The sequence below is a fragment of the Caldovatus sediminis genome, assembly GCF_014644455.1.
Taxonomy (GTDB): Bacteria; Pseudomonadota; Alphaproteobacteria; order Acetobacterales; family Acetobacteraceae; genus Caldovatus; species Caldovatus sediminis.
In genome coordinates, this window is the sequence record NZ_BMKS01000009.1 from 1 (window position 1) to 53,677 (window position 53,677).

Consider the following 53,677-nt stretch of genomic DNA (forward strand, 5'->3'; position numbering starts at 1 on the left):
TCCTCAGCGAAGACAGCGAATCACCATCACAGCCAAGCCGGAATCCCCCACGAGCCAGACTCAGGTGCCGTGCGTATCAGGCGGGGCGTGGCTCAGGCGCCGCCCACCCCGCGGAAGTCGTAGTCGCCGACGCCCTGCAGGATCAGGAAGCGGCAGCGGCCGCCGTTCAGGCCCTGCACGTGGTGCGCCGTCCTCGGCGGCACCGCGAGGCTCTCGCCGACCTGCAGCACGCGCTCCGCGCGCGGTGCGCGGGTCTCGACGACCATCGGCCCCTCGAGGCAGAAGAAGACGTCGGTGACCTCCGAGTGGTAGTGCCAGGGCACGCACTGCCCGGGCGCGAGCGTCAGGATGCTCGCCCGCATGTCCTTGCCTTCCATCACCACCTCCCGCTTCTCGAGCGGGTAGGCGCCGCGGACGATGTCGCGCATGGGGGCGCCTCCTCTACGCCGGCCGGTCGCCGGCGATCTGCACGCGGCGCATGTGGCGGCGGAAGTTCGGCGTGTCGTTGACCGCGAGGTGCTTCGCGCTCCGGTTGTCCCAGAACGCGACCGAGCCCTTGCGCCAGCGGAAGCGGCAGGTGAATTCGGGACGGTGGCCGTGCTCCATGAGGAAGTCGAGCAGGGGCCTGCTCTCCGCCTCGGTCATGCCCTCGAAGCCGATGCAGTAGGAGTGGTTGACGAAAAGGCACTTCCGCCCGGTTTCGGGGTGGGTGCGCACGACGGGGTGGAGGTTGACCGTCTCGCGCCACTCCGCGTCCTCGCGCACCTTGGTCGAGCGGTGGGCGTTCAGGCCCGCCTGCGGCCCCGCGACCTTGCGGTCGGAGTGGACGGCGCGGAGCCCCGCGATCAGGCGCTTCATGCCGTCGGACAGGGCATCGTAGGCGGCGTACTGGTTGGCGAAGAGCGTGTCGCCCCCATAGGGAGGGACCTCGATGGCGTAGAGGATCGCGGCCATCGGCGGCTCCGCGACCATGGTCGTGTCGGCGTGCCATTCCTCGCCCACGATGCGCTTGTCGCCGGGCTCGCGGCGGATCTCGACGATCTCCGGATCGGGGCCGGTGCCCTTGAAGTTGGGGTGGACGAAGATCGGGCCGAAACGGCGGGCGAGCGCCTTCTGCTGCTCCGCGTCGAGCCGCTGGTCGTGGAAGAACACGACGCAGTGGTCGAGCAGCGCGCGGCGGATCGCGGCGACGGTCGCGTCGTCGAGGTCGGCGGCGAGGTCGATGCCGTGGATCTCGGCCCCGCAGGCGCCCGCGAGGGGCCGGACGTCGAGGGCGGCACTGTCGTGCAAGGCGGCGGCTGCGCTCATGCTCACACCTCTTCGACTTGGAGTGTTCGACCTGGAGCGCCCCCGGCTGGCGTGTCAGGTCGCAGGGGCGCCGGTTCCTCCCGCAGGACGAGCCTAGGCTCCGCCGCGGCGGCCGGTCAAATCCGGACGGCGGCGCGGCGCTGCGCTAGGGCAGCACGGCGATCGCGCTGATCTCGATCAGCGCGTCGGGCGACGTCATCTTCGTCACCTCGACCATCGTCGAGGCCGGCGGCACGCCGGTGAAGTAGGCGCGCCGCACCTCGTGGATGCGGTCGAAGTGCTCCATGTTGCGGACGTAGACGTCCACGCGGCAGATGTCGTCGAGCGTGCCGCCCGCGGCCTCCACCGCCGCCTTCAGGTTCTCGCAGACCTGGCGCGTCTGCGCCGCGATGTCGCCGATGCCGACGAGCCTGCCGTCCGGCCCCTTCGCCAGCATCCCGGAGATGAACAGCAGGCGCCCGCGCGCCTCCGTGATCGTCGCCTGCGAGAAGTGTCCACTCGGCCGCGGGAGCCGCTCGGACGTGACCTGGCGCTTCGGCATGGCGTTCCTCCCTCCTGCGGCGACTGTGCCGCCGGCGGGCGCGGCGGGGAAGGGGCTTCGCGCGCGGCCCCGCCCGGGCGTATGCTCGCCGCGCCGCGCCCCCTCGGGAGAGGACCCGCCGCATGTCCCAGCAGAGCATCGTCCAGGCCCTCTCCGTCGCGCGCGTGCGCGCCGACGTCGAGCGGATCACGACGGAGATCCCCTCCCGTCTCGCCGGCTCCGAGAACGGCCGGCGCATGGCGGAGTACAGCCGGGACGCGCTGCGCGCGGCGGGCGTGCCGGCCGAGGTGCAGGAGACGCCCGGCCTCGTCAGCTTCCCCGGCAAGGGCGAGCTGCAGGTCCTCGCGCCGCGCGCGATCGCGATCGAGGCGAACACGCTCGGCCACAGCCTGCCGACCCTGCCGGAGGGCGTGAGCGGCGAGCTGATGGACGTCGCCTCCGGCGCCTTCGAGGAATACGAGGGACGCGACGCGACCGGGAAGATCACGCTCTCCGAGCTCTCCTACCACCCGGCGCGGCACGAGAAGCAGCGCATCGCCGCGCTGATGGGCTCGACCGGCTGCGTGATGATGAACTGGGGCCATGCGGAGAACACCGCCGTGCCCTTCGGCTCGGTCAAGCCCGCCTGGGGCAACCCGACGCCCGAGGCGCTGCGCGACGAGATGCCGACCCTGCCCTGCATCGGCATCGCGCGCACCGCGGGCCTCGCGCTGCGCGAGATGCTCAAGGCCGGGCCGGTGCGCGTGCGCATGCGCGCCCATGTCGAGAACGGCTGGCGGCCGGTGCAGATCACGGTGGGCGAGATCCGCGCGCCGCGGGGCGAGGACTTCGTCGTCGTCGGCGGCCACCAGGACTCCTGGCCGGGCCCGCAGGCCACCGACAACGCCGCGGGCAACGCCGTCATCATGGAGCTCGCGCGGGTGTTCGCGCAGCACCGCGACAAGCTGCGGCGCGGCCTGGTGTTCGGCTTCTGGACCGCGCACGAGACCGGCACGATGGTCGGCTCCTCCTGGTACGTGGACCGCAACTGGGACCGGCTGCGGCGCCACGCGGTGGCCTACCTGCAGATCGACCAGCCCGGCTGCGTCGGCACCTCGCGCTGGGGCACGAACTCCAACGTCGAGCTGCGGCGCTTCCACCAGGCGGTGGAGGCGCAGGTGCTCGGCGGCATGCCGAATTCCTGGCGGCGCGCGGTGAAGACCGGCGATTCCTCCTTCTTCGGGCTCGGCGTGCCGATGCTCGCGGGCAACACGGGCTACACCGAGGCGGAGCTGAAGGCGACGGCGCTCGCGACCCTCGGCTGGTGGCACCATTCGCTCGAGAACACGATGGACAAGCTCGACTGGTCGCTGATGGGGGTGCACCTGCGGGTGTATGGCGCATGGCTGTGGGAGCTGTGCACGGCGCCGGTGCTGCCCTTCGAGTTCGTCTCCGTCGCCGACCAGTTCATCGAGCGGCTCGGCGCGCTCGCGGGCGCAGGCGCCTCCGTCGGCCTCGCCGGCGCGCTGGAGCGGGCGCGGGAGTTCCGCGCCGCGGCGCAGCGGCTGGACGCGGCGGCGGAGCAGTGGCGGGCGCGCTACGCGGCCGGCGGGGTGGCGGACGAGGCGCCGGCGGAGACGCTCAACGCGTGCCTCAAGCGCCTCTCGCGGATGCTGGTGCCGCTGGCGAGCACGGCGAAGGGGACCTACGGCCACGATCCGTACGGGTACACGCCGCAGGGCTCCATGATCCCCTCGCTCTACGACGTGCCGAAGCTGCCGAAGCTGGAGGGCGAGGCGCGCTGGGTGCTGGAGACGAAGCTGGTGCGCGAGCGCAACCGCGTGGCCGACGCGCTGGACGACGCGCGGACGCTGATCGACGACACGCTGCGGCGGCTCGGCTGAGGGGAGGGCGGGCACCGTGGCGCGCATCGCGGTCGGCGGGTTCCACCACGAGACCAACTGCTTCGTCGAGCCGAGGACCGACTTCGCCTACTTCGCCAGCCACCGCGACCGCCCGCCGCTGGTGCGCGGCGAGGAGGTGATCCGCTGGCTCTCCGACACCAGCTTCGCCCTCTCGGGCTTCCTCGGGGCGATGGGCGGCGCGCACGAGTTCGTGCCGCTGGTCTGGACCAGCGGCGGCGCCGGCGGCCTCGTCACGCGCGACGCCTTCGAGCGCATCGCGGGCGAGATGGTCGGGCGGCTCTCCGCGGCGATGCCGGTGGACGCGGTCTATCTCGACCTGCACGGCGCGATGGTGACGGAGGAGTTCGAGGACGGCGAGGGCGAGCTGCTGCGCCGGGTGCGCGCCGCCGTCGGACCGGCGGTGCCGGTCGCGATCAGCCTCGACTACCACGCCAACGTCACGCCGCAGATGGTGCAGGCGACGGACGCGCTGCTCGGCTACCTGACCTACCCGCACGTGGACCGCATCGAGACCGGCGAGCGGGCCGCGCGGGCGGTGGAGCTCCTTCTCCGCCGCGGCCGCCCGCCGGGCCGCGCGCTGCGCAAGACGCCGTTCCTGATCCCGCTCAACGACCAGTGCACGCTGGTCGAGCCGTCGCGGAGCATCGTCGCGCGGTCGGCGGCGGCGGAGGGGGAGCTGGTGAACCTCTCCTACCTCGCCGGCTTCCCGCCCTCCGACCTGTTCTGGTGCGGACCCGCGGTGGTCGCGCACGGCTGGAGCCAGGAGGCGGCGGACCGCGCGGCGGACGCGCTGCTGCGCGAGATCGTGATGCAGGAGCCGAACTTCGCCGTCGAGATGGTCTCGCCGGAGGAGGGCGTGGCGCGCGCGATGGCGATCGCGCGCGACGCGACCCGGCCGGTGGTGATCGCCGACACGCAGGACAACCCGGGCTGCGGCGGCAACGCCGACACCACGGGCCTGCTGCGCGCGCTGGTGGAGGCGGGCGCGGAGGGCGCCGTGCTCGGTTTCCTCTGCGACGCCGAGGCCGCCCGCGCCGCGCATGCGGCGGGTGAGGGCGCGGAGCTGCGGATCGCGCTCGGCGGCCGGACGGGACCCGAGGGCGTGACGCCCTTCGAGGCGCGCTTCCGCGTCGCGCGCCTCGGCAGCGGCAGGTTCCGCACCACCGGCGTCGTCTCCGGCGGGCGGGAGGCGGATGTCGGGCCGATGGCGCTGCTGACCGTGGGCGGCGTCTCCGTCGCGGTCACCAGCAAGCGGCTGCAGGCGCTCGACCAGGCGCCGTTCCGCCATCTCGGCGTGGAGCCGGCGCGGCAGCGCATCCTCGCCCTCAAGAGCACCTGCCATTTCCGGGGCGAGTTCGAGCCGATCGCCGAGGCGGTGATCGTCGTGCTCGCGCCGGGCTATTACGGCGCGGACCCGGCGAAATATCCCTACCGGCGGCTGCGCCCCGGCGTGCGGCTGCGGCCGCTCGGGCCGGACCGCGTGTAGGGAAACGCCGCGCGAGGAAGGAGGACACCGTGCCGAAGGGCTACATCTTCGCCGAGATCGAGGTCACCGACCCGGCGACCTACGAGCAGTACAGGCCGCTCGCCGCGGCGGCGATCGCGGCGCATGGCGGACGCTACCTGGTGCGTGGCGGCGAGCCGCGGGCGCTGGAGGGCGACCGTTCGCCGAAGCGCGTCGTTGTGCTGGAATTCGACAGCCCCGAGCAGGCGGAGGCGTTCTACCGCTCCCCCCAGTACCAGGAGGCGCTGGCCATCCGCCAGCGGTCCTCCAAGGGCCATCTCTACCTGCTGACCGGCGCGGCCTCGCCCTCCGGCTGAGCGGCGGTCCTACCGGACCAGCTCGCGCGCCATGTCGTCGAGGCCGCGCAGCGTCAGCGGGAACATGCGCCCTTCCATGATCTCGCCCACCATGCCGATCGAGCGCGTGTGCCCCCAGAAGTCCTGCGGCACCGGGTTCAGCCAGGCGGAGCGGCGGAAGTGGCCGGTCAGCCGCTCCAGCCAGGCGCGCCCGGATTCCTCGTTCCAGTGCTCGACGCTGCCGCCGACCTGGGTGATCTCGTAGGGGCTCATCGAGGCGTCGCCGACGATGACGAGCTTGTAGTCCGGCCCGTAGGTGCGCAGCACCTCCGCGGTCGGCACCGTCTCGTCGCGGCGGCGGCGGTTGCTCCGCCAAAGCCGCTCGTAGGGGCAGTTGTGGAAGTAGAAGTGGACCAGGTGCTTGAACTCCGACCGCGCGGCGGAGAACAGCTCGCTCGAGATCCGCACGTGGTCGTCCATGGAACCGCCGATGTCGAGCAGCAGCAGCACCTTCACCGCGTTGCGCCGCTCCGGCACCAGGCGGAGGTCGAGCGTGCCGGCGTTGTGCGCGGTGGAGCGGATGGTGCCCGGCATGTCGAGCTCGGTCGCCGCTCCCTCGCGCGCGAAGCGGCGCAGGCGGCGCAGCGCGATCTTCATGTTCCGGGTGCCGATCTCGACGTCGTCGTCGAGGTCGCGGAACTCGCGCCTGTCCCACACCTTCACCGCGCGGCGGTGGCGCGACCCGTCCTGGCCGATGCGCACGCCCTCGGGGTTGTAGCCGTAGGCGCCGAAGGGCGAGGTGCCGCCGGTGCCGATCCACTTCGAGCCGCCCTGGTGGCGGCCCTCCTGCTCGGCGAGGCGCCGGCGCAGCGTCTCCATCAGCGCCTCGAAGCCGCCCAAGGCCTCGATCCGCGCCATCTCCTCGGGCGTGAGGACCTTCTCGGCGACGAGGCGCAGCCACTCCTCCGGGATCTCCCCCTCGGGCGCGCCCGGCGGGCGTTCGAGGCCCCGGAACACCTCGCCGAAGATGCGGTCGAAGCGGTCGAGGTGGCGCTCGTCCTTCACCAGCGCCGCGCGGCTCAGGTAGTAGAAGTCGTCGAGGTCGTAGGCGGCGACCCGCGCCTTCATCGCGCCGAGCAGCGTCAGGTACTCGGTCAGCGAGACCGGCAGGCCCGCCTGGCGCAGCGCGAGGATGAAGGTCGCGAACACCGACGCCGGGCCGTCAGGCGCCGGCGCGGCGCGAGAGGAAGGCGAGCCGCTCGAACAGGTGCACGTCCTGCTCGTTCTTCAGCAGCGCGCCGTAGAGCGGCGGGATGATCAGCTTGCCCTCCTTCGCGCGCAGCGCCTCGGGCGGCAGGTCCTCGACCATCAGCAGCTTGAGCCAGTCGAGCAGCTCCGAGGTCGCCGGCTTCTTCTTGAGGCCGGGCACCTCGCGGATCTGGAAGAAGACGTTCAGCGCCTCCCGCACCAGGTCCTTGCGCAGGTCGGGGTAGTGGGCCTGGACGATGCGCTCCATCGTCTCGCGGTCGGGGAAGCGGATGTAGTGGAAGAAGCAGCGGCGCAGGAAGGCGTCCGGCAGCTCCTTCTCGTTGTTCGAGGTGATGATGACGATGGGGCGCCGCTTCGCGACGACCGTCTGCCGCGTCTCGTACACGTGGAACTGCATGCGGTCGAGCTCGAGCAGCAGGTCGTTCGGGAACTCGATGTCGGCCTTGTCCACCTCGTCGATCAGCACCACCACAGGATCGGGCGATTCGAAGGCCTCCCACAGCTTGCCGCGGACGATGTAGTTGGCGATGTCGTGCACCCGCGGGTCGCCGAGCTGGCCGTCGCGCAGGCGCGCGACCGCGTCGTACTCGTAGAGGCCGTGCTGCGCCTTGGTGGTGGACTTGATGTGCCAGTCGATCAGCCGGTAGCCGAGCGACCGCGCGACCTCGTGCGCGAGCACGGTCTTGCCGGTGCCGGGCTCGCCCTTGACGAGCAGCGGGCGCTGCAGCGCGATGGCGGCGTTCACCGCCACCTCGAGGTCGCGCGAGGCGATGTAGCGTTCGGTGCTCCTGAAGGCGGCCACCCGGCGACTCCCTGCTGTGCGACGGCGCGGGCAGTTTCGGCCGGGCGCCGCGGGCAGGCAAGGGGGCGGGCCGGACCGCAGGGCCGGGGCGCCGGAGGGGCCATTGCGGGCGCGCCGCGGCGGCGGCACATTGCGCGCCCTCCCGGAGGTGGGGCTTGGAGATGGCGGACGCGACGACGAGGAGCTGGCACGGGATCGTGCTCGACGTGCTGAGGCGGAACGAGGTGCGGCTCGTCACCTACGTCCCCGACAACGTGCTGCGGCCGCTGATCGAGGGCGCGCACGCCGACCCGTTCTTCACCGCCTTCCCGACGGCGCGGGAGGAGGAGGCGGCCGGCATCGTCTGCGGCGCCTGGATGGCCGGGATGCGCGGCATCGTGCTGATGCAGACGAGCGGCTTCGCGACCCTGCCGAACGTGCTCGCCTCGCTCGCCTGCGCCTGCCAGATCCCGCTGCTGATGATGGTCTCGGAGCGCGGCACGCTCGGCGAGTTCAACCTCGGCCAGGCGCTGGTGTGCCGGACGATGCGCCCCGTGCTCGACGCCCTCGGCGTCGAGCACCACACCATCACGCGGCTCGACGAGGCGGAGTTCATCGTGGACCGCACGATCCGCCAGGCGGTCGGGACGCAGGCGCCGGCCTGCCTGATCCTCTCGCCGCTGCTGACCGGCGGCAAGGTGGCGTCTTGAGCGGGGAGGGGACGCGGATGCTCCGCAACACCAGGGTGATGAACCGCTTCGACCTGACGCGGCGCCTCGTGGCGAAGCTGAAGGACGAGGCGGTGGTCGGCGGGATCGGCTTCTCGAACTTCGATCTCTGGGCGAGCAGCGCGGGCCGGGCGGAGAACTTCTACATGCTCGGCAGCATGGGCCTCGCCGTGCCGATCGCGCTCGGCGTCGCCATCGCGCAGCCGCGGCGCAAGGTGTTCGCGCTGGAGGGCGACGGCTCGCTGCTGATGCAGCTCGGCTGCCTCGCAACGGTGGCGGCGCGGGCGCCGAGGAACCTCGCCATCGTCGTCTGGGACAACGGCGTGTACGCCATCACCGGCGGCCAGGCGACGCCGGCGGCGCAGGCGGGAACCGACATCGTCGCCGTCGCGCGCGGCGCCGGCATCGCGCAGAGCGCCTGGGCGAGCGACGAGGCGGAATTCGAGGCCCTGGCCGAGCAGGCGCTCGCCGGCGACGGGCCCTGGCTGATCGCGGCGCGCATCGACGCCGAGCGGCCGGCGAAGCAGACGCCGCGCGACCCGGTGCTGCACCGCCAGCGCTTCATGCAGGGCATGGGCGTGCGCGAGGGCTGAGCTTGCGCGCCCCCCGCGCCGCGCTACTGTCGCGCGACGCGGGGGAGGAGGCGACGCATGCGGCCCAGGATCGCGGTGATCGGCGCCGGCGCCATCGGCGGCTATGTCGGCGGGCACCTCGCCCGCGCCGGCCACGACGTGACGCTGATCGACCCCTGGCCCGAGCACGTCGAGGCGATCCGCGCCCGCGGGCTCGAGATCTCCGGCATGACGGCGGAGGAGCACTGCGTGGTGCGGGTGCCGGCGATGCACCTCACCGAGGTGCAGTCCATCGCCAGGCAGCGCCCGGTGGACATCGCCCTGGTCGCGGTCAAGTCCTACGACACGGTCTGGGCGACGGCGATGATCGCCCAGTACCTGTCGGAGGGCGGCTACGTCGTCTCCCTGCAGAACTGCATCAACGAGGAGCGCATCGCCGGCGTCGTCGGCTGGGGCCGCACGGTCGGCATGATCGCCGCCACGATCTCGGCGGAGCTGGTCGAGGCCGGGCGGATCGTGCGCACCGGGCCGCGCGGCGGCACGGACGGCCACGCGGTGTTCCGCGTCGGCGAGGTGCACGGGCGCATCACGCCGCGCGTCCGGGCGCTCGGCGAGATGGTCGCCTGCGTGGACACGGTGCACGTGACGACGAACCTCTGGGGCGAGCGCTGGTCCAAGCTCTGCGTCAACGGCATGCGCAACGGCGTCTCCGCCGCGACCGGCCTCAACGGCAACGAGCGCGACCGGCACGACGCGATCCGGCGCTTCACCATCCGCCTCGGCTCGGAGGCGGTGCGGATCGGCCAGGCGCTCGGCTACGCGCTGGAGGACATCGGCAACCTCAGGCCGGAGCTGCTCGCCCGCGCCGGGGAGGGGGACGCCGCGGCGCTGGAGGAGGTCGAGGCGCTCATCCTCGCCAAGAGCAACGCGGCGGCGCGCAGCGACATGCAGCGGCCCTCCATGGCGCAGGACATGGCGAAGGGGCGGCGCACCGAGATCGACTTCATCAACGGCACCATCGCCGCCGAGGGCGCGCGCATCGGGATCAGGGCGCCGGCCAACGAGGCGATCACGCGCGTGGTGAAGCAGGTCGAGCGGGGCGAGATCCCGGCCCGGCCGGAGAACGTCGCCTCCCTCTGAGGCGCCGCGCCGGCCTCAGGCCAGGGGCCGCGCGCCGCCGTCGGCCAGCGCGCGCACGGCGCCGAGCAGCGCCTCGGGCGCGACCGGACGGACGAGGAACCGGTCGAGCCGGCCGAGCACGCGGCCGCGGAGCGCCGCCGGCCCCTCGCCGGTCAGCACGACGGGCAGGCCGGGCCAGCGGCCGCGCAGCCGGCGCACCAGCTCGAACCCGTCCATGCCCGGGCCGAGGCCGATGGCGGTGACCAGCACCCGGGGCGGCCGCTGCTCGTGCGCGACGGCGAGCGCGTCCTCGCCGCTGCCCACCGCGGCGGTGCGCAGGCGCGCGGCGCGCAGCGCCTCGGCCAGCGGGGCGCGGAGGGCCGCGTCGGGCTCGACCAGCAGCACGTCCATCGGCGCCATTCCCGTGCGGGCGGCGCGGCCGGCGGGGCCGCGACCATCCGGAATGCGCGGCGGCGCACAAGGTTCCCGCGCCGCCGGCCCGCGCGGGGCGCCGCGGCTTGACGCGCAAATCCCCCCGTCCCTACGGTGCGCCGCGAACGCCCGAGGCCCGGCTCCAGCGGGCGCGGGGAGCATGGGAGGGAAGGCGTGGATTTCGCCTATTCCGAGAAGGTCGAGGCGCTGCGCGCGCGGCTGCTCGCCTTCATGGACGAGCACATCTACCCGAACGAGCCGGTCTACCACGCCCAGCAGGCGGCGATGGCCGACCGCTGGCAGCCGGTGCCGATCCTCGAGGAGCTGAAGCCGAAGGCGCGCGCGGCGGGGCTGTGGAACCTGTTCCTGCCGCATTCGGAGCGCGGCGCCGGCCTCACCAACCTCGAATACGCCCCGCTCGCCGAGATCATGGGCCGCGTGCACTGGGCGAGCGAGGTGTTCAACTGCTCGGCGCCCGACACCGGCAACATGGAGACGATCGAGCGCTACGGCACCGAGGAGCAGAAGCGCCAGTGGCTCGATCCGCTGCTCGCCGGCGAGATCCGCTCCTGCTTCGCGATGACGGAGCCCGACGTCGCGTCCTCCGACGCGACGAACATCCAGACGCGCATCGTGCGCGACGGCGACCACTACGTGATCAACGGGCGGAAGTGGTTCTCCTCCGGCGCCGGCGATCCGCGCTGCAAGATCTTCATCGTCATGGGCAAGACCGATCCGGACAACCCGGACCGGCACCGCCAGCAGTCCATGATCCTGGTGCCGCGCGACACGCCGGGGCTGACGATCAAGCGCATGCTGCCGGTCTTCGGCTTCGACGACGCGCCGCACGGCCATGCGGAGGTGGTCTTCGAGAACGTGCGCGTGCCGGCCTCGAACATCCTGCTCGGCGAGGGGCGGGGCTTCGAGATCGCCCAGGGCCGCCTCGGCCCCGGGCGCATCCACCACTGCATGCGCGCGATCGGCATGGCCGAGCGGGCGCTGGAGAAGATGTGCCGCCGCGCGCTGGAGCGGAAGCCCTTCGGCCGCCCGCTCGCCGACCAGGGCGTGACGCGCGAGCGCATCGCGCAGGCGCGCATCCTGATCGACCAGGCGCGGCTGCTCGTGCTGCACGCCGCCTGGCGGATGGACACCGTCGGCAACAAGGTGGCGCGGCGGGAGATCGCGGAGATCAAGGTCGCCGTGCCGGCCATGGCCTGCCAGGTCGTGGACTGGGCGATCCAGGCGCATGGCGGCGGCGGCGTGACCGACGACTTCGGCCTCGCGCAGATGTACAAGTACGCGCGCACGCTGCGCATCGTGGACGGCCCGGACGAGGTGCACCGCGACCAGCTCGCGCGGCTCGAGATCAACCAGTACCGCCCGCCGAGGAACACGCCCGCATGACGACGCGAAGCCTGGAAGGCACCCTGTTCGACCTCGCCGGCAAGGTCGCCGTCGTCACCGGCGGCTCCAAGGGCATCGGCCGCGCCATCTGCGAGCGCCTCGCGCAGCACGGCGCGAGGGTCGTCGTCTCCTCGCGCAAGCTCGATGCGTGCGAGCAGGTGGCGGAGGGGATCCGCGCGCGCGGCGGCGAGGCGGTGGCGCAGGCCTGCCACATCGGCCGCAAGGAGGACCTGCAGGCGCTGGTGGACCGGACCACCGAGCGCTGGGGCCGGATCGACGTCCTGGTCTGCAACGCCGCGGTCAACCCCTACTACGGCCCCTCCCTCGGCATCCCGGACGAGGCCTTCGACCGCATCATGGCCTCGAACATCAAGAGCAACCTCTGGCTCTGCAACATGGCGTTCCCGGGGATGGCGGAGCGCGGCGGCGGGTCGGCGATCATCGTCTCCTCGATCGGCGGCTTCCGCGGTTCGGTCATGCTCGGCGCCTACGCGATCTCCAAGGCCGCCGACATGCAGCTCGCGCGCAACCTCGCCTGCGAATGGGGGCCGAAGGGCATCCGGGTGAACTGCATCGCGCCGGGCCTGGTGCGCACCGACTTCGCCCGCGCGCTGTGGGAGAACCCGGAGAACGCGCGCAAGCGCATCCGCGAGACGCCGCTGCTCCGCCTCGGCGAGCCGGACGACATCGCCGGCGCCGCGGTGTTCCTCGCCGCGCCGGCGAGCGCCTTCATGACCGGACAGACCATCGTGGTGGATGGCGGCGTGCTTGCCGGGCAGCCGGCGGCCGCCGACGCCTGAGGCGGGCATGGGCGGGACCGCGCCCACCGGGGGCGTTCCCGCGCTGGTCCCGGTGCTGCCGAACCACCGCTTCGACGAGGCGGCGCTGACGCGCTACCTCGCCGGGCGGCTGCCGGGCTTCGGGGGCGGCGCGCCGGTGACGGTGCGGCAGTTCCAGGGCGGGCAGTCGAACCCGACCTTCCACGTGCAGACCGAGGCCGGCGCCTACGTGCTGCGCAAGAAGCCGCCCGGGAAGCTGCTGCCGAGCGCGCACGCGGTGGAGCGCGAGTACCGCGTCCTCAGCGCCCTGCAGGGCAGCGCGGTGCCGGTGCCGCGCACGCGGCTGCTCTGCGAGGACCCCTCCGTCATCGGCACGCCGTTCTTCCTGATGGACCACGTGCCGGGCCGCGTCTTCGCCGACCGCGTGATGCAGCCCGCCGAGCCCGCGGAGCGGGCGGCGGTGTACGAGGACATGGCGCGCGTGCTCGCCGCCCTGCACCGCGTGGACTGGCGCGCCGCGGGGCTCGAGGGCTTCGGCCGGCCGGAACGCTACATGGCGCGCCAGGTGGATCGCTGGACGCGGCAGTGGGAGGCCTCGAAGGTCGAGGAGATGCCGGCGATGGACCGCCTCATCGCCTGGCTGCCCGCCCACCTGCCGGAGGACGACGAGGCGGCGATCGCGCACGGCGACTTCCGCCTCGGCAACCTGATCCTGCACCCGGAGGAGCCGCGCATCGTCGCGGTGCTCGACTGGGAGCTCTGCACCATCGGCCATCCGCTGGCCGATCTCGGCTACACCTGCCTCACCTACCACATCCCGCCGGGGCCGGACGGCATCGCCGGCACCTGGGGCGCGGACCTCGCCGGCACCGGCATCCCGACGGAGCGCGAGTTCGTCGCCCGCTACTGCGCCCATGCCGGCCGGGCGGTGCCGGAGAGGATCGACGCCTTCGTCGTCTTCTCGATGTTCCGCCTCGCCGCGATCGTCGCCGGCGTGTGGCGGCGCGCGCTGGACGGCAACGCCGCGGACCCGAGCGCGATCGGCTACCGCGACCGCTACCGCGGCCTCGCCGAGCGCGCCTGGGAGATCGCGCAGGCGATGGCATGAGGAGGGGGAGGACGCGCATGGCCCTCCCCCGGCGCGCCGCGCGGACCACGCATCTCTGACCGGAACGGGACCCGCCGCATGGACTTCGCCCTCACCCCCGAGCAGGAGGCCGTGCGCGACGCCGTCGCGCGCATCTGCGCCGGATTCGGCGACGACTACTGGCTCGCGCGCGACCGCGAGGGCGGATTCCCGGCGGAGTTCCACCAGGCGCTGGCGAAGGACGGCTGGCTCGGCATCTGCATGCCGGAGAGGTACGGCGGCGCGGGCCTCGGCGTGACCGAGGCGGCGATCATGATGCAGACCATCGCCCAGTCGGGCGCCGGGATGAGCGGCGCCTCCGCCGTGCACATGAACATCTTCGGCCTGATGCCGGTCGTCGTGTTCGGCAGCGACGAGCAGAAGGCCCGCATGCTCCCGCCGCTGATCGCGGGGCGGGAGCGCGCCTGCTTCGCGGTGACCGAGCCGAACACCGGCCTCGACACCACGCGCCTCAGGACGCGCGCCGAACGGCGCGGCGACCGCTACGTGGTGCACGGGCAGAAGGTGTGGATCAGCACCGCGCAGGTGGCGGAGAAGGTGCTGCTGCTCGCCCGCACCACGCCGGCCGAGCAGGTGCGCAGGCGCACCGAGGGGCTCTCGCTCTTCTACACCACGCTCGACCGCAGCCGCGTCGAGGTGCGCGAGATCGAGAAGATGGGCCGCAAGGCCGTGGACTCGAACCAGGTGTTCTTCGACGGCCTCGAGGTCCCCGTCGAGGACCGCATCGGCGAGGAGGGCCGCGGCTTCGAGTACATCCTGCACGGCCTCAACCCCGAGCGCATCCTGGTCGCGGCGGAGGCGGTGGGCCTCGGCCTCGTCGCGCTCGACCGCGCGGCGAAGTACGCGAGGGAGCGCGTCGTCTTCGGCCGCCCGATCGGCCAGAACCAGGCGATCCAGCACCCGCTCGCCGAGTGCTGGATGGAGCTGGAGGCGGCGCGGCTGATGACGCTGCAGGCCGCCTGGCGCTACGACCGCGGCCTGCCCTGCGGCCCGCAGGCCAACGCCGCGAAGTACCTGGCCGCCGAGGCCGGCTTCAAGGCCTGCCAGCAGGCGGTGATGACCCACGGCGGCTTCGGCTACGCCAAGGAGTACCACGTCGAGCGCTACCTGCGCGAGGCGATGATCCCGCGCATCGCGCCGGTCAGCCCGCAGCTCGTCCTCTGCTTCATCGCCGAGAGGGTGCTCGGCCTGCCGAAGTCCTACTGAGCGCCGGGGCGGGGAGCGGATCACTCCACCCGCAGCGCTGCGCGCAGCTCCGCGACGCCGAGCGGGTCCTCCGCCGCCGCGAGCCGGGCCGCGGCGAGCGCGGCGAAGCGGTGCAGCAGCGCGCGCCGGCGCGCCGGGGCGAGGGGGTGCGCGGGCGCGTCGCGGATCAGCGCCGCCTCCGCCGCCTCGGCGACCACCAGCCCCACGTCCTCGGGCAGCAGCTCCTGCGGGAAGTCGAGGTCCACGGCGAAGAACAGCCGGTCGCAGTACTCGCGGTATTCCGGCCACTTCGCGTCGGCGAGGAAGTCGCGCGCCCCGGACTTCACCTCGATCACCGCGAAGCCGCCGTCGGGCAGCAGGGCGAGGATGTCGGCGCGGCGGCCGTTGGGGAGGGGCACCTCCGTCACCGGTGCCCAGCCCCGGCGCAGGCAGAAGCGGGTGGCGGCGCGGCAGACGAGGGCGGTGCGCGCGGCGGGGGCGGGGGCGATGCTCATGGCGCAGGTTCGCCCTTCGTTCGCGCATCGGTCAAGGGCGGGAGGGAACCGGCGCGCCCATCGCACGTGAAAGCATCATGGTTGCCACGCGCTTCGCGGTCGCGGTGCACATCCTGCTGCTGCTCGCCATCGAGCAGTCCGGCCAGGCGACCAGCGCGCGGATCGCGGCGAGCGTGAACACCAACCCGGTGGTGATCCGCCGCATCGCCGGCCGGCTCGCCCGGGCCGGCCTGATCCGGGTGCGCCGCGGCCCCGGCGGGGCCGAGCTGGCCAGGCCGCCGGAGAGCATCACCCTCGGCGAGGTCTGGCGCGCCATCCACCCGGCGGATACCCCGCTCCTCTCGATGCACCGGCCCAATCCCGAGGACCCGATCGGGCGGCGCGTCCCCGACATGATCGGGCCGGCCTTCCGCGCCGCCGAGCGGGCGCTGACCGACAGCCTGTCGAGCACCACCCTCGCCTCGCTGCTCGCGAGGGCGGAGGCGCCCCATTGACGTCGCCGCTCCCGGTTCGGCGCCGGCGCTAGAAGGTCTCGGTCCAGGGCCGGAGCTCGATCTCCCAGCTCCAGGCGCTGCGCGGCTGGCGGACCAGATGCAGCGCCGTCGCCGCGATCGCGTCCGGGTCGAGCAGCGTGTCCCGGCCGGCATCGGGCCGGCCCGCGCCGCGGATGCCGCCGTCGATGACGATGTGCACGACGTGCACGCCCTGCGGGTGCAGCTCGCGCGCCAGCGACTGCGCCAGGCCGCGCAGCGCGAACTTCCCCATCGCGAAGGGCGCGGAGCGGGGATAGCCCTTCACGCTCGCGCTGGCGCCGGTGAGCAGGATCGCCCCGCGCCCGCGCGCGAGCATCCGCCGCGCCGCCTGCTGCGCGACGAGGAAGCCGCCGAAGGCGCAGACCTCGAGCGCGCGCCGCACCTCCGCGGGATCGAGCTCCGTGACCGGCCCGCGCACCCGGTAGGAGGGGTTGTACACCACCACCTCCGCGGCCTCGCCCGCGGCGGCGAACAGCGCGGCCACCTGCGCCGGGTCGGCGGCATCGCAGGCATGGGCCGTGGCGCCGGTCTCGGCGCAGAGGGCGGCGAGCTTCGCCGTGTCGCGCGCGGCGAGCCGCACCGCGTAGCCCTCGCGGGCGAGCAGCCGCGCGAGCGAGCCCGAATAGCCCTCGCCGGCCCCGACGATCAGCGCCTCCGCCATCTCCGCCTCCCCTTACCGAACGCGAGCGGGCAAGCCCCGGGCGCGCCGGCCTGCGCCGGCGGCGCGCCGATGCGAGAGACGTTCCTTCACGCCGCCTCGCCGATCCAGCCCTGCGCGGCCTCGTCGGCGCCGGAGGGCAGCGGCGCCGTCGGGTCCTCGATCCAGGCGAGGATGTCGCGCACCACCGCCGGCCCGTTGCGGTCGCGCAGGAGCTGGTGGTGGCCCTCCGCGTAGTAGCCGACGCGCGCCCGCGCGCTCGCCGGCAGCGAGCGCAGCACGCGGCGCGTCGGCCCGGCCGGCACGAGCTGGTCGCGGGCGCCGTAGAGCAGCAGCGTCGGCGGGTGGCGCGGCGAGGCGGTGCCGAAGCGCGGCGCCGCGGCCACCGCCTCGTCCATCAGGTCCACCAGGCCCTTGGCGGCGTCCACGCGCGTCTCGCGGATGATCAGCGGGTCGCGCGACCAGCGCTGCAGCCGCTCGATGTTGTCGGTCGGCGTGATGCCGCCCACGGTGTTGCGGAAGGCGACGAGCGGGATGGTCCGGGCCGCCGCGTCCAGGATCCAGCGCACCAGCGCCGGCATGGTGCTGCGCCCCCAGACCGCCGGGGCGAGCAGCACGTAGCCGTCCACCGGCGGCGGCTCCGCGGAGGCGGCGGCGACCATGATCACCGAGGCGCCCATGCTCTCGCCGAGCAGGACCAGCGGCACGCCGGGATGGCGCGCGCGGATCAGGCGCGCCGCGGTGGCGGCGTCGTGGGCAAGGGTCTCGGCGCCGGCCCAGATCCCCCGGTGCGGCGCCTGGCCGAAGCCACGCTGGTCGTAGGCATAGACCGCGACGCCCGCGGCGGTGAACAGCGGCGCCGGGTCCTCGGCGAAGCTGCGGGCGTACTCGTTGAACCCGTGCAGGGCGAGGATCACCGCGCGCGGCGGGCGGCCGCCCGGCGGCAGCCATCTGTGCAGCGGCAGGCGGGCGCCGTCGGCCATCACCAGCGCGTCCCCGGCGAGGCTCGGCTCGCCGACCGGCGGGCCCATCGGGATCATGCGCGGCGTGCAGGCTGCCGTGGCGGTCGCCGCCGCGCCGGCCAGGGCGGCCCGGAGGAGCCGGCGGCGCCTCATGCCGCCTCCGGGCGCGCCGCGTGCGCCGGCGCCCCCTCGTCGGCCGCGCGGCCCTCGCGCACCAGGCGGAGGAAGCTCACGTTCAGGTCGGCCCCGCGCGTGGACACGTCGAGGATGGGCAGCCCCGCGGCGCGGATCGCGTCGAGGATCGCCTCCCCGCGCGTCTCGCCCGTCCGGTAGCGGACGGTCAGCCGCCGCGGCGGCTCGAGCGCGGCGTCGAGGCCGGCGAGCGCGGCGGGCACGGCGGCGAGGTCGCGGTCGAGGGCGACGGTCAGCGCCTTGTCGTCGACCCGCGCGATGAGGTTGGCCGTGGTGTCGTGCGCGACCAAGCGCCCGTTGCCGATGATCGCGATCCGGTCGCAGAGCGTCTCCGCCTCCTCGAGGTAGTGGGTCGTGAGCACGATGGTGGTGCCCCGCGCGTTGAGGCCGCGGATCATGCGCCGGAGCTGCTCGCGCAGCTCGACGTCCACGCCGGCCGTGGGCTCGTCGAGCACCAGGACGGGCGGGTCGTGCACCATCGCCTTCGCCACCATCAGGCGCCGGCGCACCCCGATCGGGTCCGTGGCGAGGTCCACGCCCCAGACGGTGGCAACGCCGGCCGTCTTCGCGACCAGGCCCGCGAGGATGCCGATCAGCGTGGACTTCCCCGCCCCGTTCGGCCCGAGCAGGCCGAAGAAGGCGCCGGTCGGGATCGCGAGGTCGATGCCGCGCAGCGCTTCCTTCGCCGGCGCCGGGCCGCGGGCGGCATAGGTCTTCCGCAGCCCGGCGATCTCGACGGCGAGGGTGGGGCGCTGCTGCAGGCTCATGCGGCTCACGCGATCGTGCGCTGCATACGATTAGGGCAAAGGGCCGGGCTGGTCCACCGCCACGCGCCTGTTATGGTGCGCGAAGTTCCTGTGCATTCCCTTGCGCGGCGGAGACGAGAGACACGGATGCGCGACGAGAGACAGACCGGGTACGCACCGAAGCCCGTCGAGGGCGTCACGCCGGTGCAGCGCATCGAGGTGACGGGCCGGAGCGTCCCCTGCGACGGCCGGATCGGGATGGACGGCCTCGGCCATCCCCGCGTCTGGCTCCGCATCGCGGAGCGGGAGGTCACCTGTCCCTACTGCTCGATCACCTACGTCCTCAAGGACGGCGCGGGTGACGACGACGGACACCACTGACGCCGAATCCGGCCGCGCGCCGGAGGCCGGGCGCCCGCGCGGACCCGTGGCCGAGGGCGCGACCGCGGCCGCGGCCGAGGCGGTGCCGGTCACGCCGCCGGGGCAGAAGCACCTCATCCTGGTGGACGGCTCGGGCTACATCTTCCGCGCCTTCCACGCGCTGCCGCCGATGACGCGCCCGGACGGGACGCAGGTGAACGCCGTCTACGGCTTCGTCCAGATGATGGTGAAGTTCCTCTCGGAGCACCGCGGCAGCCACATCGCCGTCGTCTTCGACGCCTCGCGCCAGACCTTCCGCAACGACATCTACCCGGACTACAAGGCCCACCGGCCCGAGCCGCCGCCGGAACTGGTGCCCCAGTTCGCCCTGATCCGCGAGGCCGCCGACGCGCTCGGCGTGGCCAAGATCGAGCGGCCCGGCTTCGAGGCCGACGACATGATCGCCGCCTACGCCAGGGCCTTCGTCGCCGAGGGCGGGCGGGTGACCATCGTCTCCTCCGACAAGGACCTGATGCAGCTCGTCAGGCCCGGCGTCGAGATGCTCGACCCGATCAAGCAGAAGCCGATCCGCGAGGCGGAGGTGATCGAGCGCTTCGGCGTGCCGCCGGAGAAGGTGGTGGACGTGCAGGCGCTGGCCGGCGACTCGACGGACAACGTGCCCGGCGTCCCAGGCATCGGCGTCAAGACCGCGGCCCAGCTCATCGCCGAGTACGGCAGCCTGGAGGCGCTGCTCGACAACGCGGAGAGGATCAGGCAGCCGAAGCGGCGCGAGGCGCTGCTCGCCAACCGCGAGCAGGCGCTGCTCTCGAAGCGCCTGGTGAAGCTCGACGCCGACGCGCCGCTGACCCTGCCGATCGAGGCGCTGGAGGCGCGCCCGCCGCCGCGCGCGGCGCTGGAGAGGTTCCTGCGCGAGAACGGCTTCCGCAGCATCCTCGCGCGCCTCGGCTTCGACGGGGCGGCCGGCGGCACGCCGGCGCGACCGGCGGAGGCCGCGCCGGCCCCGGCGCCCGCCCTGGACCAGCCCTACGGCCCCTACGAGACGGTGACGACGATCGAGGCGCTGCAGGCCTGGATCGCCGAGGCGAGGGCCGCCGGCGTCGTCGCCTTCGACACCGAGACCGCCGGGCTCGACGCGCTGAACGCGCCGCTCGTCGGCGTCTCGCTCGCCACCGCGTCGGGCCGCGCCTGCTACGTGCCGCTGCGCCACGGCCGCGCCCCGGCCGAGGGGACGGCCGACATGCTCGCGCCGCCGCCGCCCGCCCAGCTCGCGCCCGAGGCGGCGCTCGCGGCGCTGAAGCCGCTGCTCGAGGACCGCACCGTGCTCAAGGTGCTGCATCACGCGAAGTTCGACCTCGAGGTGATGCTGCGCGAGCCCACCGTGCCGATCGACGTCCGGCCGGTGGACGACACGATGATGATCTCCTACGCGATGGACGCCGGGCGCCACGGGCACGGGATGGACGAGCTGTCGCTGCGCCACCTCGGCCACCGCCCGATCCCCTACGACGAGGTGACGGGCACCGGCCGCGCGCGCCTCCCCTTCGCGATGGTGCCGCTCGACAAGGCCACCGCCTACTCGGCCGAGGACGCGGACGTGACGCTGCGCCTCTGGCTGCTGCTGCGGCCCCGGCTGCGGCCGGAGGGCGCGCTCGCGCTCTACGAGCAGGTCGAGCGGCGCATGATCCGCGTGCTGCGCGACATGGAGCTGATCGGCGTGCGCGTGGACGGCGCCGAGCTCGCGCGCATCGGCGAGGAGTTCACCGGCCGCTTGGCGGCGCTGGAGGCGGAGATCCACCGCCTCGCCGGCCGCCCCTTCGTCGTCGGCTCGCCCAAGCAGCTCGGCGAGGTCCTGTTCGAGGAGCTGAAGCTGCCCAGCGGCCGCAAGGGCAAGTCCGGCCAGTACTCGACCGACGTGACGGTGCTCGAGGAGCTGGCCGCGGTCACCGGCCACGAGCTCCCGCGCCGGGTGCTGGACTGGCGCCAGCTCGCCAAGCTGAAGTCCACCTACGTGGACGGGCTGCTCGCCGCGATCGACCCGCGCGACGGGCGCGTGCACACGAGCTTCTCGATGGCCGTGACCAGCACGGGGCGGCTTTCGAGCAACGAGCCGAACCTGCAGAACATCCCGGTCCGCACCGAGGAGGGCGCGCGCATCCGCCGCGCCTTCGTCGCCGATCCGGGCTTCGTGCTGGTGAGCGCCGACTACTCGCAGATCGAGCTCAGGCTGCTCGCCCATCTCGCCGAGGTGCCGACGCTGCGCGAGGCCTTCGCGCGCGGCGAAGACATCCACGCCCGCACCGCCTCGGAGATCTTCCGCATCCCGCCCGACAAGGTGGACCGGGAGGCGCGGCGGCGGGCGAAGACGATCAATTTCGGCATCATCTACGGCATGTCGGCCTTCGGCCTCGCCGCGCGGCTCGGCATCGCGCCGGGCGAGGCGCGGCAGATCATCGAGGCCTATTTCGCGCAGTATCCCGGCATCCGCGACACCATGGAGCGGCTGAAGGAGGACGCGCGCATCAACGGCTTCGTGCTGACGCCCTTCGGCCGCAAGCTCTGGATCCCCGAGATCAACCACAAGGACCCGGCGCGCCGCGCCGCAGCGGAGCGCGCGGCGATCAACGCCCCCTTCCAGGGCGGCGCGGCGGAGGTGATCAAGCGCGCCATGGTGCGCCTGCCGAAGGCGCTGAAGGACGCCGGGCTCGGGGCGCGCATGCTGCTGCAGGTGCACGACGAGCTGCTGTTCGAGGTGCCGGAGGCGGAGGTCGCGGCCACCGGCGCCGTGGTGCGGCGGGTGATGGAGGGGGTGGCGACGCTGCGCGTGCCGCTCGCCGTCGAGGTCGGCAGCGGGCGGAGCTGGGCCGAGGCGCATTGAGCGGCGGCGCGTACGGGGGCCGCTCGCATGTCCGGGGCGGCCGGCGTTCCCGCGGCCCGAGGCGGCGGCCGCCCGGCCGGGGCCGTCGCTGCGGCGCGACCGGAACGCGGTTCACGCAGATGTCGGGGGTGGGGCCAGGGGCGGCGGCCGCCTGCGCGACGCGACCCGCCTCCCGCCCGATGCCGCGTCGCGCTCTCCCGGCGGCCTGGCCCGCGATCGCCGCCGCATGGGCGTTGTTGGGCGGCTGCAACCGCCGTAATTTGCTGCGTCCGGGACGGACATACCCCATCCTCGCGCCATGACCCGCCGCCCGCTCCGCCTGCTCGCAGCCATCCTGGCGACGGTCGGCGTCGCGCTCGCCGGCGCCTGCGCGCCGGCGCCGGCCCACCTCGCCGGCCCGATCGCGCCGCCCGGCCTGCCGGTCGCCCCGGCCGCCTGCGACACCCGCTTCCGGATCGCCAACGCCTCGTCCGTCCCGATCGCGCAATTCTTCTTCAGCCACGCGAGCCAGCCCGACTGGGGGCCGGACCAGTTCCGGGCCCAGGGCCTGCCGCCCGGCCGCTCGGCGGTGTTCCGCGCCGCCCGCGCCGGCGAGTACGACTTCCGCGTGGTCATGGCCGACCGCCGCAGCGCCGAACTGCGCCGGGTGAACGTCTGCACCGTGCTGGAGATCACCGTCACCGACGCCGGGATGCGCGCGAGCCACGTCGGCGGCGGGGCCATCGCCCGCGCGCCCGGGACGCCGCCGGGCGGCGGCGTCCTCGTGGAAACCCCCATGCCGCGCGGCGTCGCGCCAGCCTATGTGCGCCGCTCCACCGGCACCGGCTTCGTCGTTGCCCACGGCGCGGTCGTGACCAACCTCCACGTCGTGGACAATTGCGGCCGCATCGTCGTCCGCGCCGCGGACGGGCGCGAGTTCGCGCCCGGCCAGCCCGTCCGCGCCGACGAGCGCCGCGACCTCGCCCTGCTCGCCGTGCCCGGCGAGGTCGGGCCGCCGCTCAGCTTCCGCTCCGGGCCGGTGCGCCGCGGCGAGGGGGTGGTGACCTACGGCTTCCCGCTCGCCGGCCTGCTCTCCTCCGGCCCGACCCTCACCACGGGCGAGGTCTCGGCGCTGACCGGCATCGGCGACAACGAGGCGCAGATCCAGATCAGCGCCCCGGTGCAGCCCGGCAGCTCCGGCGGGCCGCTGCTCGACCGGCAGGGCCAGGTGATCGGGATGGTGGTGGCCAAGCTGAACGCGGCGCGGGTCGCGGCGCGGCTCGGCGACATCCCGCAGAACGTGAACTTCGCGATCCGCCACGAGGAGGTGCTGGACTTCCTGCGCGAGGCCGGCATCCGCCCGGCGTTCGGCCCGCCGGGGGGCGTCCGTGGCGAGCGCAGCGCGGCGGAGGTGGGCGACATCGCCCATCCCTCCACCGTCTTCATCCGCTGCGAGCGGTGACCGGCCCCGGGCTCCGCGGGCCCCGGAAGAGGCCCTGATCGGAGGAGCCGCGGCATCTCTCCCTCCTTCCATGCCACGCTCGCCGGCTGCGGGGCGCTCGGCCTGTGGGCCTTCCTCGCCCTGCTCTCGCGCCGCGCCGGCGGGGTGCCGCCCCTGGCGCTGACCGCGCTCGGCTTCGCCGTTGGCGGGGCGCTCGGGCTTTGCGTGGTGATGGCGCGGCGGCGCGGCGGCCTGTCGCTCCTGCGCCAGCCCCTGCGGGCCTGGGCGCACGGGGTGGGCGGGCTGTTCGGCTATCACGCGCTCTACTTCGCCGCCCTGGCGCTGGCGCCGCCGGTCGAGGCGAACCTGGTCAACTACGCCTGGCCGCTGCTGGTGGTGCTGCTGTCGGCGCCGGTGCTGGGCATGCCGCTCGGGCCGCGGCGGCTCGCGGGGGTGGCGCTCGGCGCGCTGGGATGCGTGCTGCTGGTCGGGCCGGGCGTGGCGGGCGGCGAGGCGGGCACGGCGGCGCCGGCGCCCGCGCTCGGCTTCCTGTGCGCGGCGGGGGCGGCGCTGGTCTGGTCGCTCTACTCCGTGACCTCGCGGCGCCTGGCGGCGGTGCCGACCGAGGCGGTGGCCGGGTTCTGCCTCGCCACCGCGGCGCTCGCGGGGCTCGCGCATCTCGCCTTCGAAGCGCCGGTGCCGGCGCTCGGCGCCGGGCAGTGGCTGGCGGTGCTGCTGCTCGGCGCCGGGCCGGTGGGCGCGGCGTTCTTCCTCTGGGACATCGGCATGAAGCGCGGCGACCCGCGGCTGCTCGGCACCCTCGCCTACGCGACGCCGGTGGCCTCCACCCTGCTGCTGGTGGTGGCGGGGGAGGGAGCCTTCACCGGGCGCGTGGCGGCGGCGCTCGCGCTGGTGGCAGGCGGGGGGTGGCTGGCGGCCTCGGCGCGGCGATAGCCGGGTGGCGGCGTCCGCGGGCGCCGCTACCCCGGCCTGCGCAGCAGCGCGCGCACCACCTCCGCATGCCCCTGGTGGCGCGGCCCCTCGTCGAGCAGCACGGTGCCCTCGAGCAGCTCGACGATCTCCAGCGCGCCGCAGAACTCCGCCTCCACGATGGTCCGGCTCCAGAGCAGGGAGACGTCCTTCGGCCCCCCGCTCCGCCGGCCCTCCTGCGCCGGGGTGAAGCATTCCAGCGCCAGCATCCCGCCGGGGGCGAGGGCGCGCAGCGCGCCCTGCGCCGCGGCATGGCGATCGGCGGGCGGAAGGTGGACGAAGATCCAGGCGATGAGGTCGTAGGCCGCGGCGGGCCAGTCCCAGCGCGCCGCGTCCGCCACCACCGTCTCCAGCGTCACCCCGCGCCGCGCGGCGAGCGCCCGCGCCTTGGCGAGGCCGACCGCGGACCAGTCGAGGCTGGTCACCCGCAGGCCCTGCGCGGCGAGCCAGACGCCGTTGCGCCCCTCGCCGTCGCCCACCGCGAGCGCGCGCATCCCCGGCCGCAGCCAGGGGGCGAGGCTCTCCAGGTAGCGGTTCGGCGCCTCGCCGAACTGGAACCCCTCCCCCGCGTAGCGGGCGTCCCAGGCGGCGGCGTCGCTCATGGCGCGGTCGGGCGGGAGGCGTTGCCGCCCGTCCGCCCCCGTTCCGGCGGTTCCGGCCGTCCGCGGCCGGCCGTGGCGGCCGCGCCGTGGCGCGCGCCCGCTGGCACCGCCCCGCACGCGCTCACAGCGCGACGGGGACCGTGCGCGCGAGCGGCGGCAGCTGCGAGACCTCTGCGAACCAGGCGGCGAGCCGCGGCCGCCCGGGCCGCCACGGTTCGTGCGCGAAGCGGAAGTCGAGATAGCCGAGCGCGCAGCCGACCGCGATGGCGCCGATGTCGTCGAGGCCGGCCGGCGGATGCGCCTCCAGCCGGTCGAGGGTGCGCTCGATCGCCGCCCTCTGGCGCGCATCGTAGGCCCGCCGCCCGTCGTCCTGCGGCCAGACCATCTGCATGCGCCGGCCGACCGCGGCGTCGAGGATGCCGTCCGCCATCGCCTGGCGCACCAGGGCGCGGAACCGCTCCGGCGTGCCGGGCGGCGGGAAGAGCGGCGGCGCGGCGCCGAGGGTGTCGAGGTACTCGCAGATCACCGGGCTGTCGAACAGCGGCGTGCCGTCGAGGGCGATCAGGCACGGCACCTTGGAGAGCGGGTTGTCGCGCAGGAGATCGGGCGGCGAGGCGTGCGGGTCGCACGGCACCGCCTCGATCTCGTGGTCGATGCGGCGGGCGATGGCGCAGGCCATCACCTTGCGCACATAGGGGCTGGTGGGGGACCAGTGGAGCTTCATCGGCGATCTCGATCCTCCTTGGATCCTTTGAGTACCCGTCCGTCCGGCGGCGGCCCGCCGCGGCCGGCCGCGCCGGCGCGCCTCAGCGGAAGCTGTCCTTGGCCGCGCGGATGCGGGCGAAGGTCGCGACGTCCGGCGCGCGCAGGAACGGGTTGGCCGCGAGTTCCTGCGCGATCGTCGTGGGCACGGTGGGCCTGCCCGCGGCGCGCTGCGCCCGGGCCTCCTCGGCGCGCGCTAGCAGCGCGGCGTTGTCGGGCTCCACGGTCAGGGCGAAGCGCGCGTTGCTCTCGGTGTATTCGTGGCCGCAGCAGACCAGCGTCTCCGGCGGCAGCGCGGCGAGGGCGCGCAGGCTGCGGAACATCTCCTCGGCGGTGCCCTCGATCAGCCGGCCGCAGCCGAGGGAGAACAGCGTGTCGCCGCACAGCACCACCGCGGCGTCGGCGAAGTGGTAGCAGACCTCGCCTCGCGTGTGGCCGGGGCTGTCGATCACCGCGGCGGCGGATCCGCCGAACCCCACGGTGTCGCCGGGCGCGACGGGGAGGTCGAGCGGCGGCAGGCGATGGGCGTCGGCCTTGTTGCCGACCACCTTCGCATCGGGGAAGCGGCGCTTCACCTCCGCGACCCCCGCCACGTGGTCGCCGTGGTGGTGGGTGAGGAAGATCAGGTCGAGCCGCCCGCCGGCCTTCTCCGCCGCCGCGATGGCGGGCGCCGCCTCGCCCGGGTCGCAGATCGCCACCTCGCCGCGGGCGCCGCGGAGCAGCCAGATGTAGTTGTCCTGAAGACACGGCACCGGCTCGACCGTGATCGTCATCGCTGTCGCTCCTTCCCTCGGGCTGCGGGCCCCATCCCAACGCGCCGCCGTCGGCCCTATATCCCCTGGCATGACGGGGGAGGTCCATGGCGGCATCGGCGCGTTCTACGCCACCCCGGCCGGACGGGTCGCCGCCCGGTTGGTGCGCGCGCGGCTGCGCGAGCTCTGGCCCAGCCTGGACGGGCGCTCGGTGCTCGGCCTCGGCCATGCGGACCCCTATCTCGACCTCTGGCAGGGCGAGGCGGCGCGGCTGGTGGCGCTGCGGCCGCGCCAGCTCGGGCCGCCCCGCGCCGCCTTCCGCTCCGGCGGTCGCCCTGGTCCCCGCGGCGGCGGCGTCATGGCGGAGGAGGAGGCGCTCCCCTTCCCGGATCTCTGCTTCGACCGTGTGCTGATGGTCCATGGGCTCGAGGTGGCGGAGAACGTCCGTCGCCTCCTGCGCGAGGCCTGGCGGGTGCTCCGGGACGACGGGCGGCTGCTGGTGGTGGTGCCGAACCGACGCGGCCTCTGGGCGCATTTCGAGACGACTCCCTTCGGCCACGGCCAGCCCTATTCGCCGGGCCAGCTCGGCCGGCTGCTGGCGGACCATCTGTTCCGGGTCGAGCGGCGCGACGCCGCGCTGTTCCTGCCGCCCTTCGGCTTCCGGGCGGTGCTGCCCGTCGCCGAGTTCTGGGAGCGGGCGGGCCGCGCGCTCTGCCCGCCGCGCCTCGCAGGCCTCGCCATCGTCGAGGCGCGGAAGGATCTGTTCGCCGGAGAGCCCGCCGGGGCGGCGGCGCTGCGCCGGCAGGTGCGGAGCCTGGCGGAGTCGCTGGCCTGAGGGCGGCGGGGCCGGCCTGCGCGATCCCCCTTTACGGACGCCGGCGCCGCCCCTATACGCCGCCGCTCGCTCGCTCGATTCGGGACGCGGGAGGCCCTCGCCAGGGCCGCTGGCACCGCGCATCCCTGACACGGCAGGGACAGACCATGGCGAAGAAGATCGTCGGCTACATCAAGCTGCAGATCCCGGCCGGCAAGGCGAACCCCTCGCCGCCGGTGGGCCCTGCGCTCGGCCAGCGCGGCCTCAACATCATGCAGTTCGTCAAGGAGTTCAACGCGGCGACCCAGAACATGGAGCCGGGGACGCCGACGCCCGTGGTGATCACGGCCTACTCGGACCGCTCCTTCAGCTTCGTCACCAAGACGCCGCCCAACACCTACTTCCTGCTGAAGGCGGCGAAGCTCGAGAAGGGCAGCCAGACGCCGGGCCGCGGCGGGCCGGTCGGGCGCGTGACCAGGTCGCAGCTGCTCGAGATCGCCAGGACCAAGATGCGCGACATGAACGCCAACGACGAGGAGGCGGCGGTGCGCATGCTTGCCGGCTCCGCCCGCTCGATGGGCATCGCCGTGGTGGAGGGCTGAGCGTCATGGCGAAGCACGGCAAGCGCCTGCGCGGCCTCTACGGGAGCTTCGACCGCAACCGGGCCTATCCGCTCGACGAGGCGGTCCGCATCGCCAAGGGCAACGCCAAGGCGAAGTTCGACGAGACCATCGAGATCGCGATGAACCTCGGCATCGACCCGCGCCACGCCGACCAGATGGTCCGCGGCATGGTCGGGCTGCCGCACGGCACCGGCAAGAGCGTGCGGGTCGCGGTCTTCGCCCGCGGCGCCAAGGCGGAGGAGGCGCAGGCCGCCGGCGCCGACCTGGTGGGGGCCGAGGACCTCGCCGCTCAGGTGCAGGAGGGCAAGATCGACTTCGACCGCTGCATCGCCACGCCCGACATGATGGGCATCGTGGGCCGGCTCGGTAAGATCCTCGGGCCGCGCGGCCTGATGCCCAACCCGCGCCTCGGCACCGTGACCATGGACGTGAAGGGGGCGGTGCAGGCGGCCAAGGCCGGCCAGGTCGAGTTCCGCGCCGAGAAGGCGGGGATCGTGCACGCCGGCATCGGCAAGGCGAGCTTCGAGGAGAGCAAGCTGCTCGAGAACGCGCGCGCCTTCGTCGAGGCGATCCAGCGCGCCCGGCCCTCCGGCGCCAAGGGGACCTACGTGCGCAAGGTCGCCGTGAGCTCGACCATGGGCCCCGGGGTCCGGGTGGACGTAGGCTCGCTCGCCACCGCCGGGTCCGGCGGCGGCGCCGGCGGCGGCTGAGGACGAGATACGCCCGTCGCCGAAGCGCGGCGGGCGGGCAGGGACCGGCGATCGCCGGTCCCGAACCTGTCGGAGACCTCCTGTGGCCCTGCGGGGCCTTGATGCGCCGTCCGGCGCGCAGGGGATAGACGGGGCGTCGAGGCGATCCTTCCCCCGCGGCCGCAGGGCCTGGGGGGTGGCTTGGCTTGGATTCCCGCTCGGACAGGCAAGCCGGGGCAGGGGGCGGTCCGCCGCCGACTGCCCCCGTGTGGACCGGCCGGGGCCCCTCCACAAGGCCCGGGCCCATGTTGGAGACGGGACGTGGACCGTACGGAGAAGCGCGAATTCGTCGCCAAGCTCCACGCGGTGCTCGCCGATACGTCGATGGTGGTCGTCACCCGCAACGCCGGGCTGACGGTCGCCGATTCGACGGAGCTGCGACGCCGCATGCGGGCGGCCGGAGCGACCTTCAAGGTCGCCAAGAACCGGCTGGCCGTCCGCGCCCTGGGCGGCACCCGGTTCACCGGGATCGCGCCGCTGCTCAAGGGGCCGACGGCCCTCGCCTGGTCGCGGGACCCGGTGGCGGTGGCGAAGACCTGCGTGGACTTCGCCCGGACGAACGACCGGTTCGTCATCCTGGGCGGGGCGCTCGGCGAGCGGGCACTGGATGCCGAGGGCGTGAAGGCGCTGGCCGAGCTGCCGAGCCTGGAGACGCTACGGGCGCAGCTCCTGGGCCTGATCCAGACCCCGGCGACCCGGATCGCCGCGGTGCTGCAGGCGCCGGGCGCGCAGGTGGCGCGGGTGCTGGCGGCGTTCGCCAAAAAGGAGGGCGGCGAGGCCGAGGCCGCCTGAGCCGGGCCGGCGCGGCCGGAGGGGCGGCCGAGGCGGCCCCGCAGGCCCGGCGATGCGCCGGACCGGCACGGACCATGAACGGTTCCGGGAGGTGCCGGAACCGGGTGTTGCAAAGACCCAGTCAAGCCATTAGATGAAGGAGTACCCGGACATGGCCGATCTCGCGAAGCTGGTGGACGAGCTCTCCAGCCTGACCGTCCTGGAAGCCGCCGAGCTCTCCAAGATGCTGGAGGAGAAGTGGGGTGTCTCCGCCGCGGCGCCGGTCGCGGTGGCGGCGGCCCCTGCTGCCGGCGCCGGCGCGGCCGCCGCGGCCCCGGCCGAGGAGAAGACGGAGTTCACCGTCGTCCTCGCCAAGGCGGGCGACAAGAAGATCAACGTCATCAAGGAGATCCGCACCATCACGGGCCTCGGCCTCAAGGAGGCCAAGGATCTCGTCGAGGGCGCGCCCAAGGTGGTCAAAGAGGGCGTGAGCAAGGAGGAGGCGGAGAAGATCCGTAAGGTGCTGGAGGACAACGGCGCCACCGTCGAGATCAAGTAGCGCGGGCGGGCGCGCGCGACGGGATATGCGGGCCGGCCCTGGGCATCCGCTGCCGGGGCTGGCCGGGTGGTGCGATCGGGGGGCGCGGGCGCGGCACCGGCCGCGGCGCGGCCACCGGGAGCGCCGCCGGGATGATGTGACGGGAGCGGGCGGGATTCCGCGGGGATCCTGCCCGCGCTCGCGTTCCTTCCGACCGCGGGGCGGAGAGCCGGCCCGCGGCGGAGGCGGCGCACAGCGGATCCCGGCCGGCCCGGGGCATCCATGGCCGGAGACGAGGGAAGCGGGACAGGCATGAACGCTATCACGAAGTCCTTCACCGGACGCAAGCGCATCCGCAAGAGCTTCGGCCGGCTGCCCGAGGTGGCGCCGATGCCGAACCTGATCGACGTGCAGCGGGCGTCCTACGAGGCCTTCCTGCAGATGGGCGTGAACCCGGACAGCAGGTCGCACACCGGCCTCCAGGAGGTCTTCAAGTCCGTCTTCCCGATCGACGACTTCGCCGGCCGCGGCCGACTCGAGTTCATCCACTACGAGCTCGAGGAGCCGAAGTACGACGTCGAGGAGTGCATGCAGCGCGGCCTGACCTACGCCGCGCCGCTCAAGGTGCGCCTGCGCCTGATCGTGTGGGACGTGGACGAGGACACCGGCTCGCGCTCGGTCCGCGACATCAAGGAGCAGGACGTCTACATGGGCGACATGCCGCTCATGACGGACAACGGCACCTTCATCATCAACGGCACCGAGCGCGTCATCGTCTCGCAGATGCACCGCAGCCCGGGCGTGTTCTTCGACCACGACAAGGGCAAGACGCACTCCTCGGGCAAGTATCTGTTCGCCGCCCGCGTCATCCCCTACCGCGGCTCGTGGCTCGACTTCGAGTTCGACGCCAAGGACATCTGCTACGTTCGCATCGACCGCAAGCGCAAGCTGCCGGCGACGACGCTGCTGATGGCGCTCGATTCGGCCTACACCGAGAAGCTGCGCGCGGAGCGGGGGCCGAATGCAGAACTCGCCCCGCATGAGATCCGCGGCATGGACGCCGAGGAGATCCTCAACAGCTTCTACGGCCAGGTGGTGTTCACGCGCGGGCCGAAGGGCTGGTCGCGTCCCTTCGACCCGGAGGCGTTCCGCGGCGTCAAGCTGGCCGAGAACCTGGTGGACGCCAGGACCGGGGAGGTGGTGGCCGAGAAGGACGCCAAGCTCACCCCGCGCATGGCGCGCAAGATCGCCGAGAGCGGCGTGACCGAGGTGCTGGTCGGCGAGGCCGACCTGCTCGGCCGCTACGTGGCCGAGGACCTGGTCGATATGGAGACCGGCGAGATCTGGGCCGAGGCCGGCGAGGAGCTGACCAAGACCAAGCTCGCCCTGCTCGAGGAGGTCGGTATCGAGCGCCTGCCGACGCTCGCCATCGACCAGAGCGTCGGGCCCTGGATGCGCAACACGCTCGCGGTGGACAAGAACGCCAACCGCGACGAGGCGCTGATGGACATCTACCGGGTGATGCGCCCGGGCGAGCCGCCGACGCCGGAGACCGCCGAGGCCCTGTTCAAGGGCCTGTTCTTCGATCCGGAGCGCTACGACCTCTCCGCGGTCGGCCGCGTGAAGATGAACATGCGGCTCGGCTTCTCGATGGAGGAGGTGCCGGACACGGTCCGCACGCTGCGCAAGGAGGACATCATCGCCACGCTGCGCGTGCTGATGGACCTCAAGGACGGGCGCGGGCAGATCGACGACATCGACAACCTCGGCAACCGCCGGGTGCGCTCGGTCGGCGAGCTGATGGAGAACCAGTACCGCGTCGGCCTCCTGCGCATGGAGCGCGCGATCAAGGAGCGCATGGGATCGGTGGACATCGACACCGTCATGCCGCACGACCTGATCAACGCCAAGCCGGCGGCGGCGGCGGTGCGGGAGTTCTTCGGCTCCTCGCAGCTCAGCCAGTTCATGGACCAGACCAACCCGCTCTCCGAGGTGACGCACAAGCGGCGCCTCTCGGCGCTCGGGCCCGGGGGCCTGACGCGCGAGCGGGCGGGCTTCGAGGTGCGCGACGTGCACCCGACGCACTACGGCCGCATCTGCCCGATCGAGACGCCGGAGGGGCCGAACATCGGCCTGATCAACTCGCTCGCCACCTACGCCCGGGTGAACAAGTACGGCTTCATCGAGACGCCCTACCGCCTGGTCAAGGACGGCAGGATCGTCGGCGAGCCGCGCTACCTCTCCGCCATGGAGGAGGAGCGGCTCATCGTCGCCCAGGCCGACGCGCAGACCGAGAAGGCGGACGGCGTGGAGCGGCTGGCGGGCGACCTCGTCTCGGTGCGCCAGGGCGGCGACTTCCGCCTGGTCAAGCCCGAGGAGGTGACGGCGATCGACGTCTCGCCCAAGCAGCTCGTGAGCGTGGCGGCGGCGCTGATCCCGTTCCTCGAGAACGACGACGCCAACCGCGCGCTGATGGGCTCCAACATGCAGCGCCAGGCGGTGCCGCTGATCCAGACCGACGCGCCGCTGGTCGGCACGGGGATGGAGGGGCCGGTGGCGCGCGACTCGGGCGCCACCATCGTCGCGCGGCGCGACGGCGTGGTGGACTCGATCGACGGCGCGCGCATCGTGGTGCGCGCCACCGGCGAGGACGGGACGACGCGCGGCGTGGACATCTACCGGCTGCGCAAGTACCAGCGCTCGAACCAGTCCACCTGCATCAACCAGCGGCCGCTGGTGAAGGTGGGCGATCGGGTGCAGGCCGGCGAGATCATCGCCGACGGCCCCTCGACCGAGCTCGGCGAGCTCGCGCTCGGGCGCAACGTGCTGTGCGCCTTCATGCCGTGGAACGGCTACAACTTCGAGGACTCGATCCTGATCTCGGAGCGCATCGCGCGCGACGACGTCTTCACCTCGATCCACATCGAGGAGTTCGAGGTGATGGCCCGCGACACCAAGCTGGGCCAGGAGGAGATCACCCGCGACATCCCGAACGTCGGCGAGGAGGCGCTGCGCAACCTCGACGAGGCCGGCATCGTCTACATCGGCGCCGAGGTCAACCCGGGCGACATTCTGGTCGGCAAGGTGACGCCGAAGGGCGAGAGCCCGATGACGCCGGAGGAGAAGCTGCTGCGCGCCATCTTCGGCGAGAAGGCCTCCGACGTGCGCGACACCTCGCTGCGCCTGCCGCCCGGCGTGTCCGGCACGGTGGTGGACGTGCGCGTCTTCTCCCGGCGCGGGGTGGAGAAGGACGAGCGCGCGCTCGCGATCGAGCGGGCGGAGATCGAGCGGCTCGCCAAAGACCGCGACGACGAGAAGGCGATCCAGGAGCGCAGCTTCTACTCGCGGCTGCGAGAGAAGCTGCTGAACAGGAAGGCCTCGGGCGGCTTCCGCGGCATCAAGGCCGGCACGGTGATCACCGACGAGGTGCTCGACCAGTTCGCCAAGGCCACCTGGCGCCAGATCGGCGTCGCCGACGACGCGACGATGGCGGAGATCGAGGCACTGAAGCGCGAGTTCGACGCCGCGGTCGAGCGGCTGCAGAAGCGCTTCGAGAGCAAGGTCGACAAGCTGCAGCGCGGCGACGAGCTGCCGCCCGGCGTGATGAAAATGGTCAAGGTGTTCGTCGCGGTGAAGCGCAAGCTGCAGCCGGGCGACAAGATGGCCGGCCGGCATGGCAACAAGGGGGTGGTCAGCAAGGTCGTGCCGATCGAGGACATGCCGTTCCTCGAGGACGGTACGCCAGTGGACATCGTCCTGAACCCGCTCGGCGTGCCGTCGCGCATGAACGTCGGCCAGATCCTGGAGACGCACCTCGGCTGGGCCTGCGCCAACCTCGGCCGGCAGATCGGCGAGCTGGTGGAGGAGTACCGCCGGACCGGCGCGCGGAGGCAGGAACTGCTCGACCGGCTGCGCGAGGTCTACGGCGAGGAGCACTTCGCCCGCGACATCGCGCCGCTGTCCGACGAGCAGCTCGTCGAGCTGTCCGAGAACCTGCGCAAGGGCGTGCCGGTCGCGACGCCGGTCTTCGACGGCGCGCGCATGTCCGAGATCGAGGAGCTGCTGGCAAAGGCGGGCCTCGACACCTCCGGCCAGGTGACGCTGGTGGACGGCCGCACGGGCGAGCCCTTCGAGCGGAAGGTCACGGTCGGCTACATCTACATGCTGAAGCTGCACCACCTGGTGGACGACAAGATCCACGCCCGCTCCATCGGCCCCTACAGCCTCGTCACCCAGCAGCCGCTGGGCGGCAAGGCCCAGTTCGGCGGCCAGCGCTTCGGCGAGATGGAGGTCTGGGCGCTGGAGGCCTACGGTGCCGCCTACACGCTGCAGGAGATGCTGACGGTGAAGTCCGACGACGTCTCCGGCCGCACCAAGGTCTACGAGGCGATCGTGCGCGACCAGGACACCTTCGAGGCGGGCATCCCCGAGAGCTTCAACGTGCTCGTCAAGGAGCTGAAGTCGCTCGGCCTCAACGTGGACCTCGAGAACCGCGCGGCCTGAGCCGCGTCGCGACGACCCGCGCCACCGCGCTATGGCCGCCGGCCGCGCGGGCATCCCTTTTTCGGCCGTCCGCGGCGGGCGGGCGGCCGGCCGGACGGAGAGGACGGCATGAACGAGCTGATGAAGATCCTGGGCCAGACCGGCCAGGCATTGACCTTCGACCAGATCAAGATCTCGATCGCGAGCCCGGAGCAGATCCGCTCCTGGTCCTACGGCGAGATCAAGAAGCCCGAGACCATCAACTACCGCACCTTCAAGCCGGAGCGGGACGGCCTGTTCTGCGCCCGCATCTTCGGTCCCATCAAGGACTACGAGTGCCTCTGCGGCAAGTACAAGCGGATGAAGTTCCGCGGCATCATCTGCGAGAAGTGCGGCGTGGAGGTGACGCTCGCCAAGGTGCGGCGCGAGCGGATGGGCCACATCGAGCTCGCCTCGCCGGTGGCGCACATCTGGTTCCTGAAGTCGCTGCCGAGCCGCATCGGGCTCATGGTGGACATGAGCCTGAAGGAGCTCGAGAAGATCCTCTACTTCGAGAACTACGTGGTGCTGGAGCCGGGGCTCACCGACCTAAAGCTGCACCAGCTCATCACCGAGGACCAGTACCAGGCGAAGCTCGACGAGTTCGGCGAAGACGCCTTCACCGTCGGCATCGGGGCCGAGGCGATCAAGCAGATGCTTGCCGCGATCGACGTGCGGACCGAGGCGACCAAGCTGCGCGCCGAGCTGAAGGAGACCACCTCCGAGGCGAAGCGCAAGAAGCTCGTCAAGCGCCTCAAGCTGATCGAGAGCTTCGCCGAGAGCGGGGCGCGGCCGGAGTGGATGATCCTCGACGTCGTGCCCGTGATCCCGCCCGAGCTGCGCCCGCTGGTGCCGCTCGACGGCGGGCGCTTCGCCACTTCCGACCTCAACGACCTCTACCGCCGCGTCATCAACCGCAACAACCGCCTGAAGCGGCTGATCGAGCTGCGCGCGCCCGACATCATCGTGCGCAACGAGAAGCGCATGCTGCAGGAGGCGGTGGACGCGCTGTTCGACAACGGCCGGCGCGGGCGCGCCATCACGGGGGCGAACAAGCGGCCGCTGAAGTCGCTCTCTGACATGCTGAAGGGCAAGCAGGGCCGGTTCCGCCAGAACCTGCTCGGCAAGCGCGTGGACTACTCGGGCCGCTCGGTCATCGTCGTCGGGCCGGAGCTGAAGCTGCACCAGTGCGGGCTGCCGAAGAAGATGGCGCTCGAGCTGTTCAAGCCCTTCATCTACTCCAAGCTAGAGAAGTACGGCCACGCCACCACCATCAAGGCCGCCAAGCGGATGGTGGAGAAGGAACGGCCGGAGGTGTGGGACATCCTCGAGGAGGTGATCCGCGAGCATCCGGTGCTGCTCAACCGCGCGCCGACGCTGCACCGCCTCGGCATCCAGGCCTTCGAGCCGGTGCTGATCGAGGGCAAGGCGATCCAGCTCCACCCGCTGGTCTGCACCGCTTTCAACGCCGACTTCGACGGCGACCAGATGGCGGTGCACGTGCCGCTTTCGCTGGAGGCGCAGCTCGAGGCGCGGGTGCTGATGATGTCCACCAACAACATCCTCAGCCCGGCGAACGGCAAGCCGATCATCGTCCCGAGCCAGGACATCGTGCTCGGTCTCTACTACCTCTCGCTCGAGACGCCGGAGTTCAAGGCGACCGCGGACAAGGACGCGCCCGCCTTCGCCGACATGGGCGAGATCGAGCAGGCGCTGGCGGCGCGCGTCATCACGCTGCACAGCAAGATCCAGGCGCGCCGCCGCACGCTCGGTCCGGACGGCCGGCCGATGACGGAGCGGGTGGTGACGACGCCGGGGCGCATGATGATCGGCGCGCTGCTGCCCGAGCATCCGAACCTGCCCTTCGGCCTGGTCAACCGGCTGCTGACGAAGAAGAGCATCTCCGACGTCATCGACGCGGTGTACCGGCACTGCGGCCAGAAGGAGACCGTGATCTTCGCCGACCGGCTGATGGGTCTCGGCTTTACGCAGGCGGCGCGGGCCGGCATCTCCTTCGGCAAGGACGACATGGTCATCCCGGCCGAGAAGGAGGAGCTGATCGCGCGGACCAAGGCCGAGGTGAAGGAGTTCGAGCAGCAGTACCTCGACGGCCTGATCACCGCGGGCGAGCGCTACAACAAGGTGGTGGATGCCTGGTCGCGCTGCACCGACGAGGTCGCCGCGGCGATGATGCGCGAGATCTCGAAGCAGGAGCCTGGCAAGCCGATCAACTCGATCTGGATGATGTCGCACTCCGGCGCCCGCGGCTCGCCGGCGCAGATGCGCCAGCTCGCGGGGATGCGCGGCCTGATGGCCAAGCCCTCGGGCGAGATCATCGAGCAGCCCATCATCGCCAACTTCAAGGAGGGGCTTTCGGTCCTCGAGTACTTCAACTCGACCCACGGCGCGCGCAAGGGCCTCGCCGACACCGCGCTGAAGACCGCGAACTCGGGCTACCTGACGCGTCGCCTGGTGGACGTGGCGCAGGACTGCATCATCGTCGAGCAGGACTGCGGCACGGAGCGCGGCCTCACGGTGCGCGCCGTGCTCGACGGCGGCGAGGTGGTGTCCTCGCTCTCCGAGCGGGTCCTCGGCCGCACCGCGCAGGAGGACGTGGCCGACCCGGCGACCGGCGAGGTCATCGTCGCGCGCAACGAGTTGATCGAGGAGGCGCAGGCGGAGCGCATCGAGCGGGCGGGTGTCGCCGCGGTGAAGATCCGCTCCGTGCTCACCTGCGATTCGCGCACCGGCGTCTGCGCGTTCTGCTACGGGCGCGACCTGGCGCGCGGCACGCCAGTGAACGTGGGCGAGGCCGTGGGCGTCATCGCCGCCCAGTCGATCGGCGAGCCGGGCACCCAGCTCACCATGCGCACCTTCCACATCGGCGGCGCGGCGCAGCGCGGCGCCGAGCAGTCCGCGGTCGAGGCGACGGCGGATGGCATCGTGCGCATCGCCAACCGCAACGTCGTGGCCAACAGCCAGGGCGTGCCGGTGGTGATGAGCCGCAACTGCGAGATCCTCCTGCTCGATGCGGCCGGCGTCGAGCGCGCGCGCTTCCGCGTGCCCTACGGCGCGCGGCTGCTCGTAGAGGAGGGCGCGCAGGTGGCGCGCGGCCAGAAGCTCGCCGAGTGGGATCCGTTCACCCTTCCGATCATCACCGAGCGGGCGGGCACGGTGGAATTCGCCGACCTGATCGAGGGCGTGACCCTGTTCGAGGAGACGGACGCGGTCACCGGCCTGTCCTCCAAGGTGGTCCGCGAGCCGGTGGACAAGGCGAAGAACGCCAATCTGCGCCCGCGCATCCTGCTGCGCGGCGAGGGTGGCCCCGCGGACACGGCGCAGTACTTCCTGCAGCCGGCCTCGATCCTCAACGTCGAGAACGGCGCGCGGGTGCACGCCGGCGACGTGCTGGCCCGCCTGCCGCGCGAGTCCTCGAAGACCCGCGACATCACGGGCGGCCTGCCGCGCGTGGCGGAGCTGTTCGAAGCGCGCCGGCCGAAGGACCATGCGATCATCAGCGAGATCGACGGCCGCGTGGAGTTCGGCAAGGACTACAAGGCGAAGCGCCGCATCCTGGTGGTGCCTGACCCGGTCGGCGACGAGCAGCCGCCGCCGCGCGAGTACCTGATCCCCAAGGGCAAGCACGTTTCGGTTCAGGAGGGCGACTACGTCAAGGCCGGCGACCCGCTGGTGGACGGCCCGCGCGTGCCGCACGACATCCTGCGCGTGCTCGGGGTCGAGGCGCTGGCGAACTACCTCGTCAACGAGATCCAGGACGTCTACCGGCTGCAGGGCGTGAAGATCAACGACAAGCACATCGAGGTGATCGTCCGCCAGATGCTGCAGAAGGTGGAGATCGTGGACCCCGGCGACACCACCTACCTGGTCGGCGAACAGGTGGACCGCATCGAGTTCGACATCGAGAACGAGAGACGGATCGCCGCGAAGGAGCGCCCGGCGCGGGCGGAGCCGGTGCTGCAGGGCATCACCAAGGCGAGCTTGCAGACCACGAGCTTCATCTCTGCCGCCTCGTTCCAGGAGACGACGCGGGTGCTGACCGAGGCCGCGGTGGCGGGCAAGGTGGACACCCTCGCCGGCCTCAAGGAGAACGTGATCGTCGGACGGCTGATCCCGGCGGGCACGGGCTCGGTGATGAACCGGCTGCGCGCGCTCGCCGCGCAGCGCGACCGCAGCCGCTTGCCGCCCGCGGCGCCGGCCCTCGCGGGGCCGGCGGAGCGGCCCTCGGGCGCCGCCCCCGCCGCTGCGTCGCCGGGCCGGCAGGCGGCCGAGTAGGCCCGGGCGCCGCGGTGCGCGGGATGGAGGGCCGGCTCCGGACGGAGCCGGCCCTTCCGATTCCGCGCCCGCCCACGGTGCCGAGGTGTTGACACCCCCCCATCCGGCGCGTAGATAGCGCGCCCTTGGCAGGGCACGGCGCCACTCGCGGCCGCGGCCCTCCGGGTCTTTTGGTCCACAACGCTGCGCCACCGGCGCCGCCGCTTCTGCTTCGGGCAGGGTGGCCGAGGCCGGAGGCGGGATGGACGCCCGCAGGGACGCGCGGTCGGCGCGTCATCGCTGCGGGCGCACCCCGTTGGTGCGGTGTTCGCGCGGCCGTGAGAGCAGGCACGAAGGGGCGTCATGCCGACGATCAACCAGCTCATCGCCAAGGGGCGTGAGCGCAAGCCGAGCCGGAACAAGGTGCCGGCGCTGCAGGGCAGCCCGCAGAAGCGCGGCGTGTGCACGCGCGTCTACACGACCACGCCGAAGAAGCCGAACTCGGCGCTGCGGAAGGTCGCCAAGGTGCGCCTGACTAACGGCTACGAGGTGGTGAGCTACATCCCGGGCGAGGGGCACAACCTGCAGGAGCACTCGGTGGTGCTGATCCGCGGCGGACGCGTGAAGGACCTGCCGGGCGTGCGCTACCACATCCTGCGCGGCGTGCTCGACACCCAAGGCATCGCCAAGCGCCGCCAGCGCCGCTCGCTCTACGGCGCGAAGCGGCCGAAGTGAGGAGTCGCTGAGCGATGTCGCGCCGTCACCGCGCTGAGAAGCGCGAGGTCCTGCCGGATCCGAAGTTCGGCGACGTCGTGCTGAGCCGTTTCATGAACGTGCTGATGTACGACGGCAAGAAGAGCGTCGCCGAGAGCATCGTCTACGCCGCGATGGACACGCTGAAGCGGCGCGGCGGGCCGAACAGCGATCCGCTGCGCCTGTTCCATGAGGCGCTGGACAACGTGAAGCCGGCCGTGGAGGTCCGCTCGCGCCGCGTCGGCGGCGCCACCTACCAGGTGCCGGTCGAGGTGCGGCCGGAGCGCCGGCAGGCGCTCGCGATCCGCTGGATCATCGAGGCCGCGCGCAAGCGTGGCGAGCACACGATGGAGGAGCGCCTCTCGGCGGAGCTGATGGACGCGGCGAACAACCGCGGCTCGGCCGTCAAGAAGCGCGAGGACACCCACCGGATGGCGGAGGCCAACAAGGCCTTCAGCCACTACCGCTGGTAAGGCAAGGACCGATCGAGGAACCCCCACCATGGCGAAGGCAAAGTTCGAGCGCACCAAGCCGCACTGCAACATCGGCACGATCGGTCACGTGGACCACGGCAAGACGTCGCTGACCGCGGCGATCACCAAGGTGCTGGCGAAGACCGGCGGCGCGACCTACACGGCCTACGACCAGATCGACAAGGCGCCGGAGGAGAAGGCGCGCGGCATCACCATTTCGACCGCGCACGTCGAGTACGAGACGCAGAAGCGCCACTACGCGCACGTGGACTGCCCGGGCCACGCCGACTACGTGAAGAACATGATCACCGGCGCGGCGCAGATGGACGGGGCGATCCTGGTCGTCAGCGCGGCCGACGGTCCGATGCCGCAGACCCGGGAGCACATCCTGCTCGCCCGCCAGGTCGGCGTGCCGGCGCTGGTCGTGTTCATGAACAAGGTGGACATGGTGGACGACCCCGAGCTGCTCGACCTGGTCGAGCTCGAGGTGCGCGAGCTGCTGAAGTCCTACCAGTTCCCGGGCGACGACATCCCGGTGATCCGCGGCTCGGCCCTGTGCGCGCTCGAGGACCGCAACCCCGAGATCGGCGAGCAGGCGATCCTCAAGCTGATGGAGGCGGTGGACGAGTACATCCCGCAGCCCGACCGCCCGAAGGATCGGCCGTTCCTGATGCCGATCGAGGACGTGTTCTCGATTTCCGGCCGCGGCACGGTGGTGACGGGGCGGATCGAGCGCGGCGTGGTCAAGGTCGGCGACGAGGTCGAGATCGTCGGCCTGCGCCCGACGCAGAAGACGGTGGTGACGGGCGTCGAGATGTTCCGCAAGCTGCTCGACCAGGGCGAGGCGGGCGACAACATCGGCGCGCTGCTGCGCGGCACCAAGCGCGAGGACGTGGAGCGCGGGCAGGTGCTCGCCGCGCCCGGCTCGATCACGCCGCACACCAAGTTCAAGGCCGAGGCCTACGTGCTGACCAAGGAGGAGGGCGGGCGGCACACGCCGTTCTTCACCAACTACCGGCCGCAGTTCTACTTCCGCACCACCGACGTCACCGGCGTCGTTCGGCTGCCGGAGGGCGTGGAGATGGTGATGCCCGGCGATAACGTCTCGATGGACGTCGAGCTGATCGCCCCGATCGCCATGGACGAGGGCCTGCGCTTCGCGATCCGCGAGGGCGGCCGCACGGTCGGCGCCGGCGTCGTCGCCAAGATCGTCGAGTGAGCGGGGCGGGGGGCAACGGGTCTAGCGGCATGGAAAGCCAGAGCATCCGCATCCGCCTCAAGGCGTTCGACTACCGCGTGCTGGATTCCAGCACGCGGGAGATCCTGAACACCGCGAAGCGGACCGGCGCGCGGACGCGGGGCCCGATCCCGCTGCCGACGCAGATCGAGCGATTCACGGTCAACCGCTCGCCGCACATCGACAAGAAGAGCCGCGAGCAGTTCGAGATCCGCACGCACCGGCGGCTGCTCGACATCGTGGACCCGACGCCGCAGACGGTGGACGCGCTGATGAAGCTCGACCTCGCGGCCGGGGTGGACGTCGAGATCAAGCTGTAGGGCGCCCGGGGGAGCACGCTGCCATGGCCGCGACGAACGGCCGCACAGGCCTGATCGCGAGGAAGCTGGGCATGACCCGGCTGTTCAACGAGGACGGCTCGACGGTGCCGGTCACGGTGCTGCATGTCGAGGACGTGCGCGTGGTCGCGACCCGCACGGCGGAGAAGGACGGCTACACCGCGGTGCAGCTCGGCATCGGCCACGCCAAGCCGAAGAACGTGACGAAGCCGATGCGGGGCCACTTCGCCAAGGCGGGGGTTGAGGCGCCGCGCAAGTTGGTGGAGTTCCGCGTCGCGGCCGACGCGCTGCTCGATCCCGGCACGCGGCTCTCCGCGGCGCATTTCGTGAAGGGACAGATGGTGGACGTCACCGGCACCACCGTCGGCAAGGGCTTCGCGGGGGCGATGAAGCGGTGGAATTTCGCGGGGCTGGAGGCGTCGCACGGCGTCTCGATCAGCCACCGCAGCCACGGCTCGACCGGCAACCGCCAGGACCCGGGGCGGGTGTTCAAGAACAAGAAGATGGCCGGCCACCTCGGCGCCGAGCGCGTGACCACGCAGAACCTCGAGGTCGCGCAGGTGGACGCCGAGCGGGGGCTGCTGTTGGTCAAGGGCACGGTGCCCGGCGCGGCGGGCGGCTTCGTGCTGGTGCGCGATGCGGTCAAGCGTCCGCGCCCCGCCGACGCGCCCTACCCCGCGGCCACCGCGGCGGCCTGAGGACGGATGGGCGCTCCGATGCAGGTTCCTGTCGTCACGCTCGACAACACCCCGGCGGGGGAGATCGAGCTTCCGGATGAGCTCTTCGCGGCGGAGCCGCGGGGCGACATCCTCGCGCGCGTGGTGCACTGGCAGCTCGCCAGGCGCCGCGCCGGCACGCACAAGGCCAAGGGCATGGGCGAGGTGCAGGGCACCACGAAGAAGCCCTGGCGCCAGAAGGGCACCGGCCGGGCCCGCCAGGGTTCGCTGCGCGCGCCGCAGTTCCGCAAGGGCGGCGTCGTGCACGGCCCGGTGGTGCGCGACCACGGCTACGACCTCAACAAGAAGGTCCGCCGGCTCGGCCTGATCCACGCCCTCAGCGCCAAGGCGAGGGAGGGCAAGCTCGTGGTGCTCGACGCCGCGGTCGGAGCGCCGGACGGCAAGACGAAGCAGATGGCGGCGCGGGTAAAGGCCTTCGGCTGGAAGAGCGCGCTGGTGGTGGACGCGGAGGTGGACGAGCATTTCGGCCGCTGCGTGCGCAACCTCCCCCACGTGCACGTGCTGCCGGGCGTCGGCGCCAACGTGTACGACATCCTGAACCACGACGTGCTGGCGCTGACCCGCGCGGGCGTGGAGGCACTGAAGGAGCGGCTGGCGTGAGCGGGACGGCGCAGCAGGCGACGGGCGGCGCCGCGAAGCGCGGCGCGGCCCTCTCGCGCGAGCGGATGTACCAGACCATCCTCTCGCCGGTGATCACGGAGAAGGCGACGCGCCTCGGCGAGCAGAACGGGGTCGTGTTCCGCGTGCCGCTCGGGGCGACCAAGCCCGAAATCAAGGCCGCGGTCGAGGGGCTGTTCGGCGTGACGGTGGTCGCGGTGAACACTCTGACCATGAAGGGCAAGGCCAAGCGCTTTCGCGGCCGCCTCGGCCGGCGGTCGGACTGGAAGAAGGCGATGGTCCGGCTCGGGCCCGGCCAGAGCATAGACTTCACGACGGGGCTGGCGTGACGCCATGGCACTGAAGACCTACAAACCGGTCACGCCGAGCCTGCGCGGCACGGTCCTCGTGGACCGGTCCGAGCTGTGGAAGGGCAAGCCGGTCAAGGCGCTGACCGAGGGGAAGCACTCCTCCGGCGGACGCAACCAGCACGGCCGCATCACGGTGCGGTTCCGCGGCGGCGGGCACAAGCGCGCCTACCGCTACGTGGACTTCAAGCGACGCGCCAAGTTCGGCGTACCGGCGACGGTCGAGCGGCTGGAGTACGACCCCAACCGCAGTGCCTGGATCGCGCTGATCCGCTACGAGGACGGGGAGCTCTCCTACATCCTCGCGCCGCAGCGGCTGAAGGCGGGCGACCAGGTGGTCAGCGGCGAGCGGGTGGACGTCAAGCCGGGCAACGCGATGCCGATGGCCGCGATCCCAGTTGGCACCATCATCCACAACGTGGAGATGAAACCGGGCGCGGGCGGCAAGATCGCGCGCGCGGCCGGGACCTATGCGCAGCTCGTCGGCAAGGACCAGGGCTATGCGCAGATCAAGCTGATGTCTGGCGAGCTGCGCATGGTGCGGGCCGAGTGCATGGCCACGATCGGCGCGGTGTCCAACCCGGACAACAGCAACCAGCAGTTCGGCAAGGCCGGGCGCATGCGGTGGCTGGGCTTCCGCCCGCACAACCGTGGCGTCTCGATGAATCCGATCGACCACCCGCATGGCGGCGGCGAGGGCCGCACCTCCGGCGGGCGGCATCCGGTGACGCCGTGGGGTGTCCCGACCAAGGGCAAGAAGACGCGCAGCAACAAGCGGACGGACCGGCTGATCATCCGGCGCCGCCACGCGACGAAGGGCTGAGGCGAGGATGGGTTCGCGCAGCGTATGGAAGGGGCCGTTCGTCGACGGCTACCTGCTCAGCAAGGCGGAAAAGGCCCGCGAGTCCGGGCGCAACGAGATCATCCGGATCTGGTCGCGCCGCTCGACGATCCTGCCGCAGTTCGTCGGCCTCACCTTCGGGGTGTACAACGGCAAGAAGTTCATCCCGGTGCAGGTGACGGAGAACATGGTCGGCCACAAGTTCGGCGAGTTCTCGCCGACTCGGACCTTCACGGGCCACGCGGCCGACCGGAAGGCGAAACGGGGCTGAGCAGCACGCCATGAGCAAGCCGAAGATGCCGCGCAGGCTCGACGAGACCCAGGCGCAGGCGGTGGCGCGCAACATCCGCGTCAGCCCGCGCAAGCTCGCCCTCGTCGCCGGCCTGATCCGCGGGCAGAAGGCGCAGGACGCGCTCGCGCACCTGACTTTCTCCAAACGCGCCATCGCCCGCCAGGTGAAGAAGACGCTCGAGAGCGCGATCGCCAACGCGGAGAACAACCACCACCTCGACGTCGACCGGCTCGTGGTCAGTCGCGTCGAAGTGGGGCGGGCGCTGGTGATGAAGCGCTTCCACGCCCGCGGCCGCGGCCGCGCGGCGCGGATCGAGAAGTGGCTGAGCCACATGACGATCGTGGTGGCGGAGCGCGCGCCCGAGGCGCCCGCGCCGGCCCGGCAGGAGGCGGCGTAAGCATGGGCCAGAAGGTCAATCCCATCGGGCTGCGGCTCGGCATCAACCGGACCTGGGACAGCCGCTGGTACGCCGACGACGACTACGCCAAGCTGCTGCACGAGGACATCAAGCTGCGCGACATGCTGCGCGAGCGGCTGAAGGGCGCCGGCGTCTCCCGCATCGTCATCGAGCGGCCGGCGAAAAAGCCGCGGGTGACGATCCACGCGGCGCGCCCGGGGGTGATCATCGGCAAGAAGGGCGAGGCGATCGAGGGCCTGCGCAAGGACCTCCAGAAGATGGCCGGCGCCGAGGTGGCGCTGAACATCCTCGAGATCCGCAAGCCCGAGATCGACGCGCAGCTCGTGGCCGAGAGCATCGCGCAGCAGCTCGAACGCCGCGTCGCCTTCCGGCGCGCGATGAAGCGCGCCGTGCAGTCGGCCATGCGGCTCGGTGCCCAGGGCATCCGGATCAACTGCTCCGGGCGCCTCGGCGGGGCCGAGATCGCGCGCATGGAGTGGTACCGCGAGGGGCGGGTGCCGCTGCACACGCTGCGCGCGGACGTGGACTACGGCCAGGCGACCGCCAAGACCACCTACGGCACCTGCGGCGTCAAGGTGTGGGTGTTCAAGGGCGAGATCATGGCGCATGACCCGATGGCGCAGGACAAGCGCGCCGCGGAGCAGGCGCCGCAGCGGTGATGTGAAGAACGATGCTGCAGCCCAAGCGCACGAAGTTCCGCAAGGCCCACAAGGGCCGCATCCACGGCCTCGCCAAGGGCGGCTTCACGCTCAATTTCGGCGCCTACGGCCTGAAGGCGCTCGAGCCCGAGCGGGTGACGGCGCGCCAGATCGAGGCGGCGCGGCGCGCGATCACGCGCGCGATGAAGCGCGCCGGCCGCGTCTGGATCCGCGTCTTCCCGGACGTGCCGGTCTCGACCAAGCCGGCCGAGGTCCGCATGGGCTCGGGCAAGGGCTCGCCGGAGTACTGGATCTGCCGGGTCAAGCCCGGCCGCATCATGTTCGAGATCGACGGCATCCCCGAGGAGACGGCGCGCGAGGCGCTGACGCTCGGCGCGGCGAAGCTGCCGATCAAGACCAAGATCATCACGCGCCTCGGCGCCGGGGCGGAGGCCTGAGGTCATGAAGATCGGCGAGGTGCGCGCGAAGTCGCGCGACGAGCTGCAGGCGACGCTGCTCGACCTGCGCAAGGAGCAGTTCAACCTGCGCTTCCAGCGCGCCACCGGCCAGCTGGAGGCGGTCAGCCGCATCCGGCAGGTGCGGCGCGACATCGCGCGGGTGAAGACGGTGATGAACGAGCGGCGCCGCGCCGAGGCGGCGGCCGCGGACAAGCGGGGCTGAGGGGAGACCGGCGGCGATGCCGAGGCGAGTCCTCACGGGCCGGGTGGTCAGCGACAAGATGGACAAGACCGTCACGGTGCTTGTCGAGCGTCGCGTGATGCACCCGCTCTACAAGAAATTCATCCGGCGCTCGAAGAAGTACGCGGCGCACGACGAGGGCAACCTCTGCAAGGAAGGCGACCTCGTGCAGATCGAGGAGTGCCGCCCGATCAGCAAGCGCAAGACCTGGCTGGTGGTCGGCCGGAACGGCCAGCCGCTGGAGCGGCCGGCGCTCGTGAAGGGCAAGCCGATCGGGGCGCCGGCCGGCGCCCCCGCGGCGCAGGCGTGAGGGGGAGGACCCGGCGGTGATCAGCGTCGAATCGAATCTCGACGTCGCCGACAACTCCGGCGCGCGGCGCGTGCAGTGCATCAAGGTGCTCGGCGGGTCGAAGCGCAAGACGGCGAGCGTGGGCGACGTGATCGTGGTCTCCGTGAAGGAGGCGATCCCGCGCGCCAAGGTGAAGAAGGGCGAGGTGCACCGCGCCGTCATCGTCCGCACCGCCTATCCGGTGCGGCGGGGCGACGGCACGGCGATCCGCTTCGATAACAACGCCGCGGTGCTCATCAACAAGCAGGGCGAGCCGATCGGCACGCGCATCTTCGGGCCGGTGGTGCGCGAGCTGCGGGCGAGGAAGTACATGAAGATCGTCAGCCTCGCGCCGGAGGTGCTGTAGGGCCATGGCGGCGAAGATCAGGAAGGGCGACCGCGTGCAGGTGCTCGCCGGGCGCGACAAGGGCAAGCGCGGCGAGGTCGTCACCGTGATGCCGGCCGAGGGGCGGGCCCTGGTGCGGGGCGTGAACATGGTCAAGCGCCACCAGAAGCCGCGCGGGCTGAACCAGCCGGGCGGCATCATCGAGAAGGAGGCGCCGATCCACCTCTCGAACCTGGCGCTGATCGATCCGAAGTCGGACCGGCCGACGCGCGTCGGCTTCCGCGTCCTCGAGGACGGGAGAAAGGTGCGCTACGCCAAGTCCTCGGGTGAGGTGCTCGACGCATGAGCGGGACGAAGGGCAAGGGCGGCGCCAAGGGCGGCGCCGCCGCCAAGGGCAAGGGCGCCGCCCCGGCGCGGACCCCCGCGCGCGGGCCGGCGGGCGGCAGGGGCGCGCAGCAGCAGGCGGCGCAGGCCTCCGACCGGCAGGTCGCGGCCGTCGCCGCTGCGCAGGAGGTGCGGGCCGCGCCGTCGGAGGCGCCGCGGCTGCGCCGCCTCTACGACGAGGTGGTGCGCCAGCGCCTGATCGAGGAGTTCGGCTACAAGAACCCGATGGCGGTGCCGAAGCTCGAGAAGATCGTGATCAACATGGGCGTCGGCGAGGCGGCGGGCGATCCGAAGAAGCTCGACGCGGCGGTGGCCGACCTCACGCTGATCAGTGGGCAGAAGCCGGTCCGGACGCTGGCCAAGAAGGCGATCGCGGGGTTCAAGATCCGCAAGGGCCAGGCGATCGGCTGCAAGGTCACGCTGCGCAAGGCGCGGATGTACGAGTTCCTCGACCGTCTGGTGACGATCGCGCTGCCGCGCGTGCGCGACTTCCGCGGGATCCCGGGCAACAAGGGCTTCGACGGGCGCGGCAATTTCGCGCTCGGCCTGAAGGAGCAGATCATTTTCCCGGAGATCAATTACGACAAGGTGGACACGGTCCGCGGCATGGACATCGTGTTCGTCACCACGGCAAGGACGGACCGGGAGGCGAAGGCCCTGCTCAAGGCCTTCAACTTTCCCTTCACGGGTTGAGCTTGGAAAACCGCCGGCCCCAGGGCCGGCAGGTTCCGGAGGACGATGACCGAATGGCCAAGAAGTCGGCTGTCGAGAAGAACAAGCGGCGCGAGCGGCTGGCGAAGCTGCATGCGGCGAAGCGTGCGGCGCTCAAGGCGGTGGTGATGAATCGCGCACTGCCGATCGAGGAGCGCTTCGAGGCGACGCTCAAGCTCGCGCAGCTTCCGCGCAACGGGGCGGCGAACCGGGTGCGCCTGCGCTGCGCGATCACCGGCCGCCCGCGGGGCAACTACCGCAGGTTCCAGCTCAGCCGGAACATGCTGCGCGAGCTCGGCTCCAAGGGCCAGCTTCCCGGCCTGGTCAAGGCGAGCTGGTAGGAAGGGGGACGACGCAGGATGTCCATGTCCGATCCCCTCGGCGACATGCTGACCCGAATCCGCAACGCGCAGCGCGCGCGGCAGAGCCAGTGCGTCGCGCCGCACAGCAAACTGCGCGAGAGCGTCTGCGAGGTCCTCAAGCGCGAGGGCTACATCCGCGCCTGGCGGGCCGAGGACCTGCGCCCCGGCGTGCGGCAGCTGCAGATCGAGCTGAAGTACAGCGAGGGCGAGCCGGCCATCAAGGAGATCACTCGGGTCTCCAAGCCGGGCCGGCGCGTCTACTCGAAGATCAAGGAGCTGCCGAAGGTGTACAGCGGCCTCGGCATCTCGATCCTCTCCACCCCGCGCGGCGTCATGAGCGACGCCGAGGCCCGCGCCGCCAATGTCGGCGGCGAGGTCCTCTGCCGCGTGTTCTGAGCGGAGGCGCCGCGACCATGTCTCGCGTCGGCAAGTACCCGGTGCCGGTCCCGTCGGGCGTCCAGGTGGCGCTGCAGGGCCGCACCCTGGTGGCCAAGGGCAGGAACGGCGAGCTCAGGCTCGACCTGACGGATGAGGTGGACGTCGAGGTCGGCGCCGGCGCGGTGGCGGTGAAGCCCCGTGGCGAGGACCGCCGCAGCCGTGCCATGTGGGGCACCACGCGCTCCCTGGTGCAGAGCATGGTGACCGGTGTCTCGGCGGGCTTCAGCAAGTCCATGGAGATGACCGGCACCGGCTACCGCGCCGCGGTGCAGGGCAAGGAGCTCGTCCTCAGCCTCGGCTACAGCCACGAGATCCGCTACCCGATCCCGGAGGGCATCCGCATCACCGCGGAGCGGCCGACCGCGATCAAGGTCGAGGGCGCGGACAAGCAGCGCGTCGGCCAGGTGGCCGCGGAGATCCGCGCCTTCCGCCCGCCGGAGCCTTACAAGGGCAAGGGCATCCGCTACACGGACGAGGTGATCCTCCGCAAGGAGGGCAAGAAGAAGTAATGGCGACCGACAAGCTCGCACTGGAGGAGCGCCGCCGCCGGCGGCTGCGCTACTCGCTGAAGATCAAGTCGCACGGGCGGCCGCGGCTCTCGGTCTACCGCTCGGGCCGGCACATCTACGCCCAGGTGATCGACGACGCCGCGGGGCGCACCCTCGCCGCCGCCTCGACGCTGGAACGGGAACTGCGCGAGCAGCTCCGCACCGGCGCCGACAAGGCGGCGGCGGCGGCGGTCGGCAAGCGCGTGGCGGAGCGCGCGCTGGCGGCGGGCGTGACCAGGGTCGTCTTCGACCGCGGTCCCTACCTCTACCACGGCCGGGTCAAGGCCCTGGCGGACGCGGCCCGCGAGGGCGGGCTGTCGTTCTGAGGAGCAGTTCTATGGCACGTGAACCGACGAACCCGGCCGAGGCGGCGAGCGGCGGCGAGCACCCGCCCGCCGAGCAGCCGCAGCGCCGCCGGCGCGGCGGCGGTGGTGGCGAGCGGGGCGACCGCGGCCGCCGCGAGAGCCAGCGTGAGCGCGAGCGCGGCGAGGGGGGCGAGGAGCTGCAGGACAAGCTCGTCTCCATCAACCGCGTCGCCAAGGTGGTGAAGGGCGGCCGGCGCTTCTCCTTCGCGGCCCTCGTCGTCGTCGGCGACCAGAAGGGCCGCGTCGGCTGGGGCGCGGGCAAGGCGCGCGAGGTGCCGGAGGCGATCCGCAAGGCAACCGAGCAGGCCAAGCGCGGCATGATCCGCGTCCCGATGCGCGAGGGCCGCACGCTGCACCACGACGTGATCGGCGAGTTCGGCGCCGGCCGCGTGATCTTGCGCTCCGCTCCGGCGGGCACCGGCATCATCGCCGGCGGCCCGATGCGCGCGGTGTTCGAGACCCTGGGCATGGGCGACGTGGTCGCCAAGTGCACCGGCTCCACCAACCCGCACAACATGGTCAAGGCGACCTTCGCGGCGCTCGCGAAGTGCACCAGCCCGCGCGCGGTCGCGGCGCGGCGCGGCAAGAAGGTCTCCGACATCCTCGGCCCGCGGCCGGGCGAGCGCGGCGGCGCGGCGGCGGCGCAGGAGGCTTGAGGTGTCCGACGCTCCGAAGAAGACGATCCGGGTGACGCAGATCGGTTCGCCGATCGGCCGCAAGCCCGGCCAGCGCGAGACGCTGATCGGGCTCGGGCTGAACAGGATGCACCGCACGCGCGAGCTCGAGGACACGCCCGCGGTGCGCGGCATGATCCGGAAGGTCGCCCACCTGGTGAAGGTGGACGAGACCCCGACCGGTCAGGGTGGCTGAGATGAAACTGCACGAGATCCGAGACAATCCCGGCGCGCGGCCGAAGTCCAAGCGCATCGGCCGCGGCATCGGCTCGGGCAAGGGCAAGACCGGCGGCCGCGGCGTGAAGGGCCAGAAGGCGCGCACCGGCGTGCGGCTGAACGGGTTCGAGGGCGGCCAGCTCCCGATCTACCGCCGCCTGCCGAAGCGCGGCTTCGTCAACCCGACGCGCAAGGTGTACGCGCCGCTCAACCTCGGCATGCTCGACAAGGCGATCGAGGCCGGGCGCCTGCCCGCCGACCAGCCGATCGACGAGGCGATGCTGCGCGCCGCCGGCGTGGTGCGGCGCGCGACCAAGTTCGCCGGCGTGCGGCTGCTCGCGAAGGGCGAGATCAGGCGCCCGGTGACGATCACGGTCTCCGGCGCCTCCGCCGCGGCGGTCGCGGCGGTCCAGGCGGCGGGCGGCAGCGTGACGACCACGGCCGCGCCGACGGCGGCCGGAACCGAGGCCGGGCCCGCGGCCTGAGTTCGGTGCGGCGACGGCGGCGCGCGCTGCGAAGCGTGCCGTCGCGCGCGGCACGCCGCGCGGGCGTTCTTGCGGCGCCCTGCACCGGGGCGCAATTGAGGGCGTAGGAGTGCTGCTGCGGCGCCGCAGGGAGGAGCCACCGTCCCGGCGTTGCCGCCGCCGCGAGGAGGGTCCCTGATGGCTTCCGCCGCCGAGCAGCTCGCGGCCAGTCTCAACCTCGGCGTCCTGGCGAAGGCGACCGAGCTGAAGAAGCGCATCTGGTTCACGCTGGGCGCGCTGATCGTCTACCGCATCGGCACCTACGTCCCCGTCCCCGGCGTGGACCCGGCGGTGATGGGCGAGCTGCTGCGCCAGCACGGCGGCGGCATCCTCGGCATGTTCGACATGTTCACCGGCGGCGCCCTCGGGCGCATGACGGTGTTCGCGCTGAACATCATGCCCTACATCTCGGCCTCGATCATCGTGCAGCTGATGACCGCGGCCATCCCCGCCTGGGAGCAGCTCAAGAAGGAGGGGGAGCAGGGGCGGAAGAAGCTCAACCAGTACACCCGCTACCTCACCGTGCTGATCGCGGTGTTCCAGGCCTGGGGCATCGCCATCGGGCTCGAGGGGGTGCGCGGCCAGTTCGGCCCCGCGGTGTACGACCCGGGATGGTTCTTCCGCATCTCCTGCGTCGTCTCGCTCACCGGCGGGACGATGTTCCTGATGTGGCTCGGCGAGCAGATCACCGCGCGCGGGGTGGGCAACGGCATCTCGCTGATCATCTTCGCCGGGATCGTCGCCAACCTGCCGAGCGCGCTGGTCGCGACACTCGAACTCGCCCGCACCGGCGCGCTCTCGACCTTCTTCGTGCTCGCCTTCCTGCTGATCGCGCTGGCCGTGATCGCCTTCGTGGTGTTCATCGAGCGGGCGCAGCGGCGGATCCCGGTGCAGTACCCGAAGCGCCAGGTTGGCAACCGAATGTTCGGGGGCGAGAGCACCCACCTGCCGCTCAAGATCAACACCGCCGGGGTGATCCCGCCGATCTTCGCCTCCTCGCTGCTGCTGCTGCCCGCGACCATCGCCGGCTTCTCCGTCGACACGACGGAGGAGCCGGGCCTGCTGCGCACCGTCGCCGACGCGCTGGCGCACGGGCAGCCGCTCTACATGGCGCTCTACGCCGGGTTGATCATCTTCTTCGCTTTCTTCTACACGGCGGTGGTGTTCAATCCGTCGGAGACGGCCGATAACCTCAAGAAGTACGGCGGCTTCATCCCGGGCATCCGGCCCGGGCAGAACACCGCCGAGTACCTCGATCGGGTGCTCACGCGGCTGACGACAGTGGGCGCCCTCTATCTCGCCCTCGTCTGCATGCTGCCGGAGATCCTGATCAGCCAGTACGGCGTGCCCTTCTACTTCGGCGGCACATCGCTGCTGATCATCGTCTCGGTCACCATGGACACGGTGGCGCAGATCCAGTCCCACCTCTTCGCGCACCAGTACGAGGGCCTGATCCGCAAGGCCCGGCTCGGCGGGCGCGGCACGCAGCCGGGAGGGCGCGGGCGATGAACCTCATCCTTCTGGGCCCGCCCGGCGCGGGCAAGGGCACCCAGGCGAAGCGGCTCGAGGACCGGTACGGCATCGCCCAGATCTCCACCGGCGACATGCTGCGCGCCGAGGTGAAGTCCGGCTCCGCGATCGGGCGCGAGGCCAAGGCGATCATGGAGCGGGGCGAGCTGGTCCCCGACGCCATCATCACCGCCATGCTGGCCGCGCGCGTGGCGCGGCCGGACTGCGCGCAGGGCTTCGTCCTCGACGGCTTCCCCCGCACCGTCCCGCAGGCCGAGGCGCTGGACCTGATGCTGCGCGAGAAGGGCCTCGCCCTCGACCACGTGATCGAGCTGCAGGTGGACGACGCCGCCCTGGTCGAGCGCATCTCCGGCCGCTTCACCTGCGCACGCTGCGGCGAGGGCTATCACGATCGGTTCAAGCGGCCCCGCACCCCCGGGGTCTGCGACGTCTGCGGCGGCACCGAGTTCGTCCGCCGCGCCGACGACAAGGCCGAGACGGTCAAGGCCCGGCTCGACGCCTACCACCGCCAGACGGCGCCGCTGCTGCCCTATTACGCGGCCCAGGGGAAGCTCCGGGTGGTGGACGGCATGGCCCCGATGGAGGAGGTGGCGCGGCAGATCGACGCGATCCTCGAGGGCGGCGGCCGGGCCCCGGGGCCGCCTCCCACGCAGACTTGACGGGAGGGGGGCCAGGCGGTATCCCCGCCCCTCCGCGGCCGGGGCGGGTTCCGGCCGCCCATTGCCATTGCCTGAAACTTGCGGACAGCGAACGCCGGCGGCGGCCGGCGCGAGGGGCTCCAGGAGAGACGACGTGGCGCGCATCGCCGGCGTGAACATTCCCACCAACAAGCGGGTGCCGATCAGCCTCCGCTACATCTACGGCATCGGCCCGAAGAACGCGAAGGACATCTGCGAGCGGCTCGGGATCCCGGAGGACCGCCGGGTGAACCAGCTCACGGACGAGGAGGTGCTCCGCATCCGCGAGCTGATCGACCGCGAGTACCGCGTCGAGGGCGACCTGCGGCGCGAGGTGGCGATGAACATCAAGCGGCTGATGGACCTCGGCTGCTACCGCGGGCTGCGGCACCGCCGGAACCTCCCGGTGCGCGGCCAGCGCACCCACACCAACGCGCGCACGCGCAAGGGCAAGGCGGTACCGATCGCCGGCAAGAAGAAGGTGACGAAGTAAGATGGCGCGCGAGCCCCGCGCCGGCGCCCGCGGCGCCGGCCCCAT

The 53,677-nt window shown here is 72.4% G+C and carries 63 protein-coding genes (1 of these 63 cut by a window edge); 50 read left to right on the plus strand and 13 right to left on the minus strand.

Annotated elements, in window-relative coordinates; translation table 11 throughout:
- Positions 1–92 precede the first annotated feature (92 nt).
- The 3 genes from IEX99_RS14365 to IEX99_RS14375 form a co-directional block, all read right to left on the minus strand.
- Complete coding sequence (locus IEX99_RS14365) at positions 93–428, minus strand: cupin domain-containing protein (RefSeq protein ID WP_188901458.1); 336 nt, start codon at positions 426–428, stop codon at positions 93–95.
- A gap of 13 nt (positions 429–441) precedes the next feature.
- Positions 442–1,308 carry a TauD/TfdA dioxygenase family protein gene (locus tag IEX99_RS14370; RefSeq protein WP_188901459.1) on the minus strand — a complete coding sequence of 289 codons (867 nt, stop codon included), beginning with the start codon at positions 1,306–1,308 and terminating at the stop codon, positions 442–444.
- A 145-nt stretch (positions 1,309–1,453) separates the two neighbouring features.
- Positions 1,454–1,849 (minus strand): RidA family protein, encoded by a 396-nt coding sequence (locus IEX99_RS14375; RefSeq protein WP_188901461.1) that lies wholly within the window; start codon positions 1,847–1,849, stop codon positions 1,454–1,456.
- A 122-nt stretch (positions 1,850–1,971) separates the two neighbouring features.
- Here IEX99_RS14375 and IEX99_RS14380 point away from each other — a divergent pair, with 122 nt between their 5' ends.
- The 3 genes from IEX99_RS14380 to IEX99_RS14390 are packed head-to-tail and all read left to right on the plus strand — an operon-like array spanning position 1,972 to position 5,574.
- The gene (locus tag IEX99_RS14380; RefSeq protein WP_188901464.1) at positions 1,972–3,732 is read left to right on the plus strand and encodes a M28 family peptidase; all 1,761 of its coding nucleotides are present in this window, start codon (positions 1,972–1,974) and stop codon (positions 3,730–3,732) included.
- 16 nt (positions 3,733–3,748) lie between these two features.
- On the plus strand, positions 3,749–5,239 hold the full coding sequence (locus tag IEX99_RS14385) for a M81 family metallopeptidase (RefSeq protein WP_188901465.1): 1,491 nt from the start codon (positions 3,749–3,751) through the stop codon (positions 5,237–5,239).
- A gap of 29 nt (positions 5,240–5,268) precedes the next feature.
- Entirely contained in the window at positions 5,269–5,574 is a 306-nt protein-coding gene (locus IEX99_RS14390; RefSeq protein WP_188901467.1) for a DUF1330 domain-containing protein, read from the plus strand.
- A 9-nt stretch (positions 5,575–5,583) separates the two neighbouring features.
- Here the strand turns inward: IEX99_RS14390 and IEX99_RS14395 are convergent, their stop codons facing one another.
- Positions 5,584–6,762: a vWA domain-containing protein gene (locus tag IEX99_RS14395; RefSeq protein ID WP_188901469.1), complete on the minus strand. Its 1,179-nt coding sequence runs from the start codon at positions 6,760–6,762 to the stop codon at positions 5,584–5,586.
- A gap of 13 nt (positions 6,763–6,775) precedes the next feature.
- On the minus strand, positions 6,776–7,624 hold the full coding sequence (locus IEX99_RS14400) for an AAA family ATPase (RefSeq protein ID WP_188901471.1): 849 nt from the start codon (positions 7,622–7,624) through the stop codon (positions 6,776–6,778).
- Between the two features lie 161 nt (positions 7,625–7,785).
- Here IEX99_RS14400 and IEX99_RS14405 point away from each other — a divergent pair, with 161 nt between their 5' ends.
- The 3 genes from IEX99_RS14405 to IEX99_RS14415 are packed head-to-tail and all read left to right on the plus strand — an operon-like array spanning position 7,786 to position 10,043.
- On the plus strand, positions 7,786–8,313 hold the full coding sequence (locus IEX99_RS14405) for a thiamine pyrophosphate-binding protein (RefSeq protein WP_188901473.1): 528 nt from the start codon (positions 7,786–7,788) through the stop codon (positions 8,311–8,313).
- Positions 8,314–8,330: 17 nt separating this feature from the next.
- Positions 8,331–8,924: a thiamine pyrophosphate-dependent enzyme gene (locus tag IEX99_RS14410; protein ID WP_188901475.1), complete on the plus strand. Its 594-nt coding sequence runs from the start codon at positions 8,331–8,333 to the stop codon at positions 8,922–8,924.
- A 57-nt stretch (positions 8,925–8,981) separates the two neighbouring features.
- Positions 8,982–10,043: a ketopantoate reductase family protein gene (locus tag IEX99_RS14415; RefSeq protein WP_188901477.1), complete on the plus strand. Its 1,062-nt coding sequence runs from the start codon at positions 8,982–8,984 to the stop codon at positions 10,041–10,043.
- Between the two features lie 15 nt (positions 10,044–10,058).
- Here the strand turns inward: IEX99_RS14415 and IEX99_RS14420 are convergent, their stop codons facing one another.
- Positions 10,059–10,433: a response regulator transcription factor gene (locus tag IEX99_RS14420; protein WP_188901479.1), complete on the minus strand. Its 375-nt coding sequence runs from the start codon at positions 10,431–10,433 to the stop codon at positions 10,059–10,061.
- 195 nt (positions 10,434–10,628) lie between these two features.
- Here IEX99_RS14420 and IEX99_RS14425 point away from each other — a divergent pair, with 195 nt between their 5' ends.
- From IEX99_RS14425 to IEX99_RS14440, 4 genes are all read left to right on the plus strand, one after another.
- On the plus strand, positions 10,629–11,858 hold the full coding sequence (locus tag IEX99_RS14425) for an acyl-CoA dehydrogenase family protein (RefSeq protein WP_188901481.1): 1,230 nt from the start codon (positions 10,629–10,631) through the stop codon (positions 11,856–11,858).
- Complete coding sequence (locus IEX99_RS14430) at positions 11,855–12,658, plus strand: SDR family NAD(P)-dependent oxidoreductase (RefSeq protein ID WP_229678045.1); 804 nt, start codon at positions 11,855–11,857, stop codon at positions 12,656–12,658. The genes IEX99_RS14425 and IEX99_RS14430 overlap by 4 nt, the downstream gene beginning before the upstream one ends.
- A 7-nt stretch (positions 12,659–12,665) precedes the next feature.
- Positions 12,666–13,745, plus strand: a complete 1,080-nt coding sequence (locus tag IEX99_RS14435; protein ID WP_188901483.1) for a phosphotransferase family protein — start codon at positions 12,666–12,668, stop codon at positions 13,743–13,745.
- Positions 13,746–13,823: 78 nt separating this feature from the next.
- Entirely contained in the window at positions 13,824–14,990 is a 1,167-nt protein-coding gene (locus tag IEX99_RS14440; protein WP_188901485.1) for an acyl-CoA dehydrogenase family protein, read from the plus strand.
- 20 nt (positions 14,991–15,010) lie between these two features.
- Here IEX99_RS14440 and IEX99_RS14445 read toward each other — a convergent pair whose 3' ends face one another.
- Positions 15,011–15,484 (minus strand): MmcB family DNA repair protein, encoded by a 474-nt coding sequence (locus IEX99_RS14445; protein WP_188901487.1) that lies wholly within the window; start codon positions 15,482–15,484, stop codon positions 15,011–15,013.
- Between the two features lie 77 nt (positions 15,485–15,561).
- On the opposite strand from IEX99_RS14445, the gene IEX99_RS14450 reads away from it, so the two are divergent.
- Positions 15,562–15,978, plus strand: a complete 417-nt coding sequence (locus IEX99_RS14450) for an Rrf2 family transcriptional regulator (RefSeq protein ID WP_188901489.1) — start codon at positions 15,562–15,564, stop codon at positions 15,976–15,978.
- 28 nt (positions 15,979–16,006) lie between these two features.
- On the opposite strand, the gene IEX99_RS14455 is transcribed toward IEX99_RS14450, so the two are convergent.
- The 3 genes from IEX99_RS14455 to IEX99_RS14465 form a co-directional block, all read right to left on the minus strand.
- On the minus strand, positions 16,007–16,678 hold the full coding sequence (locus IEX99_RS14455; RefSeq protein ID WP_188901491.1) for an SDR family NAD(P)-dependent oxidoreductase: 672 nt from the start codon (positions 16,676–16,678) through the stop codon (positions 16,007–16,009).
- A gap of 86 nt (positions 16,679–16,764) precedes the next feature.
- Positions 16,765–17,790: an alpha/beta fold hydrolase gene (locus tag IEX99_RS14460; RefSeq protein WP_188901493.1), complete on the minus strand. Its 1,026-nt coding sequence runs from the start codon at positions 17,788–17,790 to the stop codon at positions 16,765–16,767.
- Entirely contained in the window at positions 17,787–18,596 is an 810-nt protein-coding gene (locus IEX99_RS14465; protein WP_188901758.1) for an ABC transporter ATP-binding protein, read from the minus strand. Before IEX99_RS14465 ends, IEX99_RS14460 begins: the two co-directional genes overlap by 4 nt.
- Before the next feature lie 126 nt (positions 18,597–18,722).
- Here IEX99_RS14465 and IEX99_RS14470 point away from each other — a divergent pair, with 126 nt between their 5' ends.
- From IEX99_RS14470 to yddG, 4 genes are all read left to right on the plus strand, one after another.
- Complete coding sequence (locus tag IEX99_RS14470; RefSeq protein WP_188901495.1) at positions 18,723–18,956, plus strand: zinc-finger domain-containing protein; 234 nt, start codon at positions 18,723–18,725, stop codon at positions 18,954–18,956.
- Positions 18,957–19,038: 82 nt separating this feature from the next.
- Positions 19,039–21,831 carry a DNA polymerase I gene (gene polA, locus IEX99_RS14475; protein ID WP_229678055.1) on the plus strand — a complete coding sequence of 931 codons (2,793 nt, stop codon included), beginning with the start codon at positions 19,039–19,041 and terminating at the stop codon, positions 21,829–21,831.
- A 298-nt stretch (positions 21,832–22,129) separates the two neighbouring features.
- The gene (locus IEX99_RS14480; RefSeq protein ID WP_188901497.1) at positions 22,130–23,272 is read left to right on the plus strand and encodes a S1C family serine protease; all 1,143 of its coding nucleotides are present in this window, start codon (positions 22,130–22,132) and stop codon (positions 23,270–23,272) included.
- A gap of 54 nt (positions 23,273–23,326) precedes the next feature.
- A complete protein-coding gene (gene yddG, locus IEX99_RS14485) occupies positions 23,327–24,205 on the plus strand; it encodes an aromatic amino acid exporter YddG (RefSeq protein WP_188901762.1) in 879 nt (292 codons plus the stop codon).
- A gap of 26 nt (positions 24,206–24,231) precedes the next feature.
- Here the strand turns inward: yddG and IEX99_RS14490 are convergent, their stop codons facing one another.
- The 3 genes from IEX99_RS14490 to gloB all read right to left on the minus strand — a co-directional run bounded on the left by IEX99_RS14490 (position 24,232) and on the right by gloB (position 26,378).
- Positions 24,232–24,843 carry a class I SAM-dependent methyltransferase gene (locus IEX99_RS14490; protein WP_188901499.1) on the minus strand — a complete coding sequence of 204 codons (612 nt, stop codon included), beginning with the start codon at positions 24,841–24,843 and terminating at the stop codon, positions 24,232–24,234.
- 121 nt (positions 24,844–24,964) lie between these two features.
- On the minus strand, positions 24,965–25,567 hold the full coding sequence (locus IEX99_RS14495) for a glutathione S-transferase N-terminal domain-containing protein (protein WP_188901501.1): 603 nt from the start codon (positions 25,565–25,567) through the stop codon (positions 24,965–24,967).
- A gap of 82 nt (positions 25,568–25,649) precedes the next feature.
- Complete coding sequence (gene gloB / locus IEX99_RS14500) at positions 25,650–26,378, minus strand: hydroxyacylglutathione hydrolase (protein ID WP_188901503.1); 729 nt, start codon at positions 26,376–26,378, stop codon at positions 25,650–25,652.
- Between the two features lie 70 nt (positions 26,379–26,448).
- Here gloB and IEX99_RS22705 point away from each other — a divergent pair, with 70 nt between their 5' ends.
- From IEX99_RS22705 to rpsK, 35 genes are all read left to right on the plus strand, one after another.
- The gene (locus IEX99_RS22705) at positions 26,449–27,192 is read left to right on the plus strand and encodes a class I SAM-dependent methyltransferase (protein WP_188901505.1); all 744 of its coding nucleotides are present in this window, start codon (positions 26,449–26,451) and stop codon (positions 27,190–27,192) included.
- 146 nt (positions 27,193–27,338) lie between these two features.
- Entirely contained in the window at positions 27,339–27,773 is a 435-nt protein-coding gene (gene rplK, locus IEX99_RS14510; protein WP_188901507.1) for a 50S ribosomal protein L11, read from the plus strand.
- 5 nt (positions 27,774–27,778) lie between these two features.
- On the plus strand, positions 27,779–28,504 hold the full coding sequence (gene rplA, locus IEX99_RS14515; protein ID WP_188901509.1) for a 50S ribosomal protein L1: 726 nt from the start codon (positions 27,779–27,781) through the stop codon (positions 28,502–28,504).
- Between the two features lie 300 nt (positions 28,505–28,804).
- On the plus strand, positions 28,805–29,335 hold the full coding sequence (rplJ, locus tag IEX99_RS14520) for a 50S ribosomal protein L10 (RefSeq protein ID WP_188901511.1): 531 nt from the start codon (positions 28,805–28,807) through the stop codon (positions 29,333–29,335).
- A 151-nt stretch (positions 29,336–29,486) separates the two neighbouring features.
- The gene (gene rplL / locus IEX99_RS14525) at positions 29,487–29,873 is read left to right on the plus strand and encodes a 50S ribosomal protein L7/L12 (RefSeq protein WP_188901513.1); all 387 of its coding nucleotides are present in this window, start codon (positions 29,487–29,489) and stop codon (positions 29,871–29,873) included.
- Positions 29,874–30,164: 291 nt separating this feature from the next.
- A complete protein-coding gene (gene rpoB, locus IEX99_RS14530) occupies positions 30,165–34,355 on the plus strand; it encodes a DNA-directed RNA polymerase subunit beta (protein WP_188901515.1) in 4,191 nt (1,396 codons plus the stop codon).
- A 108-nt stretch (positions 34,356–34,463) separates the two neighbouring features.
- Positions 34,464–38,666, plus strand: a complete 4,203-nt coding sequence (rpoC, locus tag IEX99_RS14535; protein WP_188901517.1) for a DNA-directed RNA polymerase subunit beta' — start codon at positions 34,464–34,466, stop codon at positions 38,664–38,666.
- 342 nt (positions 38,667–39,008) lie between these two features.
- Positions 39,009–39,380: a 30S ribosomal protein S12 gene (gene rpsL, locus IEX99_RS14540; protein ID WP_188901519.1), complete on the plus strand. Its 372-nt coding sequence runs from the start codon at positions 39,009–39,011 to the stop codon at positions 39,378–39,380.
- 14 nt (positions 39,381–39,394) lie between these two features.
- On the plus strand, positions 39,395–39,871 hold the full coding sequence (rpsG, locus tag IEX99_RS14545; protein ID WP_188901521.1) for a 30S ribosomal protein S7: 477 nt from the start codon (positions 39,395–39,397) through the stop codon (positions 39,869–39,871).
- A gap of 28 nt (positions 39,872–39,899) precedes the next feature.
- Positions 39,900–41,090, plus strand: a complete 1,191-nt coding sequence (gene tuf / locus IEX99_RS14550) for an elongation factor Tu (RefSeq protein ID WP_188901523.1) — start codon at positions 39,900–39,902, stop codon at positions 41,088–41,090.
- Positions 41,091–41,119: 29 nt separating this feature from the next.
- Positions 41,120–41,428: a 30S ribosomal protein S10 gene (gene rpsJ, locus IEX99_RS14555; RefSeq protein ID WP_188901525.1), complete on the plus strand. Its 309-nt coding sequence runs from the start codon at positions 41,120–41,122 to the stop codon at positions 41,426–41,428.
- 23 nt (positions 41,429–41,451) lie between these two features.
- A complete protein-coding gene (gene rplC, locus IEX99_RS14560; RefSeq protein WP_188901527.1) occupies positions 41,452–42,144 on the plus strand; it encodes a 50S ribosomal protein L3 in 693 nt (230 codons plus the stop codon).
- An 18-nt stretch (positions 42,145–42,162) separates the two neighbouring features.
- Complete coding sequence (rplD, locus tag IEX99_RS14565) at positions 42,163–42,783, plus strand: 50S ribosomal protein L4 (RefSeq protein WP_188901528.1); 621 nt, start codon at positions 42,163–42,165, stop codon at positions 42,781–42,783.
- Between the two features lie 65 nt (positions 42,784–42,848).
- On the plus strand, positions 42,849–43,130 hold the full coding sequence (locus IEX99_RS14570) for a 50S ribosomal protein L23 (protein WP_188901764.1): 282 nt from the start codon (positions 42,849–42,851) through the stop codon (positions 43,128–43,130).
- A 4-nt stretch (positions 43,131–43,134) separates the two neighbouring features.
- Complete coding sequence (rplB, locus tag IEX99_RS14575) at positions 43,135–43,971, plus strand: 50S ribosomal protein L2 (protein ID WP_188901531.1); 837 nt, start codon at positions 43,135–43,137, stop codon at positions 43,969–43,971.
- A gap of 7 nt (positions 43,972–43,978) precedes the next feature.
- Positions 43,979–44,260, plus strand: coding sequence for a 30S ribosomal protein S19 (gene rpsS / locus IEX99_RS14580; protein ID WP_188901533.1), 282 nt, complete (start codon positions 43,979–43,981; stop codon positions 44,258–44,260).
- 10 nt (positions 44,261–44,270) lie between these two features.
- On the plus strand, positions 44,271–44,678 hold the full coding sequence (rplV, locus tag IEX99_RS14585) for a 50S ribosomal protein L22 (RefSeq protein WP_188901535.1): 408 nt from the start codon (positions 44,271–44,273) through the stop codon (positions 44,676–44,678).
- A 2-nt stretch (positions 44,679–44,680) separates the two neighbouring features.
- Positions 44,681–45,358: a 30S ribosomal protein S3 gene (gene rpsC, locus IEX99_RS14590; RefSeq protein ID WP_188901537.1), complete on the plus strand. Its 678-nt coding sequence runs from the start codon at positions 44,681–44,683 to the stop codon at positions 45,356–45,358.
- A gap of 11 nt (positions 45,359–45,369) precedes the next feature.
- Entirely contained in the window at positions 45,370–45,795 is a 426-nt protein-coding gene (gene rplP, locus IEX99_RS14595) for a 50S ribosomal protein L16 (RefSeq protein WP_188901539.1), read from the plus strand.
- 4 nt (positions 45,796–45,799) lie between these two features.
- A complete protein-coding gene (gene rpmC / locus IEX99_RS14600) occupies positions 45,800–46,018 on the plus strand; it encodes a 50S ribosomal protein L29 (RefSeq protein WP_188901541.1) in 219 nt (72 codons plus the stop codon).
- 16 nt (positions 46,019–46,034) lie between these two features.
- Positions 46,035–46,346 (plus strand): 30S ribosomal protein S17, encoded by a 312-nt coding sequence (gene rpsQ / locus IEX99_RS14605; RefSeq protein ID WP_188901543.1) that lies wholly within the window; start codon positions 46,035–46,037, stop codon positions 46,344–46,346.
- Positions 46,347–46,362: 16 nt separating this feature from the next.
- On the plus strand, positions 46,363–46,731 hold the full coding sequence (rplN, locus tag IEX99_RS14610) for a 50S ribosomal protein L14 (protein ID WP_188901545.1): 369 nt from the start codon (positions 46,363–46,365) through the stop codon (positions 46,729–46,731).
- A 4-nt stretch (positions 46,732–46,735) separates the two neighbouring features.
- Positions 46,736–47,056, plus strand: coding sequence for a 50S ribosomal protein L24 (gene rplX / locus IEX99_RS14615; protein WP_188901547.1), 321 nt, complete (start codon positions 46,736–46,738; stop codon positions 47,054–47,056).
- Between the two features lie 167 nt (positions 47,057–47,223).
- Positions 47,224–47,787, plus strand: a complete 564-nt coding sequence (gene rplE / locus IEX99_RS14620; protein ID WP_188901766.1) for a 50S ribosomal protein L5 — start codon at positions 47,224–47,226, stop codon at positions 47,785–47,787.
- Positions 47,788–47,840: 53 nt separating this feature from the next.
- Entirely contained in the window at positions 47,841–48,146 is a 306-nt protein-coding gene (gene rpsN, locus IEX99_RS14625) for a 30S ribosomal protein S14 (protein ID WP_188901549.1), read from the plus strand.
- 18 nt (positions 48,147–48,164) lie between these two features.
- Complete coding sequence (gene rpsH / locus IEX99_RS14630; RefSeq protein ID WP_188901551.1) at positions 48,165–48,563, plus strand: 30S ribosomal protein S8; 399 nt, start codon at positions 48,165–48,167, stop codon at positions 48,561–48,563.
- Positions 48,564–48,580: 17 nt separating this feature from the next.
- Positions 48,581–49,114, plus strand: a complete 534-nt coding sequence (gene rplF / locus IEX99_RS14635; protein ID WP_188901552.1) for a 50S ribosomal protein L6 — start codon at positions 48,581–48,583, stop codon at positions 49,112–49,114.
- The gene (gene rplR / locus IEX99_RS14640) at positions 49,114–49,479 is read left to right on the plus strand and encodes a 50S ribosomal protein L18 (RefSeq protein ID WP_188901554.1); all 366 of its coding nucleotides are present in this window, start codon (positions 49,114–49,116) and stop codon (positions 49,477–49,479) included. Before rplF ends, rplR begins: the two co-directional genes overlap by 1 nt.
- 11 nt (positions 49,480–49,490) lie before the next feature.
- Positions 49,491–50,174 (plus strand): 30S ribosomal protein S5, encoded by a 684-nt coding sequence (gene rpsE, locus IEX99_RS14645; RefSeq protein WP_229678047.1) that lies wholly within the window; start codon positions 49,491–49,493, stop codon positions 50,172–50,174.
- 1 nt (position 50,175) lies between these two features.
- Positions 50,176–50,388: a 50S ribosomal protein L30 gene (rpmD, locus tag IEX99_RS14650; protein WP_188901556.1), complete on the plus strand. Its 213-nt coding sequence runs from the start codon at positions 50,176–50,178 to the stop codon at positions 50,386–50,388.
- A gap of 1 nt (position 50,389) precedes the next feature.
- Positions 50,390–50,893 carry a 50S ribosomal protein L15 gene (rplO, locus tag IEX99_RS14655; RefSeq protein WP_188901558.1) on the plus strand — a complete coding sequence of 168 codons (504 nt, stop codon included), beginning with the start codon at positions 50,390–50,392 and terminating at the stop codon, positions 50,891–50,893.
- Between the two features lie 177 nt (positions 50,894–51,070).
- The gene (gene secY, locus IEX99_RS14660) at positions 51,071–52,441 is read left to right on the plus strand and encodes a preprotein translocase subunit SecY (protein ID WP_188901560.1); all 1,371 of its coding nucleotides are present in this window, start codon (positions 51,071–51,073) and stop codon (positions 52,439–52,441) included.
- A complete protein-coding gene (locus IEX99_RS14665) occupies positions 52,438–53,121 on the plus strand; it encodes an adenylate kinase (RefSeq protein WP_188901562.1) in 684 nt (227 codons plus the stop codon). Before secY ends, IEX99_RS14665 begins: the two co-directional genes overlap by 4 nt.
- 133 nt (positions 53,122–53,254) lie before the next feature.
- The gene (rpsM, locus tag IEX99_RS14670) at positions 53,255–53,632 is read left to right on the plus strand and encodes a 30S ribosomal protein S13 (protein WP_188901564.1); all 378 of its coding nucleotides are present in this window, start codon (positions 53,255–53,257) and stop codon (positions 53,630–53,632) included.
- A gap of 1 nt (position 53,633) precedes the next feature.
- Positions 53,634–53,677, plus strand: the beginning of a protein-coding gene (gene rpsK, locus IEX99_RS14675) for a 30S ribosomal protein S11 (protein ID WP_188901566.1). The gene runs 367 nt beyond the window's last position; only the first 44 of its 411 coding nucleotides appear in the window; its start codon is at positions 53,634–53,636; its stop codon lies off the right edge, out of view.

Bases quoted from the DNA above. Each gene is read 5' to 3' on its own strand.
- IEX99_RS14365 (WP_188901458.1), bottom strand. From the start codon at position 428: ATGCGCGACATCGTCCGCGGCGCCTACCCGCTCGAGAAGCGGGAGGTG.
- IEX99_RS14370 (WP_188901459.1), bottom strand. From the start codon at position 1,308: ATGAGCGCAGCCGCCGCCTTGCACGACAGTGCCGCCCTCGACGTCCGG.
- IEX99_RS14375 (WP_188901461.1), bottom strand. From the start codon at position 1,849: ATGCCGAAGCGCCAGGTCACGTCCGAGCGGCTCCCGCGGCCGAGTGGA.
- IEX99_RS14380 (WP_188901464.1), top strand. From the start codon at position 1,972: ATGTCCCAGCAGAGCATCGTCCAGGCCCTCTCCGTCGCGCGCGTGCGC.
- IEX99_RS14405 (WP_188901473.1), top strand. From the start codon at position 7,786: ATGGCGGACGCGACGACGAGGAGCTGGCACGGGATCGTGCTCGACGTG.
- IEX99_RS14410 (WP_188901475.1), top strand. From the start codon at position 8,331: ATGCTCCGCAACACCAGGGTGATGAACCGCTTCGACCTGACGCGGCGC.
- IEX99_RS14415 (WP_188901477.1), top strand. From the start codon at position 8,982: ATGCGGCCCAGGATCGCGGTGATCGGCGCCGGCGCCATCGGCGGCTAT.
- IEX99_RS14420 (WP_188901479.1), bottom strand. From the start codon at position 10,433: ATGGACGTGCTGCTGGTCGAGCCCGACGCGGCCCTCCGCGCCCCGCTG.
- IEX99_RS14430 (WP_229678045.1), top strand. From the start codon at position 11,855: ATGACGACGCGAAGCCTGGAAGGCACCCTGTTCGACCTCGCCGGCAAG.
- IEX99_RS14435 (WP_188901483.1), top strand. From the start codon at position 12,666: ATGGGCGGGACCGCGCCCACCGGGGGCGTTCCCGCGCTGGTCCCGGTG.
- IEX99_RS14440 (WP_188901485.1), top strand. From the start codon at position 13,824: ATGGACTTCGCCCTCACCCCCGAGCAGGAGGCCGTGCGCGACGCCGTC.
- IEX99_RS14445 (WP_188901487.1), bottom strand. From the start codon at position 15,484: ATGAGCATCGCCCCCGCCCCCGCCGCGCGCACCGCCCTCGTCTGCCGC.
- IEX99_RS14450 (WP_188901489.1), top strand. From the start codon at position 15,562: ATGGTTGCCACGCGCTTCGCGGTCGCGGTGCACATCCTGCTGCTGCTC.
- IEX99_RS14455 (WP_188901491.1), bottom strand. From the start codon at position 16,678: ATGGCGGAGGCGCTGATCGTCGGGGCCGGCGAGGGCTATTCGGGCTCG.
- IEX99_RS14460 (WP_188901493.1), bottom strand. From the start codon at position 17,790: ATGAGGCGCCGCCGGCTCCTCCGGGCCGCCCTGGCCGGCGCGGCGGCG.
- IEX99_RS14465 (WP_188901758.1), bottom strand. From the start codon at position 18,596: ATGAGCCTGCAGCAGCGCCCCACCCTCGCCGTCGAGATCGCCGGGCTG.
- IEX99_RS14470 (WP_188901495.1), top strand. From the start codon at position 18,723: ATGCGCGACGAGAGACAGACCGGGTACGCACCGAAGCCCGTCGAGGGC.
- IEX99_RS14480 (WP_188901497.1), top strand. From the start codon at position 22,130: ATGACCCGCCGCCCGCTCCGCCTGCTCGCAGCCATCCTGGCGACGGTC.
- IEX99_RS14490 (WP_188901499.1), bottom strand. From the start codon at position 24,843: ATGAGCGACGCCGCCGCCTGGGACGCCCGCTACGCGGGGGAGGGGTTC.
- IEX99_RS14495 (WP_188901501.1), bottom strand. From the start codon at position 25,567: ATGAAGCTCCACTGGTCCCCCACCAGCCCCTATGTGCGCAAGGTGATG.
- gloB (WP_188901503.1), bottom strand. From the start codon at position 26,378: ATGACGATCACGGTCGAGCCGGTGCCGTGTCTTCAGGACAACTACATC.
- IEX99_RS22705 (WP_188901505.1), top strand. From the start codon at position 26,449: ATGACGGGGGAGGTCCATGGCGGCATCGGCGCGTTCTACGCCACCCCG.
- rplK (WP_188901507.1), top strand. From the start codon at position 27,339: ATGGCGAAGAAGATCGTCGGCTACATCAAGCTGCAGATCCCGGCCGGC.
- rplA (WP_188901509.1), top strand. From the start codon at position 27,779: ATGGCGAAGCACGGCAAGCGCCTGCGCGGCCTCTACGGGAGCTTCGAC.
- rplL (WP_188901513.1), top strand. From the start codon at position 29,487: ATGGCCGATCTCGCGAAGCTGGTGGACGAGCTCTCCAGCCTGACCGTC.
- rpoB (WP_188901515.1), top strand. From the start codon at position 30,165: ATGAACGCTATCACGAAGTCCTTCACCGGACGCAAGCGCATCCGCAAG.
- rpoC (WP_188901517.1), top strand. From the start codon at position 34,464: ATGAACGAGCTGATGAAGATCCTGGGCCAGACCGGCCAGGCATTGACC.
- rpsL (WP_188901519.1), top strand. From the start codon at position 39,009: ATGCCGACGATCAACCAGCTCATCGCCAAGGGGCGTGAGCGCAAGCCG.
- rpsG (WP_188901521.1), top strand. From the start codon at position 39,395: ATGTCGCGCCGTCACCGCGCTGAGAAGCGCGAGGTCCTGCCGGATCCG.
- tuf (WP_188901523.1), top strand. From the start codon at position 39,900: ATGGCGAAGGCAAAGTTCGAGCGCACCAAGCCGCACTGCAACATCGGC.
- rpsJ (WP_188901525.1), top strand. From the start codon at position 41,120: ATGGAAAGCCAGAGCATCCGCATCCGCCTCAAGGCGTTCGACTACCGC.
- rplC (WP_188901527.1), top strand. From the start codon at position 41,452: ATGGCCGCGACGAACGGCCGCACAGGCCTGATCGCGAGGAAGCTGGGC.
- rplD (WP_188901528.1), top strand. From the start codon at position 42,163: ATGCAGGTTCCTGTCGTCACGCTCGACAACACCCCGGCGGGGGAGATC.
- IEX99_RS14570 (WP_188901764.1), top strand. From the start codon at position 42,849: ATGTACCAGACCATCCTCTCGCCGGTGATCACGGAGAAGGCGACGCGC.
- rplB (WP_188901531.1), top strand. From the start codon at position 43,135: ATGGCACTGAAGACCTACAAACCGGTCACGCCGAGCCTGCGCGGCACG.
- rpsS (WP_188901533.1), top strand. From the start codon at position 43,979: ATGGGTTCGCGCAGCGTATGGAAGGGGCCGTTCGTCGACGGCTACCTG.
- rplV (WP_188901535.1), top strand. From the start codon at position 44,271: ATGAGCAAGCCGAAGATGCCGCGCAGGCTCGACGAGACCCAGGCGCAG.
- rpsC (WP_188901537.1), top strand. From the start codon at position 44,681: ATGGGCCAGAAGGTCAATCCCATCGGGCTGCGGCTCGGCATCAACCGG.
- rplP (WP_188901539.1), top strand. From the start codon at position 45,370: ATGCTGCAGCCCAAGCGCACGAAGTTCCGCAAGGCCCACAAGGGCCGC.
- rpmC (WP_188901541.1), top strand. From the start codon at position 45,800: ATGAAGATCGGCGAGGTGCGCGCGAAGTCGCGCGACGAGCTGCAGGCG.
- rpsQ (WP_188901543.1), top strand. From the start codon at position 46,035: ATGCCGAGGCGAGTCCTCACGGGCCGGGTGGTCAGCGACAAGATGGAC.
- rplX (WP_188901547.1), top strand. From the start codon at position 46,736: ATGGCGGCGAAGATCAGGAAGGGCGACCGCGTGCAGGTGCTCGCCGGG.
- rpsN (WP_188901549.1), top strand. From the start codon at position 47,841: ATGGCCAAGAAGTCGGCTGTCGAGAAGAACAAGCGGCGCGAGCGGCTG.
- rpsH (WP_188901551.1), top strand. From the start codon at position 48,165: ATGTCCATGTCCGATCCCCTCGGCGACATGCTGACCCGAATCCGCAAC.
- rplF (WP_188901552.1), top strand. From the start codon at position 48,581: ATGTCTCGCGTCGGCAAGTACCCGGTGCCGGTCCCGTCGGGCGTCCAG.
- rplR (WP_188901554.1), top strand. From the start codon at position 49,114: ATGGCGACCGACAAGCTCGCACTGGAGGAGCGCCGCCGCCGGCGGCTG.
- rpsE (WP_229678047.1), top strand. From the start codon at position 49,491: ATGGCACGTGAACCGACGAACCCGGCCGAGGCGGCGAGCGGCGGCGAG.
- rplO (WP_188901558.1), top strand. From the start codon at position 50,390: ATGAAACTGCACGAGATCCGAGACAATCCCGGCGCGCGGCCGAAGTCC.
- secY (WP_188901560.1), top strand. From the start codon at position 51,071: ATGGCTTCCGCCGCCGAGCAGCTCGCGGCCAGTCTCAACCTCGGCGTC.
- IEX99_RS14665 (WP_188901562.1), top strand. From the start codon at position 52,438: ATGAACCTCATCCTTCTGGGCCCGCCCGGCGCGGGCAAGGGCACCCAG.